Source organism: Actinomadura sp. NBRC 104425, from assembly GCF_030269545.1.
In the GTDB taxonomy this organism is placed as follows: domain Bacteria; phylum Actinomycetota; class Actinomycetes; order Streptosporangiales; family Streptosporangiaceae; genus Spirillospora; species Spirillospora keratinilytica.
Genome location: NZ_BSTN01000010.1, coordinates 57,672 through 112,866, shown reverse-complemented (window position 1 = coordinate 112,866; position 55,195 = coordinate 57,672). Strand labels below are relative to the sequence as shown.

At 73.1% G+C, this 55,195-nt stretch carries 59 protein-coding genes and 1 tRNA gene (1 of these 60 running past the window's edge); 35 read left to right on the top strand and 25 right to left on the bottom strand.

Annotation, left to right across the window (positions count from 1 at the left end):
* Positions 1-308 precede the first annotated feature (308 nt).
* Positions 309-1,445: an OmpA family protein gene (locus QSK22_RS17500; protein ID WP_285495369.1), complete on the bottom strand. Its 1,137-nt coding sequence runs from the start codon at positions 1,443-1,445 to the stop codon at positions 309-311.
* A gap of 240 nt (positions 1,446-1,685) precedes the next feature.
* Between QSK22_RS17500 and QSK22_RS17495 the strand changes: the two genes are divergently transcribed.
* The 3 genes from QSK22_RS17495 (at position 1,686) to QSK22_RS17485 (ending at position 5,176) form a co-directional block, all read left to right on the top strand.
* On the top strand, positions 1,686-3,029 hold the full coding sequence (locus QSK22_RS17495; RefSeq protein WP_285495262.1) for an MFS transporter: 1,344 nt from the start codon (positions 1,686-1,688) through the stop codon (positions 3,027-3,029).
* 81 nt (positions 3,030-3,110) lie between these two features.
* A complete protein-coding gene (locus QSK22_RS17490; RefSeq protein WP_285495261.1) occupies positions 3,111-3,800 on the top strand; it encodes a response regulator transcription factor in 690 nt (229 codons plus the stop codon).
* Positions 3,800-5,176 carry a sensor histidine kinase gene (locus QSK22_RS17485; protein ID WP_285495260.1) on the top strand — a complete coding sequence of 459 codons (1,377 nt, stop codon included), beginning with the start codon at positions 3,800-3,802 and terminating at the stop codon, positions 5,174-5,176. The genes QSK22_RS17490 and QSK22_RS17485 overlap by 1 nt, the downstream gene beginning before the upstream one ends.
* Here the strand turns inward: QSK22_RS17485 and QSK22_RS17480 are convergent.
* The 4 genes from QSK22_RS17480 to QSK22_RS17465 all read right to left on the bottom strand — a co-directional run bounded on the left by QSK22_RS17480 (position 5,167) and on the right by QSK22_RS17465 (position 8,826).
* Positions 5,167-6,141: a TAXI family TRAP transporter solute-binding subunit gene (locus tag QSK22_RS17480; protein ID WP_285495259.1), complete on the bottom strand. Its 975-nt coding sequence runs from the start codon at positions 6,139-6,141 to the stop codon at positions 5,167-5,169. The genes QSK22_RS17485 and QSK22_RS17480 overlap by 10 nt on opposite strands.
* Positions 6,142-6,150: 9 nt before the next feature.
* Positions 6,151-8,025 (bottom strand): glycoside hydrolase family 3 protein, encoded by a 1,875-nt coding sequence (locus tag QSK22_RS17475; protein WP_285495258.1) that lies wholly within the window; start codon positions 8,023-8,025, stop codon positions 6,151-6,153.
* Between the two features lie 161 nt (positions 8,026-8,186).
* Positions 8,187-8,271: transfer RNA gene (locus tag QSK22_RS17470), tRNA-Ser, on the bottom strand.
* 315 nt (positions 8,272-8,586) lie between these two features.
* Positions 8,587-8,826 carry a sigma factor-like helix-turn-helix DNA-binding protein gene (locus QSK22_RS17465; RefSeq protein ID WP_285495257.1) on the bottom strand — a complete coding sequence of 80 codons (240 nt, stop codon included), beginning with the start codon at positions 8,824-8,826 and terminating at the stop codon, positions 8,587-8,589.
* A gap of 255 nt (positions 8,827-9,081) precedes the next feature.
* Between QSK22_RS17465 and QSK22_RS17460 the strand changes: the two genes are divergently transcribed.
* A complete protein-coding gene (locus QSK22_RS17460; RefSeq protein ID WP_285495256.1) occupies positions 9,082-9,303 on the top strand; it encodes a hypothetical protein in 222 nt (73 codons plus the stop codon).
* A gap of 132 nt (positions 9,304-9,435) precedes the next feature.
* Here the strand turns inward: QSK22_RS17460 and QSK22_RS17455 are convergent, their stop codons facing one another.
* A complete protein-coding gene (locus QSK22_RS17455; protein WP_285495255.1) occupies positions 9,436-10,167 on the bottom strand; it encodes an XRE family transcriptional regulator in 732 nt (243 codons plus the stop codon).
* A 176-nt stretch (positions 10,168-10,343) separates the two neighbouring features.
* Between QSK22_RS17455 and QSK22_RS17450 the strand changes: the two genes are divergently transcribed.
* From QSK22_RS17450 to QSK22_RS17440, 3 genes are all read left to right on the top strand, one after another.
* On the top strand, positions 10,344-10,697 hold the full coding sequence (locus tag QSK22_RS17450) for a hypothetical protein (protein ID WP_285495254.1): 354 nt from the start codon (positions 10,344-10,346) through the stop codon (positions 10,695-10,697).
* 300 nt (positions 10,698-10,997) lie between these two features.
* On the top strand, positions 10,998-11,453 hold the full coding sequence (locus QSK22_RS17445; protein ID WP_285495253.1) for a GntR family transcriptional regulator: 456 nt from the start codon (positions 10,998-11,000) through the stop codon (positions 11,451-11,453).
* Between the two features lie 53 nt (positions 11,454-11,506).
* Positions 11,507-12,061 carry an HD domain-containing protein gene (locus QSK22_RS17440; protein ID WP_352231457.1) on the top strand — a complete coding sequence of 185 codons (555 nt, stop codon included), beginning with the start codon at positions 11,507-11,509 and terminating at the stop codon, positions 12,059-12,061.
* Between the two features lie 4 nt (positions 12,062-12,065).
* On the opposite strand, the gene QSK22_RS17435 is transcribed toward QSK22_RS17440, so the two are convergent.
* Both QSK22_RS17435 and QSK22_RS17430 read right to left on the bottom strand, forming a co-directional pair.
* Entirely contained in the window at positions 12,066-12,542 is a 477-nt protein-coding gene (locus tag QSK22_RS17435; RefSeq protein ID WP_285495252.1) for an NUDIX domain-containing protein, read from the bottom strand.
* A gap of 4 nt (positions 12,543-12,546) precedes the next feature.
* The gene (locus tag QSK22_RS17430; protein WP_285495251.1) at positions 12,547-13,293 is read right to left on the bottom strand and encodes an XRE family transcriptional regulator; all 747 of its coding nucleotides are present in this window, start codon (positions 13,291-13,293) and stop codon (positions 12,547-12,549) included.
* Between the two features lie 179 nt (positions 13,294-13,472).
* Here QSK22_RS17430 and QSK22_RS17425 point away from each other — a divergent pair, with 179 nt between their 5' ends.
* The 8 genes from QSK22_RS17425 to QSK22_RS17390 all read left to right on the top strand — a co-directional run bounded on the left by QSK22_RS17425 (position 13,473) and on the right by QSK22_RS17390 (position 19,733).
* Complete coding sequence (locus QSK22_RS17425) at positions 13,473-13,685, top strand: hypothetical protein (protein ID WP_285495250.1); 213 nt, start codon at positions 13,473-13,475, stop codon at positions 13,683-13,685.
* A 186-nt stretch (positions 13,686-13,871) separates the two neighbouring features.
* The gene (locus QSK22_RS17420) at positions 13,872-14,066 is read left to right on the top strand and encodes a hypothetical protein (protein ID WP_285495249.1); all 195 of its coding nucleotides are present in this window, start codon (positions 13,872-13,874) and stop codon (positions 14,064-14,066) included.
* Between the two features lie 27 nt (positions 14,067-14,093).
* Positions 14,094-14,417, top strand: a complete 324-nt coding sequence (locus QSK22_RS17415; protein WP_285495248.1) for a hypothetical protein — start codon at positions 14,094-14,096, stop codon at positions 14,415-14,417.
* Between the two features lie 35 nt (positions 14,418-14,452).
* Complete coding sequence (locus QSK22_RS17410) at positions 14,453-16,231, top strand: FtsK/SpoIIIE domain-containing protein (RefSeq protein WP_285495247.1); 1,779 nt, start codon at positions 14,453-14,455, stop codon at positions 16,229-16,231.
* A 101-nt stretch (positions 16,232-16,332) separates the two neighbouring features.
* A complete protein-coding gene (locus QSK22_RS17405) occupies positions 16,333-16,548 on the top strand; it encodes a helix-turn-helix domain-containing protein (protein ID WP_285495246.1) in 216 nt (71 codons plus the stop codon).
* Positions 16,549-16,681: 133 nt separating this feature from the next.
* Entirely contained in the window at positions 16,682-17,827 is a 1,146-nt protein-coding gene (locus QSK22_RS17400; protein ID WP_285495245.1) for a tyrosine-type recombinase/integrase, read from the top strand.
* A gap of 405 nt (positions 17,828-18,232) precedes the next feature.
* Positions 18,233-18,724: a hypothetical protein gene (locus QSK22_RS17395; RefSeq protein WP_285495244.1), complete on the top strand. Its 492-nt coding sequence runs from the start codon at positions 18,233-18,235 to the stop codon at positions 18,722-18,724.
* A gap of 94 nt (positions 18,725-18,818) precedes the next feature.
* Complete coding sequence (locus QSK22_RS17390; RefSeq protein WP_285495243.1) at positions 18,819-19,733, top strand: hypothetical protein; 915 nt, start codon at positions 18,819-18,821, stop codon at positions 19,731-19,733.
* Between the two features lie 231 nt (positions 19,734-19,964).
* Here the strand turns inward: QSK22_RS17390 and QSK22_RS17385 are convergent, their stop codons facing one another.
* Positions 19,965-20,519, bottom strand: coding sequence for an NUDIX domain-containing protein (locus QSK22_RS17385; RefSeq protein ID WP_285495242.1), 555 nt, complete (start codon positions 20,517-20,519; stop codon positions 19,965-19,967).
* Between the two features lie 198 nt (positions 20,520-20,717).
* Between QSK22_RS17385 and QSK22_RS17380 the strand changes: the two genes are divergently transcribed.
* From QSK22_RS17380 to QSK22_RS17370, 3 genes are read left to right on the top strand one after another with little or no spacing between them, the layout of a single operon-like run.
* Positions 20,718-22,364 carry an AMP-binding protein gene (locus QSK22_RS17380; RefSeq protein WP_285495241.1) on the top strand — a complete coding sequence of 549 codons (1,647 nt, stop codon included), beginning with the start codon at positions 20,718-20,720 and terminating at the stop codon, positions 22,362-22,364.
* Positions 22,365-22,414: 50 nt separating this feature from the next.
* A complete protein-coding gene (locus QSK22_RS17375) occupies positions 22,415-23,335 on the top strand; it encodes a phosphotransferase family protein (RefSeq protein WP_285495240.1) in 921 nt (306 codons plus the stop codon).
* Between the two features lie 59 nt (positions 23,336-23,394).
* Complete coding sequence (locus QSK22_RS17370) at positions 23,395-23,658, top strand: TFIIB-type zinc ribbon-containing protein (protein ID WP_285495239.1); 264 nt, start codon at positions 23,395-23,397, stop codon at positions 23,656-23,658.
* 97 nt (positions 23,659-23,755) lie between these two features.
* Here QSK22_RS17370 and QSK22_RS17365 read toward each other — a convergent pair whose 3' ends face one another.
* The 3 genes from QSK22_RS17365 to QSK22_RS17355 are packed head-to-tail and all read right to left on the bottom strand — an operon-like array spanning position 23,756 to position 28,786.
* A complete protein-coding gene (locus QSK22_RS17365) occupies positions 23,756-26,314 on the bottom strand; it encodes a polynucleotide kinase-phosphatase (protein ID WP_285495238.1) in 2,559 nt (852 codons plus the stop codon).
* Complete coding sequence (locus QSK22_RS17360) at positions 26,311-27,810, bottom strand: 3' terminal RNA ribose 2'-O-methyltransferase Hen1 (RefSeq protein ID WP_285495237.1); 1,500 nt, start codon at positions 27,808-27,810, stop codon at positions 26,311-26,313. Before QSK22_RS17360 ends, QSK22_RS17365 begins: the two co-directional genes overlap by 4 nt.
* A gap of 49 nt (positions 27,811-27,859) precedes the next feature.
* Positions 27,860-28,786 (bottom strand): DUF3152 domain-containing protein, encoded by a 927-nt coding sequence (locus QSK22_RS17355; RefSeq protein ID WP_285495236.1) that lies wholly within the window; start codon positions 28,784-28,786, stop codon positions 27,860-27,862.
* Between the two features lie 111 nt (positions 28,787-28,897).
* Between QSK22_RS17355 and QSK22_RS17350 the strand changes: the two genes are divergently transcribed.
* On the top strand, positions 28,898-29,737 hold the full coding sequence (locus tag QSK22_RS17350; RefSeq protein ID WP_285495235.1) for a TIGR02452 family protein: 840 nt from the start codon (positions 28,898-28,900) through the stop codon (positions 29,735-29,737).
* A 37-nt stretch (positions 29,738-29,774) separates the two neighbouring features.
* On the opposite strand, the gene QSK22_RS17345 is transcribed toward QSK22_RS17350, so the two are convergent.
* Positions 29,775-30,524 carry a TetR/AcrR family transcriptional regulator gene (locus QSK22_RS17345; protein ID WP_285495234.1) on the bottom strand — a complete coding sequence of 250 codons (750 nt, stop codon included), beginning with the start codon at positions 30,522-30,524 and terminating at the stop codon, positions 29,775-29,777.
* Positions 30,525-30,733: 209 nt separating this feature from the next.
* Between QSK22_RS17345 and QSK22_RS17340 the strand changes: the two genes are divergently transcribed.
* Positions 30,734-32,452 carry an MFS transporter gene (locus QSK22_RS17340; RefSeq protein ID WP_285495233.1) on the top strand — a complete coding sequence of 573 codons (1,719 nt, stop codon included), beginning with the start codon at positions 30,734-30,736 and terminating at the stop codon, positions 32,450-32,452.
* Between the two features lie 65 nt (positions 32,453-32,517).
* Here QSK22_RS17340 and QSK22_RS17335 read toward each other — a convergent pair whose 3' ends face one another.
* The gene (locus QSK22_RS17335) at positions 32,518-33,444 is read right to left on the bottom strand and encodes an LLM class F420-dependent oxidoreductase (RefSeq protein WP_285495232.1); all 927 of its coding nucleotides are present in this window, start codon (positions 33,442-33,444) and stop codon (positions 32,518-32,520) included.
* A 90-nt stretch (positions 33,445-33,534) separates the two neighbouring features.
* A complete protein-coding gene (locus QSK22_RS17330; protein ID WP_285495231.1) occupies positions 33,535-34,539 on the bottom strand; it encodes a COG1361 family protein in 1,005 nt (334 codons plus the stop codon).
* A gap of 235 nt (positions 34,540-34,774) precedes the next feature.
* On the opposite strand from QSK22_RS17330, the gene QSK22_RS17325 reads away from it, so the two are divergent.
* Positions 34,775-35,803, top strand: coding sequence for a glycoside hydrolase domain-containing protein (locus QSK22_RS17325; protein ID WP_285495230.1), 1,029 nt, complete (start codon positions 34,775-34,777; stop codon positions 35,801-35,803).
* A gap of 95 nt (positions 35,804-35,898) precedes the next feature.
* Here the strand turns inward: QSK22_RS17325 and QSK22_RS17320 are convergent, their stop codons facing one another.
* Positions 35,899-36,291: a helix-turn-helix domain-containing protein gene (locus QSK22_RS17320; protein ID WP_285495229.1), complete on the bottom strand. Its 393-nt coding sequence runs from the start codon at positions 36,289-36,291 to the stop codon at positions 35,899-35,901.
* 122 nt (positions 36,292-36,413) lie between these two features.
* Between QSK22_RS17320 and QSK22_RS17315 the strand changes: the two genes are divergently transcribed.
* Positions 36,414-37,175, top strand: a complete 762-nt coding sequence (locus QSK22_RS17315) for a class I SAM-dependent DNA methyltransferase (RefSeq protein ID WP_285495228.1) — start codon at positions 36,414-36,416, stop codon at positions 37,173-37,175.
* A 239-nt stretch (positions 37,176-37,414) separates the two neighbouring features.
* On the opposite strand, the gene QSK22_RS17310 is transcribed toward QSK22_RS17315, so the two are convergent.
* Entirely contained in the window at positions 37,415-38,755 is a 1,341-nt protein-coding gene (locus QSK22_RS17310; protein ID WP_285495227.1) for a class I SAM-dependent RNA methyltransferase, read from the bottom strand.
* Positions 38,748-40,796, bottom strand: a complete 2,049-nt coding sequence (locus QSK22_RS17305; RefSeq protein ID WP_285495226.1) for an APC family permease — start codon at positions 40,794-40,796, stop codon at positions 38,748-38,750. The genes QSK22_RS17310 and QSK22_RS17305 overlap by 8 nt, the downstream gene beginning before the upstream one ends.
* 176 nt (positions 40,797-40,972) lie before the next feature.
* Here QSK22_RS17305 and QSK22_RS17300 point away from each other — a divergent pair, with 176 nt between their 5' ends.
* Together QSK22_RS17300 and QSK22_RS17295 are read left to right on the top strand one after the other, a co-directional pair.
* Positions 40,973-41,638 carry a potassium channel family protein gene (locus tag QSK22_RS17300; RefSeq protein ID WP_285495225.1) on the top strand — a complete coding sequence of 222 codons (666 nt, stop codon included), beginning with the start codon at positions 40,973-40,975 and terminating at the stop codon, positions 41,636-41,638.
* Positions 41,638-42,297, top strand: a complete 660-nt coding sequence (locus QSK22_RS17295) for a potassium channel family protein (protein ID WP_285495224.1) — start codon at positions 41,638-41,640, stop codon at positions 42,295-42,297. Before QSK22_RS17300 ends, QSK22_RS17295 begins: the two co-directional genes overlap by 1 nt.
* A gap of 111 nt (positions 42,298-42,408) precedes the next feature.
* Here the strand turns inward: QSK22_RS17295 and QSK22_RS17290 are convergent, their stop codons facing one another.
* Positions 42,409-43,182, bottom strand: a complete 774-nt coding sequence (locus tag QSK22_RS17290) for a DUF3159 domain-containing protein (RefSeq protein ID WP_502872324.1) — start codon at positions 43,180-43,182, stop codon at positions 42,409-42,411.
* Between the two features lie 26 nt (positions 43,183-43,208).
* Entirely contained in the window at positions 43,209-43,634 is a 426-nt protein-coding gene (locus QSK22_RS17285) for an OB-fold nucleic acid binding domain-containing protein (protein ID WP_285495223.1), read from the bottom strand.
* Positions 43,635-43,902: 268 nt separating this feature from the next.
* Here QSK22_RS17285 and QSK22_RS17280 point away from each other — a divergent pair, with 268 nt between their 5' ends.
* A complete protein-coding gene (locus tag QSK22_RS17280; protein WP_285495222.1) occupies positions 43,903-45,153 on the top strand; it encodes a L,D-transpeptidase in 1,251 nt (416 codons plus the stop codon).
* 12 nt (positions 45,154-45,165) lie between these two features.
* Here QSK22_RS17280 and QSK22_RS17275 read toward each other — a convergent pair whose 3' ends face one another.
* The gene (locus QSK22_RS17275; RefSeq protein ID WP_285495221.1) at positions 45,166-45,993 is read right to left on the bottom strand and encodes a DsbA family protein; all 828 of its coding nucleotides are present in this window, start codon (positions 45,991-45,993) and stop codon (positions 45,166-45,168) included.
* Positions 45,994-46,090: 97 nt separating this feature from the next.
* On the opposite strand from QSK22_RS17275, the gene QSK22_RS17270 reads away from it, so the two are divergent.
* A complete protein-coding gene (locus QSK22_RS17270; RefSeq protein ID WP_285495220.1) occupies positions 46,091-46,573 on the top strand; it encodes a CBS domain-containing protein in 483 nt (160 codons plus the stop codon).
* 105 nt (positions 46,574-46,678) lie between these two features.
* Here QSK22_RS17270 and QSK22_RS17265 read toward each other — a convergent pair whose 3' ends face one another.
* The gene (locus QSK22_RS17265; RefSeq protein WP_285495219.1) at positions 46,679-47,521 is read right to left on the bottom strand and encodes a DUF3710 domain-containing protein; all 843 of its coding nucleotides are present in this window, start codon (positions 47,519-47,521) and stop codon (positions 46,679-46,681) included.
* A gap of 3 nt (positions 47,522-47,524) precedes the next feature.
* The gene (gene dut, locus QSK22_RS17260; RefSeq protein ID WP_502872323.1) at positions 47,525-47,998 is read right to left on the bottom strand and encodes a dUTP diphosphatase; all 474 of its coding nucleotides are present in this window, start codon (positions 47,996-47,998) and stop codon (positions 47,525-47,527) included.
* Between the two features lie 220 nt (positions 47,999-48,218).
* Here dut and QSK22_RS17255 point away from each other — a divergent pair, with 220 nt between their 5' ends.
* From QSK22_RS17255 to QSK22_RS17215, 9 genes are all read left to right on the top strand, one after another.
* Positions 48,219-48,950: a hypothetical protein gene (locus QSK22_RS17255; protein WP_285495218.1), complete on the top strand. Its 732-nt coding sequence runs from the start codon at positions 48,219-48,221 to the stop codon at positions 48,948-48,950.
* Positions 48,950-49,492: a MauE/DoxX family redox-associated membrane protein gene (locus QSK22_RS17250; RefSeq protein WP_285495217.1), complete on the top strand. Its 543-nt coding sequence runs from the start codon at positions 48,950-48,952 to the stop codon at positions 49,490-49,492. The genes QSK22_RS17255 and QSK22_RS17250 overlap by 1 nt, the downstream gene beginning before the upstream one ends.
* A complete protein-coding gene (locus tag QSK22_RS17245) occupies positions 49,489-49,956 on the top strand; it encodes a thioredoxin domain-containing protein (RefSeq protein WP_285495216.1) in 468 nt (155 codons plus the stop codon). The genes QSK22_RS17250 and QSK22_RS17245 overlap by 4 nt, the downstream gene beginning before the upstream one ends.
* Complete coding sequence (locus QSK22_RS17240; RefSeq protein WP_285495215.1) at positions 49,953-50,591, top strand: hypothetical protein; 639 nt, start codon at positions 49,953-49,955, stop codon at positions 50,589-50,591. The genes QSK22_RS17245 and QSK22_RS17240 overlap by 4 nt, the downstream gene beginning before the upstream one ends.
* Entirely contained in the window at positions 50,588-50,770 is a 183-nt protein-coding gene (locus QSK22_RS17235; protein WP_285495214.1) for a hypothetical protein, read from the top strand. Before QSK22_RS17240 ends, QSK22_RS17235 begins: the two co-directional genes overlap by 4 nt.
* Positions 50,771-50,788: 18 nt before the next feature.
* A complete protein-coding gene (locus tag QSK22_RS17230; RefSeq protein ID WP_285495213.1) occupies positions 50,789-51,346 on the top strand; it encodes a hypothetical protein in 558 nt (185 codons plus the stop codon).
* Positions 51,347-51,432: 86 nt separating this feature from the next.
* Positions 51,433-51,723: a DUF6412 domain-containing protein gene (locus QSK22_RS17225; protein ID WP_285495212.1), complete on the top strand. Its 291-nt coding sequence runs from the start codon at positions 51,433-51,435 to the stop codon at positions 51,721-51,723.
* Positions 51,724-51,750: 27 nt separating this feature from the next.
* Positions 51,751-52,428, top strand: coding sequence for a YidC/Oxa1 family membrane protein insertase (locus QSK22_RS17220; RefSeq protein ID WP_285495211.1), 678 nt, complete (start codon positions 51,751-51,753; stop codon positions 52,426-52,428).
* A 60-nt stretch (positions 52,429-52,488) separates the two neighbouring features.
* Positions 52,489-53,778, top strand: coding sequence for a cytochrome P450 (locus tag QSK22_RS17215; RefSeq protein ID WP_285495210.1), 1,290 nt, complete (start codon positions 52,489-52,491; stop codon positions 53,776-53,778).
* Between the two features lie 32 nt (positions 53,779-53,810).
* Here the strand turns inward: QSK22_RS17215 and QSK22_RS17210 are convergent, their stop codons facing one another.
* Positions 53,811-54,887, bottom strand: a complete 1,077-nt coding sequence (locus QSK22_RS17210; protein WP_285495209.1) for an acyl-CoA dehydrogenase family protein — start codon at positions 54,885-54,887, stop codon at positions 53,811-53,813.
* Positions 54,884-55,195, bottom strand: partial view of an acyl-CoA dehydrogenase family protein gene (locus tag QSK22_RS17205; protein ID WP_285495208.1) — the end only. It continues 882 nt past the right edge of the window; only the last 312 of its 1,194 coding nucleotides appear in the window; the start codon falls outside the window, past its right edge; the stop codon is at positions 54,884-54,886. The genes QSK22_RS17210 and QSK22_RS17205 overlap by 4 nt, the downstream gene beginning before the upstream one ends.

Here is a 55,195-nt window from a genome sequence, read left to right as displayed (position 1 = left end):
CCGGGCGGACCGCGCCGAAACCGATCCGCCCTGTCACCGAGTGCAGCCGCCCTCGCTGCGCGCCGCGGACCTCGGGCGTCGACGCCGTCCAAGGCACGGGCACCACCGCCACCGGCGAGAAGGCGGCCGCCGCCTGGCCGCCCTCGTACGCTGCGCCGCGCGCTCGCGGCGGCGGCCTGGCCGGACGGCGCCTTCCGGCCAGGGGCGGCGGGCCGGTGTCCGCCAGGGCGGCGCGGCTGAGCGGAAGGGCCGGTCGGGGCCGGGCGGCCCCGACCGGCGCGCTCCCTCCGGACCCGGTCGGCGCGGGCTCAGTCGCGGCCGACCGAGATGACGACGCGGCGGTTCTCGGCGCGGCCGCGCGGGTTGTCGGAGCCGTCGGCGTTGGTGTTGGGCGCGACGGGCTTGGTCTCCCCGTAACCGGTGATCTTCAGCCGGGAGCGGGCGATGCCGCCGCGGGTGGCCAGCCAGTCGGCGACGGCCTGGGCGCGGCGCCGCGACAGATCCAGGTTGGCGGCCTCGTCGCCCTTGGCGTCGGTGTGCCCGTCCACCCGGACCGCCGCGTCCGACGGCGCCTCCTTCTTGATCGAGGCGGCCACCTTGGCCAGTTCGGCCGCCGCCTGCGGCCTGATGTCGGCCTTGCCGAACTCGAACAGCACGTCGGCGTCCATGCGGTAGGCCACCTGGTTCTTGTCCTCGAGGACCTCGGTGCGTCCGACCATGCGGCCGCGCAGGCTCGCACCGGGGAACGAGACGCCCGGCACCGACACGCCGGGGACGCTGACGCTGGGCACCGTCACGCTGGGGATGCACTCGCCGTCGTCGTTGCAGGCCCGCGGCCGGTACAGGGAACCCCGGTAAAGAGAACCCCGGTACAGGGAGCCGCGGTAGAGGGAGCTGCGGTAGACGCCGGCGACGTATCCGCCTTCGGGCCCCGGCTTCTCCTGGCACACCTCGGGGACGGACACGCCGTTTTTGTAGACGGCCTCGTGCCGCACGGCCTCATGGCGCACGGGCTCCAGGTGGATGCCGCCCGCGTTGACGCCGGGGATCTCCACCGCCGGGATCTCCACGGCGGGGATCATGGTCGGCGGGATCGTCACGGCGCCCAGGCAGCCGCCCGGCGCCTCCTGCACGGTCACGCACTGCGCGGGGACGCGCTGCGCGGGGATGTTCACGCCCGGGATCGTCACCGCCGGGATCACCTGGCCGCCGACGCGGGCCTCGGGGATGTGCACCGGCTCGCTGCGCACGGCGGGGATCTCGACCGCCGGGATGAGCTTGCCGCCGCGCGGGCAGCTCTTCGGCTCGGGGGTCCCCGCCCCCGGCGCGGCCGCGGGCGCCGCGCTCGAGGAGGGTCGGGACGAGGCGGCGCCGCCCGCCTTCTTGTCGGAGTCCTCGCCCCCGCTGCCCCCGCATCCCGCGCCGACCAGAGACACCAACCCCATCATCGCCACAAGAGTCCGCTTCCTCACGAGGCGTGATGGTAGGCCCAAGACCCGACAGACGCGAACACATTAGACACCCCCGCCCGCCGACGGACATCGCCCCCAGATGTCCGCTCTGTTAAGGCGACGTTAGATCTGGGGCTTCGTTGTTGAACGCGGTTCGGCGGATCGGTGACGCTTCGGGGGCCTGCGGTGACGCAGGTCACCCCGTTCCCGTCCCGTGATGCGAGGAGGTGCCCGGTGACGACGACGTTGTCCGGCGGCACGCCGTCCCGGCCCGCCCGGCGCCCGTGGCAGGCGCTGGTCGGCGGTTCGATCGGCAACCTGATCGAATGGTACGACTGGTTCGTCTACTCCAGCTTCGCCGTCTACTTCGCGGCCTCGTTCTTCCCCAAGGGGAACCCGACCGCGCAGCTGCTGAACACGATGGGCATCTTCGCCGTCGGGTTCTTCATGCGCCCGGTGGGCGGCTGGCTGCTGGGGCGCCTCGGCGACCGGCGCGGCCGCAAGGCCGCGCTGACCGCCACGGTCACGCTGATGTCGGTCAGCGCGCTGCTGATCGCCATCGCGCCGACCTATGACGCCGTCGGCTACTTCGGCGCCGCGGTGCTGCTGGTGGCGCGGCTGCTGCAGGGCCTGTCGGTCGGCGGCGAGTACGCGGCCAGCGCCACGTACCTGACCGAGGCGTCGACGCCCGGGCGGCGCGGCTTGTTCTCCAGCTTCCAGTACGTGTCGATGACCGCGGGGCAGCTGTGCGGGCTCGGCCTGCAGATCCTGCTGCAGCGCACCATGTCGGACGACGCGCTGCACTCCTGGGGCTGGCGGATACCGTTCATCGTCGGCGCGGTGGGCGCGGCGGTGGTGTTCTACCTGCGCCGCAACCTGCTGGAGACCGAGGCCTACGAGGCCGAGGAGGAGGCCGCCGCGCCCGCCGAGCGCGGCACGCTGGCCGGCCTGTTCCGGCACCGCCGGGAGTTCGCGCTGGTCATCGCCCTGACCATGGGCGGCACGGTGGCGTACTACACCTACACCACCTACCTCACCAAGTACCTGTCCAACACCGCGGGCATGAGCAAGGACGACGCCACGCTGGTCAGCTTCTGCGCGCTGACGGTGTTCATGTTCCTGCAGCCCGCCGCCGGGGCGCTGTCGGACCGGATCGGCCGCCGGCCGCTGCTGATCACGTTCGGCGTGGGGTCCATGCTGGGCACCGTGCCGATCATGACGGCGCTGCGGAACGTCAGCGGGTTCTGGCCCGCGCTGGCGCTGATGCTGGGCGGCCTGGTGATCGTCACCGGCTACACCTCGATCAACGCGGTGGTCAAGGCCGAGCTGTTCCCCACCCACGTGCGGGCGCTGGGCGTGGCGCTGCCGTACGCGCTGGCCAACGCCATGTTCGGCGGGACCGCCGAGTACGTGGCGCTGTGGTTCAAGCAGGGCGGCATCGAGTCCGGGTTCTACTGGTACGTCTCGGGCTGCGCTGCGGTGTCGCTGGTGGTGTACGCGACGATGCGCGAGACGCGGCACGCCGTGCTGTCGCGCACCGAGCAGGCCCCCGCCGCCGAACTGGCGGGCCGCGGCTGACCTGGCGCGAAGCCGTACCGCGAGCGCCTACCCTTGCTCCGGATGGGGGCAAGGGTAGGTCCGTGCCGGGGTGAGGTGGGCATGCGGGTGCTGTTGGTCGAGGACGACGACCGGCTCGCCGACGCGCTCGGCACGGCGCTGATCGGGCGCGGCCACCGCGTCGAGCGGGTGGTGCGGGCCGACGACGGGTTGCGGCTGAAGGACCGCTGCGACTTCGTCCTGCTGGACCTCGGCCTGCCCGACATGGACGGCCTGGACATGCTGCGGCGGCTGCGCCGGGTGTCGGCCGTGCCGGTCATCGTGATCACCGCGCGCACCGAGGAGCGGGCCGTGCTGCGCGGCCTGCGCGCCGGGGCCGACGACTACCTGGTCAAACCGTTCCGGATCATGGAGCTGCTGGCGCGGATGGACGCGGTGGCACGCCGCTTGGTCCCGCCCGGCCGGTCCCCCGCGCCCGCCGACCCGGCCGCCGCGCCCGAGGTGGTCCAGGTCGGGGACGTGCGGATCGACCTGCGCGCCCGCGAGGTCACCGTGGCCGGCGCCCCGGTCGCCCTGACCCGCCGCGAGTTCGACGTGCTCGCGCTGCTGGCACGCGAGCCGGGCGTGGTGCGCAGCCGCGAGGAGATCCTGGACGCGGTGTGGGGCGACGCGTTCCTGGCCGCGTCCCGGTCGCTGGACGTGCACATCGCCGGGATCCGGTCCAAGACGGGCCGTCCGGGGCTGGTGCGCACGCTGCGCGGCACCGGCTACCGGCTGGGCTCCGGGGACTGATGCGCCGCCGTCTGCTGCTGACCTACCTGGCGCTGATCGGCGGGCTGGTGCTGGCGCTGGCGGTGCCGCTGGGCTGGGCGTACGCCCAGCAGCGCACGGGCGTGCTGCTGCTGGACCGGCGCGCCGACGCCACCCGCCTGGCCGAGCTGACCGACCAGGCCGTCCGCGAGGGCGACACCTCCGTGCTCGACAGCGAGGTGCGCCGGTACGCGACCCTGTACGGGGCGGGCGTGGAGATCCGCGACGCCTCGCGCACCGTGCTGATCCGCTCCGGCGCCGTGGACCCGCCCGACGCCGCGGCGGTGCGGCGCGCCCTGGCCGGGCGCACCACCGAGCGGCTGCCGCTGGTCACCCCGTTCGGCCCGGACCGGGTGGCGGTGGCCGAGCCCGCCGGGCGCGATGCGCAGGTCGTCGGCATGGTGCTGGTGGAGGCGCCGACGGGCGACGCCCGCCGCGACATCGCGATGGTGTGGCTGGCCCTGGCCGCCGCGGCCGCCGCCGCGTTCACCGTCGCCGTGGTGGCGGCGCGGCGGCTGACCCGCTGGACGCTGCGTCCGGTGGCCGAGCTGGACGCCGCCACCGAGGCGATCGCGGCGGGCCGCATGCACGCCCGCGCCGCGGTCGGCGGGCCGGGCCCGTCGGAGCTGCGCCGCCTGGAGGAGCGGTTCAACGCGATGGCCGACGCGGTGTCGGCGGCGCTGGAGCGCCAGCGCGCCTTCGTCGCCGACGCCTCCCACGAGCTGCGCACCCCGCTGGCGGTGCTGTCGCTGCGGCTGGAGAACCTGCAGCCGCACCTGCGCGACACCGGCGCCGACGAGCACCGGCGCGCCCTGGAGGAGGTCGACCGGCTGGGCGCGATGCTGGAGGACCTGCTCACCCTGGCCCGCCTGGAGTCGGGCACGGGCGCGGCGGCCGGGCCGGTGGACCTGGTCGCCGAGCTGGCACCCCGGCTGGACGCCTGGGGCGAGGTCGCCGCGGCCCGCGCCGTCGGCCTGCGCGCCGACCTGCCGGAGCGGCTCACCGCGCACTGCCCGCCCGACACCGCCGGACGCGTCGCCGACATCGCCATCGACAACGCGATCAAGTTCGTGCCGGAGGGCGGGCGGGTCACCGTGTCGCTGGCGGCGTGCGACGGCGCGGCCGTGCTGCGCGTCGCCGACGACGGCCCCGGCCTGGACCCGGGCGAGCTGGCGGCGGCGCGGCGCCGGTTCTGGCGGTCGCCGCGGCACGGCAACGTCGAGGGCAGCGGGCTCGGCCTGGCCATCGCCGACGAGCTGGCCCGCGCGGGCGGCGGCACCCTGGAGCTGCGGCCCGCCGACCCGCACGGCCTGGTCGTCGAGCTGCGGCTGCCGCTCGACGGGTACGGTCAGCCGTAGACGGAGCGGTAGTAGCGGACGGCGCCCGGGTGCAGCGGAACGGTGCCGGTGCCGATCGCGTACCGCTCGTCGAGGTAGCTGCCGGGCACCTCCGGGCCCGGAAGCCGGTCGCGGGCGCGGAACATCACGCGCGTGACCGTCTCGGCCAGGCCGGACGACAGGCCGCGGCGCGCCACCAGGTAGCTCGGCACCCCCACCGTGGGCACCTCCGCGGCCTGCCGGTACGTCCCCGCGGGCACCGACACGCCCACGTACGTGGGGCCGTGCGCGCGGCGCAGCGCCAGGACCAGCCCGTCCAGCGGCACCAGCCGCACCAGCGTGCGGGCGGCCAGGTCGGCGATCGCCTTGGTCGGCACGCCCCCGGACCAGAAGAACGCCTCCACCTCGCCGGCGGCCAGCGCCGCGCACGACTCGGCCAGGCCGAGCCGGACGGCCCGGACGGGGCGCGGCGGCCCGGCCGCGCGCAGCACCCGCTCCCCCAGCACGGCCGTGCCCGACCCCACGGCGCCCAGCGACACGCGGCGTCCCGCCAGGTCGGTGACGCGCCGCACCGGCGAGTCCTCGGCCACCACCAGGTGCGTGTAGTTGAGGTAGATGCGGGCCAGCGCGGTCACCGGCAGGGGCGTGCGGAACGCGCCGCGCCCCGCCACGGCGTCGGCGGCGCTGTCGCTCAGCGCGAGCGCCAGGTCGGCGCGGCCCGCGGCGAGCATCTCCAGGTTCTGCACGCTGGCCGAGGTGGTCAGCACGTGGACGGTCAGGCCGCCGACGCGGCGCCGCAGCTCCTGGGCCAGCCGCCGCGCGAACGGCTCGTACTGCCCGTCGGTGGGACCGCTCGCCAGTACCAGCCGCCGCCGGCCGGCCGAGCCGCCGGAGCGTTGCGAGCAGCCCGCCAGCGCGGCCGCGGCCGCCGCGGCGCCCGTGCGCAGGGCGCCGCGGCGGCTCAAGGCGAAGGCTGCGGGCGGCACCCGCCCACGTTACCGCCGGTAGGTGAGGCCGTAGCCGTACGGGAACAGCGGCTCCTGGCCGTCACCGCGGTTGATCGGCTGCTGGTCGAAGCTGCGCATCCACGTCATCGGCAGTCTGCCGGTGGGCTTGGCGACGCCGAACAGCACGTCGGCGACGCCGCGTCCCTCGGTGCCCGGCAGCCAGGACGCCACCAGCGCGTCCCAGTCCGGCAGGTGCGCGGCGATGTCCAGCGGCCGCCCGGACACCAGCACCACGATCACCGGGACGCCGGAGGCGCGCAGCCGTTCGATCGTCGCCAGGTCCTCGGGGTCCAGGCCCAGGCCGTCGGGCCGGTCGCCCTCGCCCTCGGCGTACGGCAGCTCGCCGACGACGGCGATCGCCGCCTTGTAGGAGCCGTCGATGCCCGTGCCGTCCCGGCTGTAGTCCACGGTGGTGGACCGCCCCACCGTCTGCCGGATGCCCTGCAGGATCGTGGTGCCGGGCGTGATGTTCCCCGGCGAGCCCTGCCAGGTGACCGTCCAGCCGCCGCTCTGGATGCCGATGTCATCGGCGGCCCGGCCCGCCACGAAGATCTTGTTGTGGTCGCGGGCGAGCGGCAGCACCCCGCCGTCGTTCTTCAGCAGCACCTGCGACTCGGCCACGGCGCGGCGGGCCAGCGCGCGGTGCCGTGCGCTGCCGACCGCGCCCAGCAGGCCGCGGTCGGCGTACGGCCGTTCGAACAGGCCCAGCTCGAACTTCTTGGTGAGGATGCGCCGGTTGGCGTCGTCGATGCGGGCCATGGGCACGTGCCCGGCCTGCACCTCGCCGCGCAGCGTGTCGATGAAGCGGCGCCACTCCTGCGGCACCATCACCATGTCGATCCCGGCGTTGATCGCGGTGGCGACCTCCTGCGCGGTGAACCCGGGCTGCCCGTCGATCTGGTCGATGCCGTTCCAGTCGGACACGACGAAGCCGGTGAAGCCGAGCTCCTTCTTCAGCACGTCGGTGATCAGGTAGCGGTGCCCGTGCACCTTCACCCCGTTCCACGAGCTGAAGGAGACCATCACCGAGCCGACGCCGCGCCGCACCGCGGCCCGGAACGGCGGCAGGTGGATCCGGCGCAGCTCGGCCTCGGAGATCTTCGTGTCGCCCTGGTCGTCGCCGCCTTCGGTGCCGCCGTCGCCGACGTAGTGCTTGGCCGTGGCCAGGATCGACGTGCGGCCGTCCAGCCGCCGGCCCTGGAACCCGTCCACGATCACCGACATGGCGGCGGGCAGCTCGGGCACCTCGCCGAACGATTCGTACGTGCGGCCCCAGCGGTCGTCGCGGGCGACGCACAGGCACGGCGCGAACGTCCAGTCGACGCCGGTGGCCGCGACCTCCTCGGCGGTGGCGCGGCCGATCTCGCGCACCAGGCCCGGGTCGCGGGTGGCGCCGAGTCCGATGTTGTGCGGGAAGACCGTCGCACCGACCACGTTGTTGTGGCCGTGCACGGCGTCCACACCGTAGATCATCGGGATGCGTTTGGGGGTGGCCAGCGCGGCGCGCTGGAACCCGTCGTACATGTCCGCCCACGCCTCGGCCGTGTTGGGGGTGGGCGTGGACCCGCCGCCCGACAGCACTGACCCGATGCGGTACCGGGTGATGTCGTCGGCGGTGACGCTGCCGCGTTCGGCCTGCGTCATCTGGCCGATCTTCTCGTCCAGCGTCATGCGGGACAGCAGGTCCTCGACGCGCTCGCGCACGGGCCGCCGCGCGTCGAGGTAGGCGGGGCCCGGTGCGTGCCGCGCGGTCTGCGCCGCGGCCGGGACGGCGGCGGCGCCGGTGAACGCCAGCAGCGCCGCCGCGAACACGGCGGTCTTCGCCCTGCGGCCGGGCAGGGAACGGGACGGGGAACGACTCATCTCGCCTCCGGGGTGGGCCAACAGCTCAGCGGACCGTGCGTACCCCTCTCCTCGCCAGCAACTTAAGCTCCGCCAGCCCCGGCGAACAGGCCCCGTCCACTACCGGCCGCCGTCCGAAACGCACGAGCGCGCCCCCCTGAACGGGGGCGCGCTCGTGTGAGCGGAGGGTGCGAGAATCGAACTCGCGCAGGGAGGACCCTGACGACGGCTTAGCAAGCCGCTGCCTTACCGCTCGGCCAACCCTCCGGGAAGTCAGAAACCGCCTGCGCGGGCTCCGGCCGCCAGGCGATGCGCAGATCGGGACGGTGCCGTCACGTCCCGCCGCGTCCGCTGCCAAGACCGGACAGGCCGCGCATCCGGCTACTGTGGCGCCGCATCGCCGTCTCCTTCCGTTCTCGGTCTCGCGTTACGGCATCAGGTTGCCGCAGGTACCGCCGAGCATGCAAGACGTTTTCCGGGCGGCGCGTCCCGGCGGCGCGTCCCGGCGGCGCGTCCCGGCGGCGCGTCCCGGCGGCGCGTCCCGGCGGCGCGGCCGGCCGCCCGCGCCGGTCCGCGATCGTCTCAGCCGGCGGCCTCGCAGGCGTCCCGCAGCGCTCTGAGGGCGTGATAGACGCGGGCCTTGACGACCTCCACGGGAAGCCCGAGCGACGCGGCCGCCTCGTTGACCGACCGCCTGCGGAAGTACGTCTCGGTCAGGATCTCTCGGTGCGCCCACGACAGCGACCGGAACGCCCGCGCCGCGGGCTCGTGCATGGGAGCGGGCGCCGCCTGGCCCGCGCTTTTGCCGGTTCGCAGTGCCACACCCAGAACCTCGCATCTCACACCACCCCCGGCGATCCCCTTATGCCGCACTTAAGGTCCTCTTGCGAATCGGTTCATTCGCCTCACGTCCGGCGGGGTCCGGTGGAGTCGCCCCAGGAGCCGCCCACCTGCACAAACCCGGGAGGGAGAGGCGGCGGACCGTCCGCATGAGTCGAGCCGCGTCGGCCAAGAACGACAAGCGGTGGCTCCCCGGATTGGCTCCCCGCCTCCCCTCCCGCAGGAGGGAGGCACACCATGGTCAAGATCACCGAGACCCGCATGACCGCTGAAATCAACGGATGCGTCATCGCCGAAGCCACCCGCACCGCCGGTGTCTGGCACGCCACCAGGTGGCCGACGCCGCTCACCTACAACCAAGCGATCACGGCCCTTACGATCGCCGAGCTCGTGGCGACGGGGGCCGACGAGGCGGACCCGTGCGTGATGTCGCTCCGAGAGGAGTTGACCGGTGGCTGACCGTCTCACCCGGATCACAACGGTGCTCGCCGTGGGCGCCGATGTGACGCACGGCTGAGCCGCGACGCGACGACGAGGCCCCCGCCCGGTCAAGGTGGACCGGGCGGGGGCCTCCGCATGATCAGGTGTCCTCTACGGGCTTGGTGTCGCGTCGGACCACACGCGTTCGAAGCTCCGAAGGTAGGTGGACGCCATGTCGCCGTCATCGACGTGGCGAACGTGGAGGACAGGAGCATGGGACGCAGGGATGCCGTAGGCGTGGGGGTTGATAAGTAGGTCGTCGTCGGCGCGGTAGATCGAGTTGTAGAGGGTGGTGTCGTGTAGGCGGATCTCGACGTTGTCGAGTTCGCGTAGGGGTTGGTAGAGGACGAGGGCGTTGCGGATCTTGGCGGCGAGCGAGTCGCCTACGCCTTCGTCGGTGCCGCGTTGGGAGATGCGGGGGCCGTCCGGGTTGCCGAGGAGGATGCGGACGGCGACGCCGTTGCGTGCCTTGTCGGCGAGGGTGCCGATGATGCCTTGGTCTTCGGCGAGGAAGAGTCCCGCGTAGGCGAGGATGCCGATTTCACGTCGGGCGCTGGCGAAGTGCTGGTGCCAGACGGCGCGGGGGACGGCCCAGCGGTGCGGGTAGGTGGCGAGGATCTGGGCGCCTGGTGGTTGGGGCAGTGGGCGGGGCGCGCGTACCTGGGGCCAGAGGTCTTCCTCGTCGTGGCCGAGAAGCTTGCACAGGTGTGCTCTGTGCCGGGGGTAGGGGACGCGGCCGGCGAGCCAGCGTCGGACGGTCTTGGGGTCGACGCCGAGTCGTGCGGCCACGTCGTCTTCGGTGAGTTGGGCGTCTTCGAGCGCGCGTCGCAACAGGTCGCTCATCCGTCCTCCCGGATGCACAAGGTAGGAGTGACGCTAACAGAAGACGTCCCTAGACGTCCCTAGGTGTCGGTGGAGAGGTCCCGCAGGTCGAACGAGGCTCTTGGACACGGCCGAGGTGCCGCGCACAGCGGTTCCGTCCCGTCAACGTCCCCCGTTCGTTCCTGATTGGAGGCGTCATGTCCTTCGACCGGCCTCGTGAGTCCGACGCCGTCCCCGACGCGCTGTCCCGCCTGAGCGCGTCAGAGTCGCGGTTGGTCGCCTTGACCGCTCACCTTCACGCGCAGGGCTTCGACGTCAAGCTGACCGACAAGGGGTTGCGCGTGCGCAACCCCAACGCGCCGGGGTGCTGCGACGACAACCCGGTGCTGTCCGACGTGATCAAGTGCCGTCGGCGTACGGAGGACGGCGGACGGCTGTGGTTCTTCAACTCGGCGCGCGAGCCGATCGCCGAAGCCGACCGCCTCGACGACGCGATCATGTGGGTCAAGGGCAGGCTCACGCCGCGCGACGCGGCGGAGGTGCGGGACTGATGGGCCGCCCGGCTGGTCGGCATCGGCGCGTGCGTCGACCGTCACACGCGCGGTCATCGGCCCCTCGCCGCAACACACAGACCGGCATGACGGAGTTGTGGGTTTACGCCTCTCCACCCGACGGCGACCTCGGCCGTCCCGGCACGCCCTGGTCCTCAGAGCCGCGGGGCGGTAAGCATCGGCGGCCGCTCGTGCGACGCATCCTCGGTGCGTTCGTGGACTTCGGGTGACGGGCAGCAGAGTTGACGTAGGGCTCAGAGCGGTTGCTCTGGGCCTTACGTGTGCGTGGCGGGGCATGCGATGACGCAACGGTCGACATGGGGCGCCTACCGCGGCATCGCGGATGTGCTGCGGAGGCGCGTGGAGGACGGCACATACCCGGCGGGGGCGCGATTGCCGGGGGAACACACGCTGAGCCGGGAGTTGGGCGCCACCCGAAACACGGTGCGGCGAGCGTTGGACGTCCTCGAAAGCGAGGGGTTGCTTGTAGCTGTGACTGGCGTCGGCCGGTTCGTACGGGGCGCGACGACCGAAGACACGCGCCCGAAGTACAGCCGTATCGCTGCCGAGTTGCGCGCTCAGATCGAGAGCGGCGCGCTTCCGCCGGGCGCGGTGATGCCGAGCGAGGCGCGGATCTGTGCTCGGTACGGGGTGTCTCGGTTCACCGCGCAGCAGGCGCTTCGGCGGTTGGAAGCCGATGGCCTGGTGAGGTGCGTTCGCGGCAGGGGACGCGTTGTGCTGCCAAGACGTCCCTAGATGATCCTCTGGTGCCCGTGGATGTCCGCGATCTTGCGCGTAGCGTCGGAGTCATGAGCAGCATGGCCACGTGGGCGCGAGAAGTCGCACGTCAGCACCTAGAGAGCGCGCTTCCGCGCCGATGGGCGCACACGCAAGGCGTCGCCCGGCAGGCACGCCGTCTCGCCCCGATCCTCGGCGACCGTGCCGACCTGTTGGAGGCCGCCGCGTGGCTGCACGACGTCGGATATGCGCCCGACCTGGCCGTGACAGGCTTCCACCCGCTGGACGGCGCCCGCTACCTCCGCGACGTCCACAAGGCCGACGACCACCTGTGCCGCCTGGTGGCTCACCACAGCTGCGCGCTGGTAGAGGCACGCGAACGAGGGCTCGCCGACGACCTGGTGGGCGAGTTCGGCGGCGAGCCTCCGGAGCTGACGGAAGCCCTGATCTACTGCGACATGACCACCAGCCCCGACGGCGTGGAGCTGCCGGTAGAGGAGAGGTTGTCGGAGATTCTTTCCCGGTACGGGGACGGGCATCTTGTCGCCCGATCGATCACGACATCGTCGCCGGTCCTGATCGGGGCTGTGCATCGCGTCCAAGAGGCGTTGATGAAACGCGGTTGACCCGTCAGATGATTACGGGCTGTTGGCGGTTCTCTAGGTAGTGGGTGATGCGGAGGCGCATCGAGTGGTCCATCCGGCGGGCGGTGGCTTGGTCGGCGGGGATCCAGAGGACTTCGCGGGATTCGTCGCTTGGGCGGGGCTCGCCGCCGGTGGGGCGGGCGGTGAGGACGATGGAGAACTCTTGGCGGACCTCGTCGTTGCTGGTGTAGTGGATCACGTGCTTGGGGTCTGAGTAGATGCCGACGAGGCCGGTGATCTCGCAGTCGATGCCGGTTTCTTCCTTGGTCTCCCGGACGGCGGCTTGGGCGACGGATTCACCGAGGTCGACGGCGCCGCCGGGGAGGGCCCAGTTGTCGTTGTCGGTGCGGCGGATCATGAGGATGTCGCCGTTGTCGTTGGTGACGACGACGTTGACGGAGGGGACGAGGCTGTTGGCCTTGGGGGCGTTGGGGTCGTCGTAGTAGTCGATCCTGCGGCCCATCGGTTCACTCCCCCGGTTGCAGCGGTCGAGCGCCTTCCCAGACGCGTTCGAAGCTCTCAAGATAGGTGTTGACGATCTCGCCGCCGGGGATTTTGCGCAGGTGCCAGCATGGCGCGTTGGACGCCGGCGCGCCGTAGACGTGCGTGTTGACGAGTATCTGATCGTCGGCGAAGTAGATCGAGTTGTAGAGCACCGTGCTGTGCAGTCGGATTTCGACGTTGTCGAGGCCGCGTAGCGGCTTGTAGAGGACGATGACGTTGCGGATCTTGCTCGCCATCGATTCGCCGATGCCCTCGTCGGCGCCGCGTTCGGCCACCTGGGGCGAGTCCGGGTCGCCCAGCAGGATGCGGACGCGCACGCCTGAGCGTGCCTTGTCGGCGAGGATGCGTTGGGCGCCCGTGTCCTCGGCCAGGAACAGGCCGCTGTAGACGAGGATGCCGATCTCGGACGTGGCGTCGGCGAAGAGTCGTCCCCATGCGTCCCGGGGGACGGCCCAGCGGTGCGGGTAGATGGTGACGATTTCGCTACCCGACGCCGAGGTGACCTGTTCCTTGGTCAGCGCATTCGGCCACAGGTACGTCTCGTCCACGCCGAGACGTGAAGCCACTGCGTAGCGGTGGCGCCGGTAGGGGACGCGGTCCTTGGTGATCCACCGCTCAACGGTCTTGGGGTCCACGCCGATGTGTTCGGCGAGCGCGGCCACGGTGAGACCTTGTTGGAGCAGAGCGGCACGTAGGCGTTCGTTCGGCATGCACCCGTCCGGATCCCGGGACGTCCTAGGACGCGGTCAACCCTACGAGGACGTCATGAACAGGTCCAGTCATGTGGTGAACCCGTCCCGCTGGTCAGGCGCACTCTCGGTCTCGTAAGCGTTCCACCGCCCGAGCCGCCCCCGCCGGACACGGGCCCCTTCGGGAAGGGGTGATCCGCATGATCCTCGTTCTGGCCTCGATCGCCGCCGTGTTCCTGGCCGGTGTCGTCTGCGGAGTCTTCGCCATGGTGGTTCTCGGCATCCACGCCGAGGAACGCCGCATCGGACGTCCCGGCAACGGCCCGAGCGTGACCGGTGCCGCATCCCGCCGACTGCTGTCCACGCAGACGTGCGACGACGTCCCGCACATCCGTGTCAAGGCGGGACGGTGACACCGGTGCGGATGCCGCGCATCATCACCGCGTTCACCTGCGCTTGCGGCGCGCGCATCGACCCCGGAAGCCGCGCGTGCCGCAAGTGCCGTGCCCGCGCCCGATGGAGGCGCCGTAAGCAGGGCTCCCGCGTTCCCGACCTGTGGCTGTGATCAGTTCCCACAACGGAGGGGAGGTGAAGCGTCCGTGACCGTGTCGGTTCCGCTGGTGGCGGTCCTCGGTGTGGCCGTGTGGCTGGCGTGGCGGTACATGGGGTTGCGCGTCTGGCACGCGGCCGTGTGCCTGCTGTGCGGGTTCTTCCTCGCCGCCACCAGCGCGGCCCCCGAGATCCGCCGCCTGGTGGCCGTCCTCGTCAACGCCCTGACCGGCTCCCAGCCGTAGCCGCTTGTGCGAAGGGAGGGATGTGTAGTGCCCAACACCCCCCAGCGTCCCGCCATCGATCTTCAGGAGGTCAGAACCCGCAACCTCGTGGCCCGCGAAATCGTTGCGGCCCTGTCGCAGGCCATGCCCAACCTCGGCAAGCTGTGGCTTCGCCTCAACGCCTCACTTGACGACACGCCCCGCCTCGTCGCCGAGTGGAGCACCGTGCGCCGCAGGCACGCCGACCTTCTCGCCGCTGCCCGCGCCACCCTCACCGCGGCCCGCGACGGCGAACGCGACCCGCTGTGCTACCTGCGCGACGAGCTGAGCGCGCAGGGGCACCTTCCGCCGGACTCGTGGGGGCGGCGATGAGTCAGGCGACCAAGATGCGGCGCCACGCTCACAAGATGCGCCGTCAGGGGATCCAACCGGTGGTCGTCATCGACAAGGACGACCGGTTTCCCGACATCGCCGCCGTGATCATCGGCCGGTTCCTGTGGCGGTACCGGTCCGAACTCGCTCCGGTCTACGTCGTTGTCGCGCTCGCCATCGCCGGGGCGGTTCTGCACGCGACGCACGCCCAGTGGTGGCCGTACATCCTCACCGGCGCCGCGCTCGCCGCGTGGACGCTGGCGATGTTCGGCGAACGGGTCGGCCTGTCCCTGCGCGCCGAACGGTTCTACGCCGCCGCTGTGGCCCTTGGGGGCGGTATGTGGCTCGCCGCCGCCACCGCTCTCGGACTCACCTACGCGCCCCTGCCTCAGCTTCTCCTCATCGGGGGCTTCGTGCTGGCCGTGCCCTGGTGGGCTCATCGGCGACGGCGCGCCAAAGTCCGCGTAGAGCGTCAACTCGCCGCATGGCCGGAGATCGCACACGCGGTCGGGCTCGCGGGTTCGCGTGTGCAGTCCGCCGTAGTGGACGTGTGGGGATGGCGCGCCCGCTTCGCACTCGCACGAGGCCAGACCATCCAAGACGTGATCGCAAGAGTGCCCGCCATCGAATCGGCTCTAGGGACGTTCCGCGGCGCGGTACGCGTGCAACCGACACGCGACGACAAGGCCAACCGCTTCGAGCTGCGCGTACTGGACACCGACCCGCACGCCGACGCCATCCCCTGGCCCGGACCGTCCGTCTCCTCCATCACCGAACCGATCGACCTCGGCCCGTTCGAAGACGCCACCAGCGCACGCGTCCTCTTCCTGCGTCGGCATGCCCTGTTCGGGGGTGTCGCCGGTTCGGGCAAGAGCGGCGGATTGAACGTCCTCATGGGCAACCTCACCGCGTGCCATGACGTCGTGATCTGGGCGGTGGACCTCAAACGCGGCATGGAGTTGCAGCCGTGGGCATCGTGCATCGATCGCCTCGCCACCACCCCCGAACAGGCGCGCGTTCTCCTGCGCAACGCCGTGGCCGTGTTGGAGGCACGCGCGGCATGGCTCGCCGCACGAGGCCGCCGCGTGTGGGAGCCGACGCCGGAACTGCCCGCACTGGTCATCGTCATCGACGAGTACGCCGAACTCGCCGACGAGGCGCCCGACACCACCACCGACACCGACTCGATCGCCCGACGCGGAAGGGCCGTCGCCGTCACGCTCATCGCCGCCACCCAACGCCCCACGCAGAAGGCCATGGGCAAGGGGGCCGTCCGCTCGCAGATGGACGTACGGGTGAGCTTCCGCGTACGCGAACGCAAGGACGTCGATCTCATCCTGGGACAGGGCATGCTCGCCGCCGGCTGGCACGCCCACACCCTCAACGCACCCGGCAAGTTCCTGCTCTCCGCACCCGAACACGACACGCCCCGCCGTGCGCGCGCCTACCTGCTCACCGACGAGGCCGTAGCGGACGCGGCCCACCAGCACGCCACCCGCCGCCCCGCTCTGGACGAGGTGTCCCGGACGGCGATCGAGGAAGCACACGCAGGCATTCACCTGCGCTCCCTCAACGGCCCGGAAGAGCCGCCCAGCGTCACGAACGTCGCCGAACCGGAGAACCGGCCTGAGACGGTTCTGTGGGAGATGCTGAGCCGCGCACCCGACGAGGGCATCCCCGTCTCCCACCTGATCAACGCGACCGGCATGAGCCGCCCGTGGATCTACCAACGGCTCCGCGAACTCGCCGACGACCACCGCGTCACCCAGGTCTCACGCGGCCGGTGGCGCGCCATCACCGAACACGCTCAGTGACTCGTCTACGTCTACGTCTACGTCTCCACGCGCCTGCACGTAAGGGACGGAGACGAGACATAGACGAAGGCGTAGACAATCACCCACCGTCACCAAAGGAGGTGATCTCCACGCCCGACACCACCCGGGACAAGCACACGATCATGCAGGCGTACACCGTCGAACAGGTCGCCGACATCCTCCAGATCGGACGGGACAAGGTCTACTCCCTGATCCGTACCGGCCGCCTCCGCAGCATCAAGATCGGCAAGCTTCGCCGCATCACCGACCGCCACCTCGCCGAGTTCATCGCCTCACTCGAAGACGCCACCCGCTGACGACACCGGGGCGGGTTCGTCTGGCAACAACCGGACGAACCCGCCCGACCCTAGGGACGTCTTGGGACGTCTTGAGCTACCGTCGCAGGTAGGTCGTCACTCGGACGGCGATCAGCCAACGAGGAGGTATCCCTTGGCAAAGATCATGATCGGCAGATACGAAGGGTCGATCTACCGGGAGGGCGACGGCTGGACCGGCGCCATCTCGCTCGGCTTCGGCCCGGACGGCAAGCGCAAGCGGCTCAAGCGGAAGGGGAAGACGAAGACCGAGGTCAAGGACAAGCTCCGGCAGGCCGTGGAAGACCTGGACAAGCGCGTGAAGCCCGATCACAGGTACTCCGTGGAGGACGCCGTCAACGACTTCCTGACGGCATTCGACAAGACCGGCAGCTCACCGGAGACGAAGAAGGCCTACCGGTCGCTCGCCGACCACCAGATCATCCCGTTTCTCGGCCGGATCCGTCTCAAAGACCTCACGGCAGACGACGTAGAGACGTGGCTCAAGGGCCGGACGGAGCACCTCACGTCCTCGTCTCTCGGCATCGTCCACGGCCTGCTCAAGCGATCCATTCGCAGGGCCGCACGTCACGACAAGGTCGCCCGGAACGTCGCCGAACTCGTCGACACACCGGAGGGCAAGTCCGCACGCAAGTCGCGTTCGCTCACCTTGGAGCAGGCCAACGCCGTCCTCGCCGAGGCGGCGAAGAGCGAGCATCGACTCGGCGCGTACGTGACCCTCGCCATCGTCACGGGCCTTCGCACCGAGGAACTCCGCAAGCTCACATGGAGCGCCGTCGACCTCGACTCGGCGACCCTCTACGTACTGCGAGCCGAGCGGCACAGGGGCGAGACCAAGACGCCGCTCAGCCGCAGGGGACTCGGCATCGCCCAACTCGGCGTAGAGGCCCTGCGCGCTCTCAAGAGGCGACAGGCCGCCGAAAAGCTCAAGGCGGGAGACGCCTACAAGGATCGCGATCTCGTCTTCTGCGACGAGTACGGTGCCCCGTACACCGCCCAACAGGTCCGCCGTCACTTCCGCAAGATCCTCGACGCGGCGGGGCTCAAAGGCGCCGATTGGGTGCCCCGTGAGCTGCGCCACACGTTCGTATCGCTCATGAGCGATCACGGTGTACCCGTCGAGAAGATCAGCGTCCTCGTCGGCCACAAGACCACAAGAGTCACAGAGACCGTCTACCGGCACCAGATCCGCCCGGAGATCCGCGACGGCGCCGAGCACATGAACGAGATCTTCCCGGGCAAGGCCGTCAAGTCCGCGTAGCACGCGGCTCCCGGGATGGCTCCCCCGGCCCTTCCGAACGTGAAGCGAACCGCTTAACCAGGAACTTTGAATTCCCGCTCATTGCGCCGCACTTAAGGAACGCCTGAGGCGCGCTTAGCCCGGGCCGACCGGCAGAGCGGCTCTCGGGGGCCTACCTGCCCGAACGTGGGGGGACGGCGCCGGGCCGTCCGGGGGCGTCGTCCGGATCAGTACCCGCTCGGCCGCTGACCTGGGCTTCGACCTTCCTTAAGGCCGTCCGGTGGCGTCCGGCTGCGGTGCCGCCACCTGCTTTGTCAGACCCGGGCTGCATCATCAGACCGCGTCGGCGGCCGATGCATGGGCGCCTCCAGGCGAAGCGGAGAGTCGGCGGTTCCTCGTGGCCTCGATGTCGAAAGGTGCAGAAGGGTGAAGAAGTCGAAGGTTCCCGAAGAAGACCAGTACAAGATTCTGGCTGCGTTTGAAAGGGAACGCGACAACATCATCAAGATGTTCAAGGAGATCTTCGCTTTCCCCTATGTGGAGGAGACCACTATGGTCATGCTGGAGGCGCTGACGGACACCGCCGGGATCGGCTTCGACGTCTATCCCAACTACGAGCCCATGGAGCGGGCACCGCTGACCGAGGCGCACCGGGGATCGAACGTCATCCGCCCGGGGGACATCGTGTCCGGAGGAAGTGTTCCCCTCGGCGAGGTCTTCGACGACGAAGAGCTGCTCTGGAGCGACCGGCTGGACAGCTATCTCTTCGTCGCGGAGAAGCTGCTGGTCAAATGGCTGGGCAAGCGGATGAAGGAGGTCGAGGGGTACGACACCTTTCCGTATCCCATCTGCATATGTTTTGAGGGGGACGAGCCGTACTACTGGGATCTGGCCACGGGCAAGAGACTGCGGGTCTGAGTCTCTCGGCCGCGGCCTGATTTGAACCAGGGCGGCGGTCTGGGAGTCGTAACCCGAGTCAGCCTTCATGCCCACATACCCCTACGGAGAGAACATGACCGAGCCCGATGTGCTGGGCCGCGCGCTGCTCAAGGCGCTCACCGACCGCGGCTACGAGGCGGTCCTCCCGGACGCCGACACCGTCGCCGTCACGCTGCCGGACGGCACGCAGGTCAAAGGCGACATCCGGGAGTGGCGCCGGCACGCCGGGCGCAACTCGATGGCGGCGCTGCCCGGCATCGCCGCCGAGTTCGTCGAGAAGATGGAGCAGGACCTGCGCCGGGCGGCGCAAGCGGACGCGGCGCCCGTCGGCGACCTGCGCGTGCGGATCTACACCGAGGACGCCCTGCCGCAGGAGGTCTGGGACACGCTGGTCGTCCGGCCGCTGGCGCCCGGCCTGCTGGAGTCCGTGGTCGTCGACCTTCCCGACGCCATCTCGCCGTTGCACAAGTCCGCACTGGGCGGCATGACCGCCGACGAGGCGTTCGCACGGGCGCTGGCGCAGTCGGTGGACGGGGAGCCGCACCACATCATGACGCGCGAGCTGTACGGGGTGCCGCTGACGCACATCAGCGGCGAGCACCGCTACGTCGGCGCGCACGTGCACGTGCTGAAGCGCTATGTCGATCCGGCCGCGTCCCCGCACGGGGCGCTGGTGGCCTTCCCGATCCCCGAGCTGCTGCTGGTCCACCCGATCGGGCGCACGCAGATCTTCTCCGCGCTGCATGCCATGCAGGCACTGGCCGCCCGGCACGTGGAGGTCGGCGAGAAGGCGCTCACCCCGCAGGTCTACTGGTGGCGTCCCGGCGCCTACGAGGCGCTGGACGAGGCGGCGGCGCCGGCGGGCGGCGGCGTGCCCGACCTGCGGCCGGTCCGCGCCGAGATCGACGAGGAGAACGCCAAGGTGAGCCTGTACAGCGACGAGGCGTTCGCGGAGCTGGTGCAGCGGCTCCTCGCCGAGCAGGACTAGGGCCTGTCTCGAAGTGTGATGAGTGGCGGCATGTCGCACGCCGGACGCAGTGAGGCATCGCGGCCGCGATCTGCGAACCGGCCGATCAGGCGGGCGGCCGGCGTCGGCGCGGCGTGCGCGGTGGCCGACCACCCGGCTACGGCAGGCTCGCCGTCCGCTACCAGGCCACCGTCCACATCGCCACCATCAACGAACGGCTCTGGCCAACTTTGAAACACGCCCTAGACGGGATCAGCCGAGCGCCTCCTCTTCGTGCAGCAGGAGCAGGGCGTAGGCGGCCACGGTGGCGTCGTCGGTGATCTCGCCCGCCCGGACCAGGCGCTTGAACTCGTCCCGGGTGACGAACCGCTGCCGCATGTCCTGCTCCTCCGGTTCGCGCGCGTGCTCGCCCGGCGTCAGCCCGGTCGCCAGGAACACGTGGACGCCCTGGCTGCTGGTGCCGTGCGAGCTGTGCAGTCGGCCCAGCGGCGTCAGCGTGCCGGCGCGCAGCCCGGTCTCCTCGGCCAGCTCCCGCCGGGCCAGCGCCTCGGGGTCGCCGCCGTGGTCCGGGTGGGAGCCCTGCGGGAAGTTCCACGTGCGCCGCCCGATCGGGTAGCGGTACTCCTCGACCATGTGGAAGCCGTCCCGCTCCGCCGGGATGACCAGGGCGTAGTCGTCCTTCTCGACGACCCCGTAGATGCCGCGCGACCCGTCGGGCCGCTGGACGAGGTCCTCGCGGACGGTCATCCACCGGTTCTCGTAGACCACGCGGGAGGACACCCGGCGCACCGCCGGTTCAGGCGTCATGGCCACCTCGCTGCTGTCGCCGTTTCCATCCCCCCATCATGGACCGGGACGCGCCGCACCGGCGGGCACCGGCATCGCGCGCAGTGCGGGATGATGTGCGTGTGGGCGGGCATACCGGGGCGGCAGGTGGTTGAATCCACGGATATGTGGCAGTCGTCACACCGAGAACGGCCGTGGTTGCGGTGGTACCAGCCCGGGGTGCCGGCCGAACCCGAGATCCCCGACGTCGCCGTGCCGCGCCTGCTGGACGATGCCGCCGCGCGGCATCCGCGGCGGCCCGCCCTGGTCTTCCACGGCGCCCGGATCCGCTACCGGGACCTGCACGAGGCCGTGGACCGGTTCGCCGCCGGGCTGCACCGGCTCGGCGTGCAGCCCGGCGACCGGGTCGCGCTGGTGCTGCCGAACTGCCCGCAGCTGGTCATCGCGTTCTTCGGGGTGCTGCGGCGCGGCGCGATCGCGGTGCCGTACAACCCGCTGTCCACCGCGGAGGAGCTGCGGCACGTGCTGGCCGACTGCGCGCCGCGCGCGGCGGTGGTGCTGGATCGTTCCCTGCCGGCGGTGCGGGCCGCGCGGGACGCCGCGCCGCTGGAGCACCTGATCGTCACCTCGCTCGGGGACGCGCTGCCCCCGGCGGCGCGGGCGGCGCTGCGGCTGCCGCTGCCGGAGGCCCGGCGGTACCGCGCGACCCTCGCGGCCGGGGTTCCCGCGGGGGCGGACGAGGTGCCGTTCGCCGAGCTGCAGCGGCCGGCGGACCGGCGCGTGCGGCAGTTCCGGCTCGACCCGTCGCGGCACCTTGCGGTCATCGCCTACACCGGCGGCGAGGCGCGTCCCATGGGCGCCATGCTCACCCACCGCAACCTGGTCGCCAACGCCTGCCAGCAGCACGCCTGGGACGTGGAGGTGAAAGACGGCGGCGAGGTGACGCTGGCCGTGCTGCCGCTGTTCCACACCTTCGGCATGATCACCTGCCTGGTGGCGCCGGTGCAGAAGGCGGGCTCGGTCGTGCTGCTGCCCCGGTTCGACGACGAGGGGGTGGTGCGGGCGCTGCGCCGGTACCGCCCCACCGTGTTCCCGGGCGTGCCGACGCTGTACGACCAGGTGCTCGACAGCCCCCGGTTCCGGCCGTCCGACCTGGACTCGGTGCGGTTCCTGCTGTCGGGCGGCAGCCCGCTGACCGCCGCGACGCGCCGGCGGCTGGCCGCGCTGGGCCACGCCGACGGGCTGATCCAGGCGTACGGGCAGACGGAGGCGTCGCCCGCGCTGACCGCCAACCCGCTCGGCGGCGGCGCCCGCAACGACACCGTGGGCCTGCCGCTGCCGGGCACCGACGCGGTGATCGTCGACCCCGGTGACCCGACCCGCCCGCTGCCGCCGGGCGAGCCGGGCGAGCTGGTGGCGCGCGGCCCCCAGGTGTTCGCCGGGTACTGGAACCAGCCGCTGGCCACCGCCCGCGTGCTGTCCAAGGGCTGGCTGCGCACCGGCGACACCGCGGTGATGAGCGCGGACGGCTGGATCACCCTGCTGGAGCGCCGCCGGGACACCATCAAGGTCAGCGGATTCAGCGTCTTCCCCGGCGAGGTGGAGCAGGTCCTGCGCCGCCATCCGGCGGTGTTCGACTGCGCGGTCGTCGGCCTGCCGGACGCGCGGCGCGGCGAACGCGTCGTCGCCTACGTCGTCGAGCACCCCGCCTACCCGTTCTCTGCGGAGGAGCTGCGCCGCCACTGCGCGAGGTACCTGTCGCACTACAAGGTGCCGGCCGAGTTCCGGCTCCGCCAGGACCTGCCCCGCAACATGCTGGGCAAGGTCGTCCGCCGCCGGCTGCGCGACGCCGCGGCCGCCGGATGACCCGGCGGTCCCCCGCGCGGGCCGCCCCGGGCGAGTGGTTGACTGGGCGGGTGCGTCCCCCCGTCGACCGTTCCCCCCGTGTCTCGCCCCCGGCGTTGTTCGAGCGGCTCGCCGAGATCGGCCGCGCCCGGTCCGCGGGCGGCGACGCGTCCGTGCTGTACGACCGGCACGGGGTGCTGGTGGTGCGGGTCGGCGACGTGGTCGTCAAGGCGCACCAGGCGGACCGCGACGGCGGGCCGCGGCTGGAGCGGCGGATGCGGGTGGCGGCGTCGCTGCCGGAGCTGCTGCTGCCTCCGCTGGACGGGCCGCTGCGGGTGGACGGCCGGGTGGTGACGGTGTGGCCGTACGGGGAGCCGGTCAGCCCGGACGCGGTGCCGTGGGAGGAGGCCGGCCGGCTGCTGGCCGCGCTGCACACGTGTCCGGTTCCGGCCGACGCGCCGCCGTGGGGGCGTCCCACCCGGGTGGGGCGGCTGGTGCGGCGCCTGCCGGACGGGCCGGAGGCCGCCCAGGTACGCCGGGCGTTCGCCACCCTGCCGTCGTGGATCCGCGCGGGGGAAGACGACGGCGGCGCGGACGGCGGCGCGCCGCAGCGGCTGATCCACGGGGACTGGCATCTGGGGCAGCTGGTGCGCGCCGGGGACGGCTGGCGGCTCATCGACGTGGAGGACCTGGGGCGCGGCGACCCGGTCTGGGACCTGGCGCGGCCCGCGGCGCTGTTCTCGGCGGGCGTGCTGCCGCCCGGCGACTGGGCCCGGTTCCTGCGCGCCTACCGGGAGGCCGGGGGCCCGGCGGTGCCCTCGGACGGCGACCTGTGGCGGGTCCTGGACCTGCCCGCGCGAACTCTGGCGATCCAGATCGCCGCCACATGCGTCATATCCGCGCGGGCGGACGGCCGCCCGCTCGACGGGCCCGAGCGCGCGCTCGTCGACACCTGCGGGCGCATCTGCGAGGCGGGACCAGGAATGACGTAGCGTTCGTGCTGCCCTAGATTTAGCCCACCTGGGGATTGTTACGGAAGGACGATGAGGCGATGCACTGCCCCAAGTGTCACGGCGTGATGCGCACCTACACCCGTAGCGGCGTCCACATCGAGCAATGCGACAACTGCCGTGGGATCTTCCTCGACTACGGGGAGCTGGAGGCGCTCACCCGCCTGGAGGGCCAGGCCCGTCCCGCGCCTCCCGCGGCGCCGGCCGCTCCGGCGTGGGGCGCGCCCGCCCAGGTGCACCATCACCACCACGGCGGCGGGCACTACCACCACGGCGGCCTGTTCCACATGCTGTTCTCGACCTGAGCGGACGTCCCCCGGCGGCGTGCCGACACCCGTGGCATCGGCGCGCCGCCCTGCCGCGCGGCCTGCGGGGACGCCCCGGCCTGCTGTCGGGCGGGGGTCACAGGCGGGGGTCGACGGGTTCGGACTCCAGGGCCAGGACGGCGAACACCGCCTGGTGGATCCGCCACATCGGCTCCCCCGCGGCGAGCCGGTCGAGGGCCTCCACGCCGAGGGCGTGCTCGCGCATCGCCAGCGAGCGCTTGCGGCCGAGCGACCGCCTGCGCAGCCGCTCCAGGGTGTCCGGCTCGGTGTAGTCCGGCCCGTAGATGATCCTCAGATACTCCCGGCCCCGGCACTTGATGCCGGGCTGGATCTTTTTGTCCTGCGGGAGCGGCCCCAGCGGCTTGACGACCATGCCCTCGCCGCCGCGCCCGGTGTACTCCTCCCACCAGGCGGTGACGTCCCGCTCCGACTCCGGCGAGGCCAGGTCGACGACGCGGAACTCGGTGGGCAGCAGCAGTCCGGACGGGTCGGCGTCGGCGAGCCGGGCCGCGACCCGCATGTGCCAGTCGTGCTCGCGGGCGGTGGCGAAGGCGCGACCCTCGCCCGCCAGGATCTGGAACGGCGCCAGCCGCACGCCGTCCAGGCCGTCCACCGTCCAGCAGTAGCGGGCGTAGGCGTCGCGGAACAGCCCGGCGTTGGCGAGCCGCCGGCCGACGCGGTCGCGCAGACCGGCGACGTCCAGGCCGCGCCCGGCCGCCCGGGCGAGCGCGTCGGCGGCGGCCGGCAGGGCGGCCCGGGCGGCCGCGCCGGTCGCCGCGTACTGCGTCCTGATCAGCTCCATGGCCTTTACCGACCAGGGAAGCAGCTCGCAGTCGAGCACCAGCCAGCCGGTCTCCAGCTCGTCCCACAGCCCGGCGGCGCCGATCGCGGTGCGCAGCCGGTCCAGCAGCGCGCCGGTCAGCGCGGGGTCGTTGAAGAACGCCCGTCCGGTGCGGGTGTAGACGGCGCCGGTCGTGCCGTCGTCCACGCCGAACCGGGCGGCGGCCGCCGACGCGTCCCGGCAGACGACCGCGACGGCCCGCGACCCCATGTGCTTCTCCTGGCAGATGACGCGGTCCAGGCCCGCGTCGCGGTAGGCGGCCAGCGCCTCGGCCGGGTGCTCCAGGTAGCCGGGCAGCGCCGAGGTGTCGGCCGGCGCCATCGTCGCAGGCAGGTAGACCAGCCAGCGCGGGTCGATCGCGAACCGGCTCATCACCTCCAGCGCGGTCAGCGCGTTCTCCTCGCGCACGGCGACCCGGCCCATGAGCCGCGTCTCCACGCCGCCCGCGCCGAGCACGTCCTCGATCTTCAGCACCGTGCTCTCGCGGTGCCCGCCCGCGGCGGTGGCGTCCGGGGCGGGCTCCAGCGGGCGCACCGGCTCGTACCAGACCTGCCGCGCCGGACGCGACACCAGCTCCCGTTCGGGGTAGCGCAGCGCGGTCAGCCGCCCGCCGAACACCACGCCGGTGTCCAGGCAGATCGTGTTGTTGACCCATTCGGGCTTCGGCACGGGCGTGTGCCCGTACACGACCATGGCCTTGCCGCGGTAGTCCCTGGCCCACGGGTAGCGCACGGGCAGGCCGTACTCGTCGGTCTCGCCGGTGGTCTCGCCGTACAGCGCGAACGACCGCACCCGCCCGGACGCGCGGCCGTGGTAGGCCTCCTTGAGCCCGGCGTGCGCCACCACGAGACGCCCCTCGTCGAGCACGTAGTGGCTGATCAGGCCGTCCATGAACGCCAGCGCGGCGGCGCGGAAGTCGTCGGGTTCGGCGGCCAGCTGCTCCAGCGACTCGGCGAGCCCGTGCGCGACCCGCACCTTGCGGCCGCGCAGCGCCCGCACCAGCTTGGCCTCGTGGTTGCCGGACACGCACAGGGCCGTGCCGGCCTCGACCATGCCCATGACCAGGCGCAGCACGCCGGGCGTGTCCGGGCCGCGGTCGACCAGGTCGCCGACGAACACGGCGGTGCGGCCGTCCGGGTGGCGGGCGCCGGCGGCCCGGCCGAGCGGGTCGCGCTCGATCTCGTAGCCGAGGTCGCCGAGCAGGTCTTCCAGTTCGGCGCGGCAGCCGTGCACGTCGCCGATGATGTCGAACGGGCCGGTCAGCTCGCGCCTGTCGGTCCAGCCCCGCTCGCGCACGACGGTCGCCGCGTCGATCTCGGCGACGTCGCGCAGCACGTACACGCGCTTGAACTCGCGGCCGATCGTGCGCAGGCCGCGCCGCAGCTCGCGGCGCTGCCGCGGGACGACGTGGTCGGGCAGCCGCCGGTCGGTGCGGGCGGCGTTGCGTTCGACCGCGACCCGCTCGGGCACGTCGAGCACGATCGCCACCGACAGCACGTCGTGCTCCTTGGCGATGCGGACGAGCTGCTCGCGCGCCTTCTGCTGCACGTTGGTGGCGTCCACGACGGTCAGCAGCCCGCGCCGCAGCCGCGTGCGGACGATGTGGTGCAGCAGCTCGAACGCGTCGCCGGTGGCGGACTGGTCGTTCTCGTCGTCGGCGACCACGGCCCGGCAGTAGTCCGACGACACCACCTGGGTGGGCTTGAAGTGCCGGGCCGCGAAGTGCGACTTGCCCGAGCCGGACACGCCGACCAGCACCACCAGCCCCATTTCGGGCACCCTGATCTCGGTCATGCCTGCCCCCCGTCCGTGCCGGGCGCCGCGGCGGGCGCGCCGAGCGTGAACACCGCCATCTGGGTGGGCGCGCCGACCTGCGGGTCGTCGTCGCCCACCGGGACGTACCGCACCCGGTAGCCGTAGGTCTCGGCGACCCGGTCGGCCCAGGAGGCGAATTCGGCGCGCGTCCACTCGAACCGGTGGTCGGGGTGGCGCGCGGCGCCCGGCGCCAGGCCCTCGTAGCGCACGTTGTACTCCACGTTCGGGGTGGTGACGATGACCAGCCGCGGCCGCGCCCCGCCGAACACGACCTGCTCGACGGCGGGCAGCCGGGGCGGGTCGACGTGTTCGATCACCTCCATGAGCACCGCCGCGTCGTAGCCGGCGAACCGCTCGTCGGCGTAGGTGAGCGCGCCCTGGAACACCTCGACGCGCGGTTCGCGGCCGGAGCCGGGCGCGTCGGGCAGGCCGCGGCGCCGCATGATCTGCACGGCGCGGTGCGAGACGTCCACTCCGGCGAGCTTCTCGAAGTGCCGGTCCTGCTTGAGCCGCGCCAGCAGGCGGCCGGTGCCGCAGCCCAGGTCGATGACGCGCCGGGCGCGTTCGGCGCGCAGGGTCTCCAGCACCGCCTGCATCCTGCGCTCGGCCAGCGGCACCGGCGGCGCGGCGACCCCGGCCGCGTCGTCCGGGTCGGGGGCGCCCGGCTCGGCGGCGGTGGGGTCGGCGGCGGGCGGCTCCTCCTCGATCGGGTCGCGGTCGAGGGCGTCCTCGGGGGCGTCGTCGGCGTCGGCGAGCCGGCCCAGCGCGGCCCGCACCAGGCCGCGCCGGCCGCCCAGGTAGCGGCGGGTGATCGCGGCCCGGTCGGGGTGGGCGGCCAGCCAGCCCTCGCCCGCGCGGACGAGCTTGTCGACCTCGTCGGGGGCGATCCAGTAGTGCTTGGCGTCGTCCAGCACGGGCAGCAGCACGTAGAGCTGGTTGAGGGCGTCGGCGAGCCGCATCTCGCCGGTCAGCGTGAGGGACACGTGGCGCGAGTCGCCCCACTCGGGGAAGTCCGGGTCCAGCGGCAGCGGGTCGGCCTCGACGTTCCAGCCGAGCGGCGCAAAGAACCTTTCGGCCCGCTGCGCGCCGCCCCGGCACGGCACGGCGGGCAGCCGGATCTCCAGCGGCAGCGGCCCGGCGGCCAGTTCCGGCCGGTCGTCGCAGCGGCCGCGCATCGCGGTGCGGAACACGTTGGCCATGGCGGACGCCAGCAGGGACGACGCCGCGTAGGGGCGGTCGTTGACGTACTGGCCGAGGGAGAAGTCCGGGGTGCCCTTGCCGCGCGTGCGCACCAGCTTCACCGGGTCGACGTCCAGCAGCAGCGCGGCGGTGCAGCGGTGCTCGCCTGCGTCCGGGTAGAAGACGTGCGCGGTGCCGAAGGACTGCTCGAACGCCTGCACGCGGTCGGGGTGCTTGTGCAGCAGGTAGCCGAGGTCCGTGGCGGGCGGAGCCGTCGTGGTGATGGTCAGAAGCACCGTGCCAGTGTGGCGGACCCGTACCGTGCGGCCCCACAGGTTTTCCGGGTCAGGGCACCGACGGGCCGGTGATGAAGCGGCCCTTGCGGTCGTAGGGCCAGGGGTTGGCGACGCAGCCTTTGAGCCCGAAGATCTGCTGCTGCATGACGGGGGCGGGGCGGCCCTTGCCGGGGCAGGTCGCGTGGCCGTACCCGAGCCGGTGGCCGACCTCATGGTTGATGGTCAGCGCGTGGTAGTCGCCCGGCTTGCCCTTGTAGTAGGGGGTGAGCAGCAGCCAGCGCCGCAGGTTGACCACGACTTCCTTGCCTCCGGCGCAGTTCACCTTGCCCTCGGTGTCCAGGCCGTAGGCGGCGCACAGCTTGTCGGTGGTGCCGGGCGAGGCCAGGCGCACCACGAAGTCGTAGGGGGCGGAGTCCACGCGGCGGAACGACACCCGTTTGGAGGCCGTCCAGCCGCGCGGGTGCGCCAGGATGCGGTCGACCTCGCGGGCGAAGTCGGCGGGGTCCTGCCGGAGGCCGCCCTCCACCTCGACCATGTAGCGCATGAGCCGTCCGCCGCTCCCGAACGTCTTGTTGGAGCCCTTGGGGCGGGTGAACTTGCCGGTGCCGCGTTTGGGGATGTACGTCTCGGTCGAGGGCGTGATGCTGGCCGGGGCCGACGGCTCGGCCTCGATGCGGGCCTTCGTCTCGTCGGCGGAGGGCGAGGCGGCCGTCTTGCGCACCTGGGCGCTGGAGGCGGCGCCGCCCATCGTCCCGCCCTGGAAGACGAACGCGCCGATGCCGGCGATGGCCGCCGCGACCAGCAGCGCGGCCAGGACGCCCAGGGCGATCGCCCCGGCGCGGCGTCGCCGTCCGGCTCCCAGCGACCGTTCGAGCTGTTCGTCGAAGACCGCGGGGACGTCGCGCGCGTCCGGGCCGGCGCCGGGGACGCGGACGTCCGGCGGGGGCGGCGCGCTTGGTGGTCTCGGTGGCTCCATGGCCCGCCCAGGATGCCAGAAAGCATCTGAAATGTTGCCAAATCACGACTTATTGCTGGGCGACAAAACCGGTTTGCGGCCTCCACCCCGGCCCGGCAGACTCGTGCCGCCATGAGCAGACACCCCCGGCGGCAGACCGCCCAGCAGACCGTGGCCATCATCGAGCGCGGCGGCTACACCGCGCCGTCCGGCCGCACCGTGGCCCTCGCCGACCGGATCGACGCCGCGGTGCGCGGCACGGTGCTGTACCGCCCCGCCGAGCTCGACGGGCTGCTCGCCCGGCTGCCGGACGCGGCCGGGGCGGGCGGCGGCACGCGCGTCGAGGTTACCGCGGAGACGACCCTGGCGGCCGCCCGCCGTCTGCACGACAGCGGTCGCACTCCGCTGGCGCTCAACTTCGCGTCCGCCAAGAACCCCGGCGGCGGCTTCCTCAACGGCGCGCACGCCCAGGAGGAGGGGCTGGCCCGCTCGTCGGCGCTGTACGCGTCGCTGACCTCCGCCCGCGAGTACTACGACTTCCACCGGGCCCAGTGCGACCTGCTCTACAGCGACCACATGATCTACTCGCCGGGTGTGCCGGTGTTCCGCGACGATGCCGGGCGGCTGCTGGAGGAGCCGTACGATGTGGCGTTCCTCACCTCGCCGGCGCCCAATCGCGGCGCGATCCGCGACGAGCGGGCGGTTGCGCGGATCCCCGAGGTGCTGCGGCTGCGCGCCCGCAAGATCCTCGCGGTGGCGGCGCACCGCGGCCACCAGCGGCTGGTGCTGGGCGCGTGGGGCTGCGGCGTGTTCCGCAACGACCCGGCCGAGGTCGCCCGGGCGTTCGCCGAGCCGCTGGCCGGCGAGTTCGCCGGCCGGTTCGACCACGTGGTGTTCGCCGTGTTCGACCCGGCCGACGGGGCGCCCCGCCGGGCCGCCTTCGAACGCGTCCTGGCGCCCTTGACCTCCTGACGCCCCCCTGCCTGACGCCCCCTGCCCGACGCCCGCGTCAGGCGCCGGCCGGGCGGGCGGCGACGTAGGACTCCAGGCCGCGGACCAGCAGGTCGAGGCCGAACTCGAAGCGCTCGTCGCCGCCGCCGCTCATCAGCTCCCCGACGTGCCGCACCACGTGGGGGAACCGGTCGGGCGGCAGGCTGGAGAAGTAGTCGCGGACCTGGCCGAGGAACTCCGCCATGTACTCTTCGGCGCTGCCGCCGTGGGCGCGCTGGCGGGCCATGTGCAGCGACGCCTCGTACACGTGGGCCGTGACGTACAGCGAGATCTGGTCGATCGTGAAGGCCGCGATCTGGGGCGGAACTCCCCCCGCCAGCATGATCGACAGCAGTCCCTCGGCGATGCGCATCGCGTTGGGCCCGGTGGGGATGGTGGCCATCGACACGCGGGCGATGTCGGCATGGGCGCTCAGCACCCGGTGCATCTCCCGGGCCGTCTCCCGGAGCTGCTCGCTCCAGCGCGCCGGGTCCGGCTCCGGGATGCGCACCTCCCCCGCGACCCGCTCCCGCATCAGCTCGAACAGCTCCTCCTTGCCCGAGACGTGCGCATAGAGCGAGGCCGGGCCGGTGCCCAGTTCCTGCGCGACGCGGCGCATGCTCACCGCGTCCAGCCCCTCGGCGTCCAGCAGGCGCAGCGCGACGTCGACGATGCGCTCCTGGCTGAGCGGCTGGCGCGGCGGCGCGGCCGGTCTGCGCCTGCTGCGCCACGGCGGCGCGGGCATCTCCGGGGCGCCGGTGTCCGACACGGAACCTCCCGTTTCACGATATGACTTGACTGGCCGCCAACGCGATATATCTTCTCCATCACAGAGAGATGGCGGCCGTCTCTCGTCTCGGTCGAGCACGAACAGCGTATTTGACACGAACACCGTTCCCGACATAGAACGATGTTCGTAAAACGAACAGTGTTCCATGTGCGGGTGGTCCCCCCGCCCCGAACCCCTCTGGAGAATCGATGTCCGACACGGACGCCGCCCCCGCCTACCGGTGGCGCTGGGCGGCCCTGATGGTGATCCTCGCCGGCGAGGTCATGGACATGCTGGACGCGCTGGTCACCGCGATCGCAGCGCCCACCATCCGCGCCGGCCTCGGCGGCTCGGCCGGCACCGTCCAGTGGCTGACCGCCGGCTACACCCTCGCCATGGCGATCGGCCTGATCATCGGCGGGCGGCTCGGCGACCTGTACGGGCGCCGCCGCATGTTCCTGACCGGCGCGGCCGGCTTCACCGCGGCCTCGCTGCTGTGCGGGCTCGCCCAGTCGCCCGGCATGCTGGTCGGCTCGCGCGTCGCCCAGGGCCTGTTCGGCGCGCTGATGCTGCCGCAGGGCCTCGGCATGATCAAGCAGATGTTCCCGCCGAAGGAGGTCGGCACGGCGTTCGCCGCCTTCGGCCCGGTCATGGGGGCGTCGTCGGTGGGCGGTCCGGTGCTGGCGGGCTGGCTGACCGGCGCCGACCTGTTCGGCACCGGCTGGCGGATGATCTTTTTGATCAACCTGCCGCTGGGCCTGGCGGCGGTGCTGGCGGGCCTGCGCTACCTGCCCCGGGACGGCGGCGGGGGCACCGCGCGACTGGACCTGCCCGGCGCGGCGCTGGCGGCGCTCGGCGCGGGCCTGCTGGTCTACCCGGTCGTCCAGGGCCGCGAACTGGACTGGCCCGCCTGGATCTTCGCGCTGCTCGCCCTGTCGGTCGCGGTGTTCGGCGTCTTCGCCTGGTACGAGGCGCGAATCCAGCGGGCCGGCCGCGACCCGCTGGTCATCCCCGGCCTGTTCCGCAAGCGGGGCTTCACCGCCGGGCTGCTGGTCGGCGTCGTGTTCTTCGCCGGCATGACCGGCTTCGGGCTGGTGTTCAGCCTCTACCTGCAGATGGGGCTCGGCTACTCGTCGCTGAAGGCGGGGCTGTCCCAGGTGCCGTGGTCGCTCGGCATCCTCGCCGGGTTCGGCGTCGCGCAGGCCGTGCAGCGGTTCGGACGCGCCGTCATCCACGCCGGCACCGCCGTCATGGCCGCCGGGATCGCCGGCATCGTGCTCACCCTGAACATCGCGGGCACCGGGGTCGGCCCGTGGCAGCTCACCCCCGCCCTGCTCGTCTGCGGTATCGGCATGGGCCTGCTGATGGCCCCGTTCTTCGACATCGTGGTGTCGGGCGTGGAGCCGCACGAGACCGGCTCCGCGGGCGGCACGCTCACCGCCGTGCAGCAGTTCGGCAGCGCGCTCGGCGCCGCCGTGCTGGGCACCGTCTTCTTCGGCCTGCTCGGCGGGCAGGTCGCCGAGCAGGCCGAGCATGCCGCGCCCGCCCTGCGCGACCGGCTGGCCGCCGCCTCCATCCCCGCTCCGCAGCGCGACCGCATCGCCGCCGACCTGCGCGCCTGCGGACGCGACCGCGCCTCGGCCAAGGACGGCGAACAGGTGCCCGCGTCCTGCATGCGGCTGGGACGGGAGTTGGCCGCCGCCGCGTCCGCCGACCCGGCCGCGGCCCCCGCGATCCGCCAGGCGGTCGGCACGGCCGCGGAACGCTCCGCCAAGGAGGGCTTCGGCGACGCGATGACCGCGACGCTGTGGGTCGTGATCGGGATGCTCGGGCTGACGTTCCTGTTGACCTTCCTGCTGCCCCGGCACGCCCGCCCGGACGAGGACGCCGCCGGCACCGCCGACCCCGCCGTCGCGGCGACCGCCTGACACGGGCCGGGCCGCCGTGCCGCCGCGAGGCGGTGCGGCACGGCGGCCCGGGCCGGTACGCGGCGTCAGACCTTGCCGAGGACCTCGGAGGCGATCAGCTCCAGGTGCTCCAGGTCGCTGAGGTCCAGGACCTGCAGATAGACGCACTCGGTGCCGATCTCGGCGAGCCTGCCCAGCTTGTCGACGACCTCGCCGGGCGTGCCGGCCAGGCCGTTCTCGCGCAGCTCCGGCACCTCGCGGCCGATCGCGTCAGCCCGCCGCTTGATCTCCGCCTCGTCGCGGCCGACGCACACCACCTGGGCGGCCGAGTACACCATCGGCTTGTCCCGTCCCGCCTCCCGGCAGGCCGCGCGGACCCGCTCGTAGGCGGCGCCGGTGGCGTCCACCTTGGCGAACGGCACGTTGAACTCGTCGGCGTACCGGGCCGCCAGCCGCGGGGTGCGCTTGGCGCCGAGCCCGCCGAGCAGGATCGGCGGGCCGCCCGCCTGGGCCGGCTTGGGCAGCGCCGGCGAGTCGGTCAGCGCGTAGTGGGCGCCCTCGAAGGAGAAGGTCTCGCCCACGGGCGTCCGCCACAGCCCGGTGATGATCTCCAGCTGCTCCTCCAGCCGGTCGAACCGCTCCTTCATGCTCGGGAACGGGATGCCGTAGGCGGTGTGCTCGGCGTCGAACCAGCCGGTGCCGATGCCGAAGTCCACCCGGCCGCCGCTCATCTGGTCCACCTGGGCCACCGCGATGGCCAGCGGCCCGGGAAGGCGGAAGGTGGCCGCGGTCATCAGCGTGCCCAGCCGGATCCGGGACGTCTCGCGGGCCAGCGCGGCCAGCGTGATCCAGGCGTCGGACGGGCCCGGCTCCCCGCTCACGTCGCCCATCTTCAGGTAGTGGTCCGAGCGGAAGAAGGCGTCGAATCCGAGTTCCTCGGTGGCCTTGGCGACCGACAGCAGTGTCTCGTGGCTCGCCCCCTGCTGGGGCTCGGTGAAGATTCGAAGACGCATGCTGCCATCCTGGTACGGAACTCACCCCGTCCGCGCCATCGGGCCCCGGAATCGTGCCGACACCCGGTCGGCGCGGGCGCGGCGCGGTGGTCACCACGGGGCGCGGCGCGCGGGCAGCACCCTGGTGGCGGCGCCGGCGGCGTTGTCGTGCAGGTCCAGGTCGGTGGTCGACGCGGTGACCTTGACGCTGGAGCGCACCACGGAGCCCGGCCGCGGCCCCCAGCCGGCGCGGCGCGGCATGAGCCTGTAGCGGAGCGTCCTGTTCCCGCCGGGCGCGATCGTCCCGAGGTGGCACATCAGGAAGTGGTCGTGGCGGCGGCAGCCTCCGCGCACCATCCGCACCACGTTCCTGCGGCCGCCCGGCACCCTGGCCGCGACGACGACGCCCCGGGCCGCGGACGGCCCCGCGTTGTGCACCCGCACCAGGTAGGTGATGGGCCGGCCGGAGCGGACCCGGGAAGACGCCCGGTGCAGCACCGACAGGTCGGCGGTCCGGGCGACCCTCACCAGCGGGAACGCGTGGCTGACCGTGGCCGGCCGCCCCCAGGTCACCGTGAGTCGGCCGCCGACCGCCTGGCCCGGCCGGGCCGTCCGGGCGACCCGGGCGGTCAGCACGCCCACGACCGTCTGCCCCGGCCGGAGCGTGCCGAGCCGGCAGGACGCCACGCCGCGGCCGAACGAGCAGTGGCGCTGCCCGGACACGTAGATCAGCGGCCTGGACATCCGCATCCGCAGCACCAGCGGCCCGACCCGCTGGCGGTTCTTGTTGGTCACGGCGAACGGCCAGCTGTAGGTGCGTCCCGGCAGCAGCGGACCCCGCGGCGCGGCCGTGGTGATGACGATCCCCCGGGCCGCCTTGGTCCTGCCGCTGCCGGCCCCCGCGAACGACGGCGCGCCGTACCCGCCGGACGGCCCGGCCGACGTGGCGGTGCCCGTGGGCGGCCAGGCCGACGTGGCGGTGCCCGTGGGCGGCCAGGGCCGCGTCTCGGCCGCGCCCGCGGGCCCGGCCGCCCCGGCGGCCGCCAGCAGCGGCAGCGCGGTGAGCGGTACGACGAGGCCGCGCGCGACGGCGCGCACCCCCACCTTCTCGATCATGATGGTCCCCCCGTGACCCGGCCGATCAGAGCAGGTCAGTTGTAGCGGGGGCCCGAACGCGTTACCAGCGCGGCCGCGGCGTGTCGCACCGGCCGCCGCGTCAACCTTTCGCCAAGTGGCGGCCTGCCCGTCGGACCGGCCGAAGCACCCTGAGATGTGGCTGATTCTCTGCGGACGTCCCATGTGACGAGTTGAATCGACTGCACAACGACTGCTACCGCCACGTGGAGTGAGCATGAGTGTGTTCGGCGTCGACTACGCCTGGGGACGCCCCGGCCCGGCCGCCCTGAAGAAGGCCGGCGCCACGTTCGTGTGCCGGTACCTGTCGCACGACACCTCGGGCAAGAACCTGACCCGGGCCGAGGCCGACCAGCTGTCGCGGGCCGGCCTGTGGCTGGTCGTGGTGTGGGAGACCACCGCGCAGCGGGCGCTGTCGGGCCGCGCGGGCGGCGCCGCCGACGCCCGGGACGCCGCCGAGCAGGCCGCGGACTGCGGCATGCCCGACGACCGGCCGATCTACTTCGCCGTGGACTTCGACGCGTCCGCGAGCCAGCAGGCCGCCATCAACGCCTACCTCGACGGGGCGGCGTCGGTGATCGGCCGCAACCGGGTCGGCCTGTACGGGGGCTACGGCCCCGTCAAGCGCGCGCTGGATGCGGGCAAGGCCCGCTGGGCGTGGCAGACCTACGCCTGGTCGGGCGGCAAGTGGGACGAGCGCGCCCAGATCCAGCAGTACTCCAACGACCACAAGATCAACGGTGTGAGCGTCGACTACGACCGCGCCATGGCGGACGACTACGGGCAGTGGCGCGTCGGCGTCTCACCCGGCGAGGACGACACCCCCGGATACGTGTCCGTCGGCCTCACCGCCGAGCAGGCGCTCGCCCCCGGCGCGTGGACGACGATCCGGTGGGACAAGGAGTACGCCGACAGCGGGCACCAGCACACAGACGCGGGCGGTCCGAGCCTGCTCAACGGCCCCGCCCGGTACGCCGTCACCGCGTCGGTGCGGCTGCGCGGCGTGCCGGCGGGCACGCGCGTGCAGGCGCGGCTGATCGAGGTGGACGCCGACGACACCGCGCAGTACGACATCGGGCCGGTGCAGGACTTCAGGGCGTCCGGCGGCGACACCTTCGTGCTGTACGGGGTTCCGGCCGACACCGTCAACGACGGCCACCGGGTGCGCTTCCAGGTCGTCCAGCACGGCGACGGCGAGGCCGCCGTGACCGCCGGAAGCGCGAAACTGCTCTACTGGCGCAGGTGAGCAGACGCGATCGTCTGCTCGCGCCGTCAGGGGCGCAACAACCGGTCAGTTCCGGAAAGCCACTGATCATGGAAGGCGCCGGGCGGGCCGGCCGGTCAGCGCCCCTCCGGCTCCCCGTACAGGGCGCGCAGGAAGGCCAGGGCCATCCGGCGCTTGTCCCCCGGATCGGCCCGCAGGGCGGCGAAGTAGGCGCCCAGCTCCTCCAGTTCGCGGAGCGTCACGGCCACCTCGTCCGGCTCGCCCTCCTCGTAGGGGGTCGGCTCGCCGCCCTCGGCGATGCGCACCAGGTCGCCCGGCCGCCACTCCAGCGCCTCCTCGATGGCGGCGCGGGTGCGCGCCTGCGGCCAGCGCTCGGCCGACTCCAGGTTGTAGACGGTCTTGACGGTGACCCCCGCGCGTTCGGCCAGGCGCTCCTGCGTCAGGCCGAGCGCTCCCCGGCGGGCCGCCACGTACTTGGCCACCCGCCCGCGGTCCGGCTCACCCCCCATGCGTCCCAGCATGGCGGAAACATCGGGAACATCCAGTAACAGGACGACGAAGGTTTCCTTGACCATCCTTTCCGCGGATTAACCGGGCGTTCCGGTCCGGTCTGGCCGGGCATGCTCCGCCCATGGAGGCCAAGAACCGTGCGCGCCTGTCGTACAAGGTGGGATACGCCGTCCGCAATCCGCGGCGCATCGTGCCGTACGCGCGCAGACTGGCCCGCGACGCCTGGCTGCGGGCGCGGGCCCGCGACCACGTGAGCTACTACCGGGCCGTGATGCGCTCGGACGCGGCGCGCAGCCCCAACGGCGCGGTCGGCACGCCGTCACCCGAGCACTGGGAGCGTCTCGGCAGGCTCCAGTTCGACTATCTGGCCCGGCACGGGCTGTCCCCCGGCGACCGGATGCTGGAGATCGGCTGCGGCAACCTGCGCGCGGGGCGGCTGTTCGTCCGGTACCTGGAGCCCGGCCACTACTACGGGGTGGACATCTCCCCCGACATACTGCTGGCCGCCCAGGACACCATCGTCCGCGACGGGCTGCAGGACCGCCTCCCGCACCTGACGCTGGTGGGCGACCTGCGCCTGGAGTTCCTGCCCGCGGCGCACTTCACCGTCGTGCACGCTCACAGCGTGTTCTCCCACTGCCCCGTCCAGGTGATCGACGAGTGCCTGGCGAACGTGGGGCGGGTGCTGGCCCCGGGCGGCTTCTTCGACTTCACCTACAACCGCACCGACGGCGAGGAGCACCACGTCCTGCACGAGGACTTCTACTACCGCACGGGCACGCTCGTCGCGCTGGCCGCCCGGCACGGCCTGTCCGCCCGGCCCATGGACGACTGGGCCCGGACCGGCCACCGCCAGTCCAGGCTCCGCCTCACCCACGCCTGACAGAGCCGATTGGATGGGCACCTCCCGGCGGGGTCCGGCCCAACGCCTGACCGACCTCGGGTCTTCAACGGGATGTGCCGGCCTTGGCCGGGAGGTGCTCATGTGTTGAGTTGTTCGATGACGAGGTCGGCGGTCAGGTCGTCGGGTCGCGTGACGACCAGCACTGGGCGGGCTCGCTCATCGGCCGTGTCAGCCGTGTTGTGCCGCCCGCATTGATCTCGCAGGAGATCGGAAGACGACTACCCCTTGTCCAGCACCGCCAGGACCTCCACGTGGCGGGTCATGGGGAAGGCGTCGAAGGCGCGCAGGTTCGCCAGCGTCCAGCCGCGGTCGGCGAAGTAGGCCAGGTCGCGGGCCAGGGTGGCCGGGTCGCACGACACGTAGGCGATCCGGCGGTCGGCCAGGCGGGCGACGTGCTCGACCACCTCGCGGCCCGCCCCGGCGCGGGGCGGGTCCAGTACGACCACGTCGGCGCCCCGCACCCGGGAGCCGCCCCGGTGGTCGCCGCGCTTGGGCTGGGCGCGGTCGGACCCGCCGTCGGCGCGGCCGAACTCCAGCTCGGCGATCACGTCGGCGACCGCGCCGCGCTCGACGGCCACCTGGGGCAGGTCGCGCAGGTTGAACTTGGCGTCGCGGACGGCCTGGGCGTCGGACTCGACGGCCACCACCAGCCCGTCCGGGCCGACGCGTTCGCCGAGAGCGGCGGCGAACAGGCCGGCGCCGCTGTACAGGTCGAGGGCGATCTCCCCGGGGCGGGGCCGCAAAGCGTCCAGCACCGCGTCGGTGAGCACCTGCGCGGCGCCCGGGTGCACCTGCCAGAAGCCGCCGCCGCTGACCTGGAACAGGCGCCCGGACACCTCCTCGCGCACGTACGGGACCGGTTTGCCGGGCTCGGGACGGCCGCGCAGCACCCGGACGGGCACGTCCAGGCGGGGCACGCGCGCCTTCGCGCCGCCGCGGACGACCACCACCCGGTCGCCGGTCGCGGCGGACACCACGCCCTCGACGGACGCGGCGCCGCGCCAGGGCTTGCGCTCGATGCCCATCGCCTCCACCCCGGGGTGGGCGATCAGGCACTCGTCGATCGGCTCGATGTCGTGGGAGCGGTGCCGGTGCAGGCCGACCGCGCCGTCGCGGCGGACGGCGAACTGCACCCGCGTGCGCCAGCCCAGGCCGTCCGGCGCGTGCGGCAGCTCCTCGACGACGACCGTGCGTTCGATGCCCGCCACCCGCCGCAGCTGCTCCGCCACGACGGCGGCCTTGAGGCGGCGCTGCGCGGGCAGCGACACGTGCTGCCAGTCGCAGCCGCCGCAGCGGCCCGGCCCGGCGAACGGGCACGGCGGCTGCACCCGGTCGGGGGACGCCTCCAGGACCTCCACGGCGTCGGCCCGCAGGAACCGCTTGGTGCGCTCGGTCACCCGCGCCCGCACGCGCTCACCGGGCAGGGCGTGCCGAACGAACACCACCCGCCCCTCGTGGCGGGCCACGCAGACGCCGCCGTTGCCGACGCCGCCCACTTCCAGTTCGAGAAGTTCGTCCGCTTCCGGGTCCGTGCCCGGGTCCGCCCCCAGATCAGTCACGCTTGGACACGATACCGCCGCCCGCGTGCATCCCGTCCCTGCGCGGTGCCTCGCGGGCCCGCCGCACCGCCCCCGGGCCGGGCGGCTCCGGACGCCCCTTGAGCCGGTCGGACGAAGCCAGCTGCCACGGCACGCTCGTCACCATCACGCCGGGCACGAACAGCAGCCGCCCCTTCAGCCGCAGCGCGCTCTGATTGTGCAGCAGATGCTCCCACCAGTGGCCCACCACGTACTCGGGCAGGAACACCGTCACCACGTCGCGGGGGCTCTTGCGGCGCACGCTCTTGACATACTCCAGCACCGGCCGGGTGACCTCCCGGTACGGCGAGTCCAGGATCTTCAGCGGGACGGGCAGGTCGAGGGCCTCCCATTCGCCCTGCAGCCGCCGCGCCTCGTCGTGGTCGACGGCCACGGTGACCGCCTCCAGGGTGGAGGGGCGGGTCGCCCGCGCGTACGCCAGCGCCCGCAGTGTCGGCTTGTGCAGCTTGGACACCAGGACGATCGCGTGGTTGCGGGCGGGCAGCGCCACGTCCTCGCCGGTGGGGGTCAGCTCCTCGCGGACCCGGTCGTAGTGCCCCCGGATGCCCTTCATGATCACGAACAGCACCGGCATGGCGATGCACACGATCCACGCGCCGTGCGTGAACTTGGTCAGCAGCACGATCACCAGCACCAGCCCGGTCGTGGAGCCGCCGACCGCGTTGATGATCCGCGAGCGCTTCATGTGCCGCCGCACGGCCGGGTCGGTCTCGGTGACCAGGTGCCGGTTCCAGTGCCGCACCATGCCGATCTGGCCGAGCGTGAACGACACGAACACGCCGACGATGTACAGCTGGATCAGCTTGGTGACCTCGGCGTGGAAGGCGTACACCAGCAGCCCGGCCATGGTCGCCAGGATGATGATGCCGTTGCTGAACGCCAGCCGGTCGCCGCGGGTGTGCAGCTGGCGCGGCAGGTAGCCGTCGCGCGCCAGGATCGAGCCGAGCACCGGGAAGCCGTTGTAGGCGGTGTTGGCGGCCAGGAACAGGATCAGCGCGGTGACCACGGCGATGTAGAAGAACGGCAGCGAGCCGTCGCCGAACACCGCCGAGGCGACCTGGGTGAGGATGGGCTCCTGGATGTAGCCGGGGCCGACCGGACGCCCGTCGCGCAGCAGGTCGGCGGCGGGGTTCTCGGCCACCCGCACGTGCGACTCCAGCGCCAGCACGATCACGCCGCAGAACATGGTGACCGCGATCGTGCCCATCATCAGCAGCGTGGTGGCGGCGTTGCGGCTCTTGGGCTTGCGGAACGCCGGCACCCCGTTGCTGATCGCCTCCACGCCGGTCAGCGCGGCGCAGCCGGACGAGAACGCCCGCAGCAGCAGGAACAGCACGGCGAACCCGGCCAGGTCGCTGTGCTCGGGGCGCACCTGCAGGTCGGCGGTGGGCGCGCGCAGGTGGTCGCCGAGCACGCCCAGCCGGAACAGCCCGTAGGCGACCATGCACAGCACGCCCGCGACGAACGCGTAGGTGGGGATGGCGAAGAACGTTCCAGACTCCCGGACGCCCCGCAGGTTCATCACGGTCAGCAGGGCGATGATGGCCAGCGCGGCGGCGACCGGGTTCTCCCCGATGACCGGGATCGCCGAGCCGATGTTGTCCACCCCCGACGACACCGACACCGCGACGGTCAGCACGTAGTCGACCAGCAGCGCACTGGCCACGGTGAGCCCGGCGTTGGGCCCCAGGTTGACGGTGGCGACCTCGTAGTCGCCGCCGCCGCTGGGGTAGGCGTGGACGTTCTGCCGGTACGAGGCGACGACGACCGCCATCAGCAGGACGATCGCCAGGGCGATCCACGGCCCGTAGGCGTAGAATGACACCCCTGCGACCGCCAGCATCATGAGCAGTTCCTGCGGCGCGTACGCGACCGAGGACAGCGGGTCGCTGGCGAAGATCGGCAATGCGATGCGCTTGGGGAGCAGCTGCTCGTGCAGCTGCGTGCTGCGCAGGGCCCGGCCGACGACCAGCCGCTTGACGAGGTCGGATGCCTTCGACACGGATGAGACTCTAGCCGCCGGTCCCGCACCGTTCGCACCGGCCCGTCCCGGGCGTACCGATGGCTGGAGTTCCGCCCGGTCGGGTAGTACTCGCCTGGGCGGATGTGTAGTTTTGCAGCCCGGCATGGATCGTCCGAGCAGGAGCGATCCTGGGGGTAACCGGAGAAGGAACGGCCGTGCATATCGTGATCATGGGCTGCGGGCGGGTGGGGTCGACGCTCGCCCACATCCTGGAGGACAAGGGCCACTCGGTGGCCATCATCGACCAGAATCCGGAGGCGTTCCGCCGGTTGCGCAGCGGCTTCAAGGGGCGGCGCATCACCGGGTTCGGGTTCGACCGCGACGTGATCGCCGAGGCGGGGATCGAGCAGGCGTCGGCGTTCGTGGCGGTCAGCAGCGGCGACAACTCCAACATCATCTCCGCCCGGGTGGCCAGGGAGACCTTCGGCGTCGACAACGTCGTCGCCCGGATCTACGACCCCCGCCGCGCCGAGGTGTACCAGCGGCTCGGCATCCCGACGGTCGCGACCGTGCGGTGGACGGCCGACCAGATCCTGCGCCGGCTGCTGCCCGAGGGCACCGAGCCGCTGTGGCGGGACCCGACCGGCGAGGTCGTGCTGGCCGAGCTGGACCTCGGCCCCGCCTGGGTCGGCGACAAGGTGGCCGCGCTGGAGGAGGCCGCCCGCACGCGGGTGGCGTTCCTGTCCCGGATGGGCGAGGCGCTGGTGCCCGAGGCCGACACCGTCATCCAGGACGGCGACATCGTGCACATCATGGCCCGCGCCGACGACCTGGAGCGGGTCAACGCGGCGGTGGCCGCGCGCGGTGAGGAGGAGGCCTGATGCGGGTTGCGATCGCCGGAGCCGGGGCGGTGGGCCGCTCCATCGCCCAGGAGCTGCTGGAGAACGGCCACGAGGTGCTGCTGATCGACAAGAGCCCGCGCGCCATCAAGGTGGAGACGGTGCCGCGGGCCGAGTGGCTGCTGGCCGACGCCTGCGAGATCTCCTCGCTGGACGACGCGGCGCTGGAGCGCTGCCAGGTGGTCGTCGCCGCGTCCGGGGACGACAAGGTCAACCTGGTGGTGTCGCTGCTGGCCAAGACCGAGTACGGGGTGCCGCGCGTGGTGGCCCGCATCAACCACCCCAAGAACGAGTGGCTGTTCAACGAGTCGTGGGGCGTGGACGTGGCGGTGTCGACGCCGCGGCTGCTGTCGGCCCTGGTCGAGGAGGCGGTCAGCGTCGGCGACCTGGTCCGGCTGATGACGTTCCGGCAGGGCGAGGCCAACCTGGTCGAGCTGACGCTGCCGGAGGACGCCCCGCTGGGCGGCGAGCGCGTCGGGTCGGTGTCCTGGCCGCGCGACACCGCGCTGGTGGCGATCCTGCGGGAGGGCCGCGTGCTGGTCCCCAGCAGCGACGACACCCTCGAACCGGGCGACGAGCTGATGTTCGTCGCCAGCCAGGACGTCGAGGAGGAGCTCGCCGAACTCCTCGGCGCCCGCTGACCCCGCGCCCTGCGGGCGCCGACCGCCCGCAGGGCGTCACGGGCGCCCCCTGGAAGACATGACGGGCGGTGTTCGGCCCGCGCTTTCCGCGGGCCCCCCTGCTGTCGGCGCCTACGCGGAGGGGCGGGGCGGGGTGAGGGGGGTGCGGCCGCGGGCGAGCACCCAGACCATGGCGGCCAGGGCGGCGACCTGCAGCGGCCAGCCCATCACGATCTTGACGGGGCCCAGCAGGGCGCTCTGGTCGCCGTCGGCCAGGTAGATCGGGTACTGCACGGCCACGCGCAGCACGTTGGGCACCGCCAGCAGCCAGGTCAGCCGGGTGCACAGGCGCACCACGCCCGGGTCGGAGCGCCACCCGGTGGGGTCGCCGGTGACCGAGCCGATGATGAAGCCCACAACCGGCCAGCGCACCGCGATCGAGAAGATCATGCCGACCGCGTAGGCGGCGTTGTACAGGATGCCGGGGACGAACGCGTCCTCGGCCCGGCCCGAGCGCAGCGCGAAGAACGCCGCGATCGCGATGCCCACCAGGCTGTTGAGCACGAACTGCGGGGTGGAGCGCTGCGCGATCCGCACGAGCAGCAGCAGCACCGCCGCACCGACCCCGATGCCCGCGGCCAGCTTGACGTCCTTGCTCGCGACGTAGGCGGTGGTGAAGGCGATGGTGGGCACGGCGGCCTCGATCATGCCGCGGACGCCGCCCAGCGCCTTGGCCAGCTGGGCCCGCACCGCGGCCTCGACCGTGTCGTGCGCGCTGCCCCCGGCGCGCTCGGCGTTCCCACCGCGCTCGGCGCGCTCGGCGTTCTCACCGCGCGCCGTGCCGTCGCCGGTCGCCACCTCGTCGTCCGCGGCCACGCCGCCCCCGTTCGCCTCGCGCTCGTCCACCGGGCCTCCCTCCGCCGCGCCGGCGGTCACGCTGACCCGCGCAGCTCGTAGCGGGGGTTGAACATGACCTTGCGTCCGTCCTGCACGCTCACCAGTCCCTCGGCGCGCAGCCGCCGCCCCGGGTCGATCCCGGCGATCTTGCGGCGGCCCAGCCAGACCAGGTTGATCACGTCGGTGCCGTCGTAGAGCTCGGCCTCCAGGGCCGGAGCCCCGCCACGGGGTCGCAGGGTCACCGTACGTAGCGTACCCGCCACGCAGGCGCGCTTGCGCGCCGCGCAGGCGGTGATGGGGGTGGCGCCCTCCGCTCCGCTGCTCTTCTGCAGCTCTTCGGCCTCCATTTCGGCCTTGCTCGACGTCATGCGGCGCAGGAAGCGTCGCAACCCGCCGCGTCCGCGATCGGACTCGGGGGTTTTGCGCGTCGCGGCCCGTGTATCGGCCGGCACCTCGTCCATGTTGGAAGCGTAAGGCATCCCGGCAAGGACTGCCCGGGACGGCGGAGCGAACGCCGGAAACCGGGGTGACCTGCGACGAGACGGGCGGGCGGGGCCGGTGCCGCGGCGGCGCGGCCCGGTTCCGTCACCCAATCGAGACGCGCGGCTTCGGCGGCCTCCCCCCGACCGGGCCGCGCGGCGTCTAGGTTTTGGTGGCGTCACCCTCCGTAGGACGACCGCTACAGAGGGATGTTCATCGGCAGGTCATGGCAGACGGTACGGGGACAGGATGCTGCGCAGGGGCAACGCACGGACTTGGCGGAACCGGACGGCCGGGGGCGCGGCCGCGACGCTCGCGGCCGCCCTCGCCGCCCTGGCCGCGTGCGGCGGAGGCGGACACGAGGCCGGCGGGGGCGGACGGGGCTCCCGCGCGTCCGGGGCGGCGGCCGCGCCGCCGCCCATCTGGATCACGCCCGGGCACGGGGCGCGCGGGGTGCGGCCCGACCGGCGGATCGTGGTGACCGCGCAGCGCGGCACGCTGCGCCGCGTCGTCGTGCGCGCCGCCGACGGCACCCGCGCGCCCGGCCGCATGTCGCGCGACCGCCGCACCTGGCGCACGCGCTGGACGCTGCGCCCCGGCACCGTCTACACCGTCGACTCCAGCGGCGTCGAAGGGGGCCGCCCCACGTCCGCCACCGCGCGGTTCAGCACACTGCGCCCGCAGGCCGCGTTCGGGATCGCCGACGTGACGCCCCGCGCGGGTGAGACGGTCGGGGTGGGCATGCCGGTCATCGTCGTGTTCGACCGGCCGGTGCTCGACCGCGCGGCGGTGGAACGGTCCCTGGAGCTGCGCATGAGCCGTCCGGTGCCGGGCGCGTGGCGGTGGCTGGACGGCCGCCGGGTGGTGTTCCGGCCGCGCCGGTTCTGGCCCGCCGGGCAGCGGGTGGCGCTGGTGGCGCACACCGCGGGGGTGCGGGCGGCGCCGGGCGTGTACGGCCGGTCCGACCACGCGACCGGGTTCCGCGTGGGCCCGGCCCGGATCAGCACCGTGGACGTGCCGCGGCACCGCATGACCGTGCGGGTGAACGGCCGCACCGTGCGGTCGGCGGGCATCAGCGCGGGCAAGGGCGGGGCGCGCAAGTACACCACCACCAGCGGCGTCCACCTGACCATGGGCAAGGCCGACCCGGTGGTGATGTCATCGGCGTGGATGGGCGTCACCGACCGCAGGGACCCCCGCTACTACCGCAAGACGGTCCGCCACGCGGTGCAGATCTCCTCCAGCGGGGAGTACGTCCACGCCGCGCCGTGGTCGGTGCGCGCCCAGGGGCGGGCGAACGTCAGCCACGGCTGCGTGAACGCGTCCCCGGAGTTCGCCCGCTGGTTCTACGCGCAGTCGCTGCGGGGCGACGTCGTCACCATCCTCGGCACCGACCGGCCGCTGGAGTGGCACAACGGATGGGGGTACTGGCAGCTGCCGTGGTCGGTGTGGCGGGCGGGCAGTGCGCTCAAGCGCCCCGTGCGGCCCTCGCGGCTGTGACGGCGGGGCGGGTCAGCGGGCGGCGCGGGCCTTCTCGATGGCCTGCTCGAACGCCGACAGCGGCTGCGCGCCGAAGAACGGCTCGCCGTTGATCAGGAACGCCGGAGTGCCGGGGACGCCGAGCCGCTGCCCGAAGGCGAAGTCGTCCTCGACGGCGCCGCGCACCTTGCGGTCGCGGCGGTCGGCGTCGAAGCGGGCCAGGTCCAGTCCGGCGCGGCGGGCCACGTCGCGCAGGAACTCGTCATCGATCCGCCCGCTGTTCATGCGGGGCTGCCGCGCGTACAGCGCGTCGTGGAACTGCCAGAACCGGCCCTGCCGGGCCGCCGCGCGGGACGCCACCGCCGCCCGCATGGACTCCTCGCCGAACGTGGGGAAGTCGCGCCAGACCAGCCGGACCACCCCGGTGTCGATGTAGCGGCGGATCAGCTCGGGCTGGGTCCGCCGGGCGAACGTGCCGCATTTGGGGCACTGGAAGTCGCCGAACTCCACGATCGTGACCGGCGCCTTGTCGCTGCCTTTGAACAGGGCGGGGTCGTCGGGCGGCGGGGTGGGCCCGGGCCACGTCACCGTGGGGGTGGGGTGGGGGGTCGGGGACGAGGGCGCCTCCACCTCGGGGATGCCGCCCTGCTCGTCGGCGCGGTCGCCGGACGTGCGGCCGCCGTCGCGGGTCAGCGCGGCGAACGCCATCACCCCCAGCACGACGACCGCGGCGGCGACCGCGGCGGCGGTGCGCGACCGCCCGCCGAACAGGCGGGCGAGCGGGCCGCCGCGCCCCGCGCCGGGCTCGTCGTCCCCACCCGCCTCGATCACGTCCGCGGGTTCGTCACCGCGCTGCGGCACCGCACGCCTCCCTCGCTCCGCACGACCGGTCCGGCCCCAGTCTGGATGATCGCGGCGCTCGGCGCCGTCTCCGCCACGGCGCAGTAGCGTTCGAGGTGTGCAGGCACATGAACTGGCCAGGCCCTTCCCGGTCACGCGGCCGGAGGCCGACGCGCTGGAGGCGGCCCGGATGCTGGCCGAGCGGCGGCTGCCCGGGCTGATCGTGGTGGACGACGACGGGTATCCGGTGGCGGTGCTGCCCGGGTCGCAGATCCTGCGGTTCGTCGTCCCGCACTATGTTCAGGCGGACCCGACGCTGGCCCACGTCTACGACGAGGGCCACGCCGACCGCATGTGCCGGCGACTCGTCGGCCGGAAGGTGCGGGACGTGCTGGTGCCGGAGCGGGCGCCGCGCCTGCCGGTGGTGCCCGGCGACGCGCAGGTGATGGAGATCGCCGCGCTGATGGCCGAGACGCACAGCCCGGTGGTGGCGGTCGTGGACGGCCGGGAGGGCCGGCGGGGCCGCCTGATCGGCGCGATCACCGTGTCCGACCTGCTGGAACGGCTGTTGCCCGCGTCCGCCGCCGCGCCGGACGACTAGCACAGGACGACCGGGCGCAGGACAACAGGGCGGGGACGGGCCCGTGCCCGATGGGCCCGTCCCGCCAGGTCGTGCTCGGCCTCGCCCGGCCCGCGGGCGGCGGGGTCAGCGGACCTCGGTGATCTCCGGGCCGCGTTCGAAGGGATCGAAGGTCTGCACCTTCTCCTCCTCCTGCTCCTGCTGCTCGTCGGCCTCGCTGAACTCCTTGGGGATGCGCAGCTCCAGCAGCTCCCGCGGTGGCATGGGGTGCTCGCCGCGGATCACCACCACGTTGCGCAGCACGTCCTCCAGGACCTGCCACTGCTCCTCGTCCTGCACCGCGGCGCCCTGCACCACGGCCTGCAGGAACCAGCGCGGCCCGTCGATGCCCAGGAAGCGGATCAGCTGCGGCGCCCAGCCCTGGTCGATGAACTCCTGGGGGATCTGCTCGCGCACCTCCTGCGGCATCTCCGCCAGGACCTCCTCGGTCAGCGCGGCGGGCACCATGGCCACCATCTCGGGGCCGAACGGGCCCTCGCCCTCCTGGACCTGGCCGTTGGCCTGCTCCTGGATGTCCTTGGCGGTCTCACGGCGCACGTCGTCCCAGATGCCGCTGCGCTTGGGCGCGGCGAAGGCCTGCAGCTGCATGGCGCTCTCGCCGTGCTGGACCAGCACCGCGACCGGGCGGGCGTCGATCGGGTTGCCCTCCTCGTCGACCTGGGTCGCCTCGAAATTCACCTGGAAGCCCAGCCCCTGCGCCACAGGGACCAGCAGGGACCCGAAGTCCAGCCGCTGCATCTCGGGATAGGAGTCCTGGAAGTCCCACGGTCCGCTGCGGGAGACGGCCTCCTTCTCGGGAGCCTCGGTCTCGGCCTCGGTCTCGGCGTCCGCCGCCTCCGCCCGCTCGTCGGCTGTCCGCTCGGGCTTCTCGGCGGGCTTGTCGTCCCGCCGGCGACGTCCAAAAGCCACGACTCACGCTCCTTCGTTACCGTACCGATTATCCGCGAACCCGCCCGTGGAGCCGAAACCGTCGTTCCCGCGGGCGGACCCGGGAAGCCGGGCGACCTCGTGGAAGACCGCGTGTTCGACCCGCTGCACGACCATCTGGGCGATGCGGTCGCCGCGCCGCAGCCGGACGGTGGCGCGTGGGTCGGTGTTCAGCAGGGTCACCTTGATCTCACCGCGATAGCCGGCATCGACCGTACCCGGTGCGTTCACAATGGTCACCCCCAACCTAGCGCCCAAACCGGAACGCGGGTGAACGAACGCGGCATAGCCGTCTGGCAGCGCGATCGCCATGCCGGTGGGCACCGTCGCGCGCTCGCCGGGGGCCAGTTCCACGTCGACCGCGGTGACCAGGTCGGCGCCGGCGTCTCCGGGATGGGCGTACGCGGGCAGCGGCAGGTCGGGGTCGAGCCGCCGGATGAGCACGTCCACCTTGCTCACGAAGTCTCCTCGCTGGTCGGTCGGGCGCCGCCGGGAACCGTCCGAGCCTATCCAGGGCGGGGCGGTGAACGGTGCCGAGCACGCCGCGCGGCGCCGCCGAAAGGACTTTACCCACAGCCTGTTGACCGCTTCCGGCGGCATTGCACCGTGTGACACTCCGATCGCGTAGTGTCACTTTCGTCGTCTTCCGTAGTCGTGGTCGCGGGAGAGGGGGGCCGCAGTGAGGCGCCAGGTCGCCGTTCACCGGTCGCTCGACGGCGTCCGGGTCCGGCTGTCGGGCCGGCACGACCTGGGCCGCCCGGTGACCTCGGTGGCGCGCATCGCCGTCGCCGACCGCCTGCACGAGTTCTCCGCCGGCACCCGCGCCGACGCGCTGGCCTGGGCCGCGGACATCGGCGTGCGGCGGCTCGACCAGGAGTTCCGCATCCACGGCGGGCGGCTGCGCACCGGCCGCACCGCGATCGGCGACCCGGCCACCGGCATGCGCGAGCCGGTGCTGGCCGCGATATGGGAGGGGCGGCGCCACGCGGTGTTCACGCACCTGTACCACGCGCGCCCGGCCGACGCGGTGGCGTTCTTCGACGCGCTGCGGCTCACCGAGCACGACGACGGGATCACCGCCGTGCCGCGCGGCCGCGCCCGCCGACCCGGGCTCGCGGCGCCGTCCGGTCCGGCGGCCGCCGCGGTCACCGACGCCGTGCTGGTGAAGGAGGTGCCGGGGCTGGGGCTGCTGGAGATCGCCGCGCTGGACGCGCGGACCCGGCGGCGACTGCCGCCGTGGCGGGGCGCGCCGGTCGCGGGCGGCGAGCTGTTCCGCGACACCCTGCCCGGGCAGGGCCCGTACTTCCTGCTGGCACTGCGGGAGCTGCTGGTCACGGTGCTGCCGGAGGAGCATCTGGCCGAGCGGATCCCCGGGCGGCTGGCCGGGCTGGCGGTCGAGGCGGTCCGGTGATGGCCGGGCTTGCGGTCGGGATCGCGGCGGTCGCGGTTCCGCTGGTGCTGGCCGTGTCGCTGTGGGGGCACGCGCGGCGACCCGGGGTGCTCGTCGCGGCGGTGCGGGCGCACGGGGCGGTGCCGGGTCCGCTGGTGCGGCCGGTGGCGGTGCTGGCGGTGGCGGCCGAGGCGGTCACCGGCGCGGGGGCGACGGCGGGGCTGCTTCTGGGCCTGGACGATCTGCTGCGCGCGTGCCTGGCCGTGGCCGCCGTCCTGCTGGGCGTCTACGCGCTGTATGCGGCGCATGTGGCGAGGACGAGCCCGCACCCGGTGCCGTGCGGCTGCGCGGGTGACGCCTCGACGCCGATGACCGGGTGGGTGGCCGTCCGTGCGGGCGTGCCGGCCGTCCTGGCGCTGGCGGGCGCCGTCTGGGGGCCGCCCGCGTCCCGTCCCGCCGCCGAGTCGTTGATCGTCGTCGCCATGGGGGTGGTGCTGGCGGTGCTGCTGTGGTCGCTGCCGTCCGCCCTGGCGCAGGAGCGGGAGAGGAGTTCGGCCGGATGAGTTTCGTAACCAGTGCGCTGCTGGTGACGTGGGCGGTGCTGCTCCTGCTGGCCCTGGTGGTGGCCGGGCTCGTCCGGCAGGTGCACGCCCTGGGCGGGGGCGCCCCGCGCACCGCCCCGCTCGGCCCGGCCCCGGGGTCGCCGGCGCCCGGGTTCGACCGGCTCGGCCCCGGCCTGCTGCTGTTCCTGGACCGCGACTGCGGCGTGTGCGAGGAGGTCCTGGCGGCCGCGGGGGCGCTCGGCCATCCGGTGCGGGCGGTCTTCTCCGGCCCGGCGCCGGACGACGAGGTGCCGGGCGCGGCGGCCGTCCTGTCCGACGAGCACGACGGCCTGTTCGCCGCGTACCGCATCCCCGCCACGCCGTTCGCGGTGCTCGTGGACGGCACCGGGCGCGTGCGGGCCGCCGAGCCCGTGGGCTCGCCAGAGGCCCTGCGCGAGCTGGCGGCGGCGGAGGCGGCGCGGTGATCGGCCCGGAGGACGTGCCGCCGCTGCGCGGGCCCCGCCCGCCCGGTGCCGCGCGCGTCCGCCGCCGCGCACCCGGCGGGCGTCCTCCGCTGCCGGGGCGGCGCGGGCTGCTCGCGGGGCTGGCCGCCGCCGGGGCGACCGCCGGGCTGCACGCGCTCGGCGTGTTCCCGCCCGCCCGGCAGGCGCTGGCCGCCGGTTTCCGCCTGGCCGGCAACTACGACATCTATCCGCGCTGCCCGTCCTACGCGCACGACCACAACTGCTCCCCCGGCTGCGGGCCGAGCCTGGTGTGCCCGTCCTGCTGCCGGACCAGCGGCAGGCACAAGGGCTTCCACAAGTCGGGCGCGTCCGACCCCGGCAGGTACAAACTGCGCCCCAACCAGTGCTACGGCGGCGGGTACGACGGCTGGCTGTGGGCGTACGCCGGCGAGTGCGGCGGCTGCAGCGGCGGCGTCACCTGGCGGTGCCACGACGGCTGGAAGAAGTCCAGGCACGGCAACTGGTACCGGACCATCTGCCGCAAGGCGGTGTCGTGCCGCACCGCGCCCGCCCCGAAGGAGCCGCCCGTCCCCGACGTCGAGTGGGACGACGACCTGGACGGGGTGAAGAAGGCGAAAAAGGTGAAGAAGAAGTGACGGCCGCCCCGGACGCGCCCGCCGCGGCCGGGCGGTTGCGCCGCGCCCTGACCGATCCGCTGCCGCCGGCCGCCGCGCTGGCGCTGCTCGCGGTGGCCGCGGCGGCCAGGGACGCGACCGTCCTGTGCTGGGCGTCGGTGGGTGCGCTGGCCGGATACGCGCTGTCGGGGTCGGTTTGAACGCGTAACAGCGAGTCGGTGCTGTTCTCGCCAGGTTGGCGGGCTCCGGTACGGCAGGGCTGGGTCCTGGCCGTCTTCACCCTCGGGCTCGTGCTCGGGGGCACGCTCAGCGCGGCGGTGCTGTGGCTGCTGTCCGGCCTGGCCGCGCCCGTCCCGCCGCCGGCGCGCACGGCCGCGATCGTGGCGGTCGCGGCCCTGGGCGCGGCCCGCGACCTCGGGCTGGTGCGGCTGCGGCTGCCGCAGAACGCCCGCCAGATCCCGCCGGAGGTGCTCGCCGACCGCCTTCGCGCGGGCGCGCTGCGGTTCGGCTTCGAACTCGGGACCGGCGTGCGCACCTACGTGTCGGCGACCACTCCGTACGTCCTGGCGCTCGGCCTGCTGCTCAGCCGCCCGGGGTCGGCGGCGACGCTGCTGGCCGGGGCCGCCTTCGGTGCGGGCCGCGCCCTCAGCGCCGTCCTGGCCTACCTGTCCCGCTCCCCCGACCGCGCCGCCCTCGTCGGCCGCCGCGTCCCGGTCGTGGTCAAGGGGGCCGCGCTCGCCGCCCTCACCGCCCTCGCGTGGCTGCATCTCGGCTAGGGCGCAGATGCCGGATGGCGGGGAGGGAACCGCCGGGCGGGGCGGGACGTCGGTATGAGCGGGTTTGTTCGCAGGAAGGGCCGGACGTGCACGACATCGCGCGGATCTGGGCGCCGGTCCTGACGCTGCTGTCCGCGCTGGCGACCGCCGACGGCGGGCAGGGCGCGGCGCTGGCGTTCGCGCTGGCCGGACTGCTGCTGGCCGCCGCGGCGACCGCCGCCGTCCGGGTGGAGCCCCGCGTGTCGGCCGCACGGGTCCGCACGGCGCTGCGGGACCGGACGCTGCGCACGGCGTTCCTGCCGCAGCGCGACCCGGACGCGGCGGGACGGCCCCGTCCCCGAGCCCCCGGGGCGGAGATCGCGACCTCGATCCGCTGATCTCCGACTCGTGAAGGGCTTTCACTCATGTTCGTTCTCGACACCGCGGTGGCGCTCGCCCATGACCTGGTGACCGCCATCGCGGACACGCTGGGCTTCCTGGGCGGCGGGCCGTCCGTGGCGGCGGCGATCGTCGTCGTCACCGTGCTCGTCCGGGGGCTGCTCGTGCCGCTGGCCGTCGCGCAGGCGCAAGGAGAGCGGGCCCGCGTCCGGCTGCTGCCCAAGGTCAGGGCGCTGCGGGACAGGCACGGCCGGGACCCGGTGCGGCTGCGCCGCGAACTGCAGGCGCTGTACGCCGCAGAGGGCGTGTCGCCGTTCGCCGGGATCGGGCCGGCGCTGGCGCAGCTGCCGGTGCTGGCCGTGATGTACCGGCTGTTCGTCTCGGCCACCGTCAACGGGCACCAGAACCTGCTTCTGGCGCACACCCTGCTGGGCACGCCGCTCGGCCAGAACTGGATCGGCGTCGTCGGGGGCGCCGGGATCTTCGCGCCGCAGTCGCTGCTGTTCCTCGGGCTGTTCGCGCTGCTGGCGGCGGTGGCGTGGTGGACGTCCCGGCACGCCGAGGGGCCGCTGCGGCTGCTGCCGTTCGGCACGGTCGCGACGGCGGCGTTCCTGCCGCTGGCCGCCGGGGTGTACCTGCTGGCGTCCACGGCCTGGACGGCGGCCGAGCGGGCCGTGCTGCGCCGCCGGATCGCCATGGCTTGACGTCCCCGCCGGGCGCGGCTTCCATGGAAACCGAACATCATTCTGTCAGGGGATGCGGTCATGGCGGCGACCACAGCGCGCACCGAACGCGACATCGACCTGTCGGACCTGGCCTTCTGGGCCCGCCCGCCGCACGAGCGGGAGGCCGCGTTCGCCGCGCTGCGCGCCCGCGAGCATCCGCAGTTCTTCCGCGAGCTGAAGCTGCCGTTCATCCGCAGCGGGCCCGGCTACTACGCGCTGGTGCGGCACGCCGACGTGGTGGCGGCCAGCCGCGCGCCGGAGGTCTTCAGCAGCGAACCCTGCTCCAACAGCATCGCCGACATGCCCGGCTACCTGGCCCGCTACTTCGGCTCGATGATCAACATGGACGACCCGCGGCACGCGCGGCTGCGCCGCATCGTGTCGCGGGCGTTCACCCCCCGCGTCCTGGCCAAGCTGGAAGAGGACCTGCGGGCCGAGGCCGTGCGCATCGTCGACGACGTGCTGGCGGGCGGCCCGGGGGACTTCGTCACCGACGTCGCCGCCCGGCTCCCGGTCCGGGTGATCTGCGACATGATGGGCATCCCCGAGCGGGACCGGCCCATGGTGTACGACCGGACGAACATCATCCTCGGCCTGGGCGATCCGGAGTACGCCGGCGGGATCCGGTTCGTCCGCGACGGCATCACCCGCACCGGCGTCCTGTACGGCCTGACCAAGGTCATGACCGCCGGGTACGAGCTGAACCACCTGGCCATGAAGCTGGCCCGGCGCCGCCGCCGCGACCCCGGTGACGACCTCGTCTCCGCGCTGGTGCAGGCGAACGTCGACGGGGAGGCGCTGACCGACCAGGAGATCGGCTCGTTCTTCATCCTGCTGGTGGTGGCGGGCAACGAGACGACCCGCAACGCCATGACGCACGGGCTCAAGCTGCTCACCGACAACCCCGAGCAGCGGGCCCTGCTGATGGAGGACTTCGAGGGCCGCATCGGCGGCGCGGTGGAGGAGATCGTGCGGATGGCCACCCCGGTCATCCAGTTCCGCCGCACGGTCACCCGCGACTACGAGCTGAACGGGCACCGGTTCCGGACGGGCGACAAGGTGCTGCTGTTCTACAACTCCGCCAACCGCGACGAGACGGTCTTCGAGGACCCGGACGTCTTCGACATCACCCGGTCCCCCAACCCGCACGTCGGCTTCGGCGGGCCGGGGCCGCACTTCTGCCTGGGCGCCAACCTGGCCCGCCGCGAGATGACCGTGATGTTCCGGGAGCTGTTCGGGCGGCTCCCCGGCATCCGCGCCGCCGGGGAGCCGGACCGCCTCTACTCCAACTTCATCAACGGGATCAAGCACCTGCCCTTCACGTACTGAGCACCCGTCGCGTATCCGGCGCCGGGCTCCGGTCAGGGCAGCAGCCCGAGGCGCTCGGCGAGCCGGGAGCGGTGCTCGCGGGGCGCGCCCAGCAGAAGCTCGTCGGTCTTGGCGCGCTTGTAGTACAGGTGCGCGTCGTGCTCCCAGGTGAAGCCGATGCCGCCGTGCAGCAGCAGATGGTCCTTGGCCACCCGGAAGTACGCCGGGCCGACGAAGGTCTGGGCCAGAGCCGCCGCCACGGGCAGCTCCTCGGGGGCGTCGTCGGCCGCCCACGCCGCGTACCGGACGATCGACTCGGCCTGCTCCAGCGTGCAGTGCATGTCGGCCAGCCGGTGCTTGACGCCTTGGAACGACCCGACGTACCGGCCGAACTGCACGCGCAGCTTGGCGTATTCGACGATCGTGTCCAGGCAGCGGCGCATGCCGCCGAGCTGCTCGGCGGCCAGCGCGACCGCGGCCAGGTCCAGCGCGCGCCCGATCGCGGCGTCGGCGTCGGCCGCGGCGATGCGGCGGCCGGGCGTGCCGTCGAGCTCGACGCGGGCCTGCGGGCGGGTGAGGTCCAGCGTGGTCAGCGGCGTCCGCTCCCCGCCCTCGACGGCGAACAGCGCGGTGGCCCCGTCGGCCCGGGCCGGGACGATGATCAGGTCGGCGGCGGCGCCGTCGAGCACGCGCGGCAGGGTGCCGGTCAGCCCCTTCCCGTCCCAGGTCGGCAGCGGCCCGCCGGGCTGCGGGACGGCGAACGCGGCGACCGTCCGGCCGCTTGCGATGTCCGGCAGCAGGTCCTTGGCGGCCTGCTCGTCCCCGGCCGCCAGCAGCACGTTCGCCGCCAGGACGGCCGAGGCGAGGTAGGGGGCGGGGGTGAGCGCCGCGCCCAGCTCCTCCATGACCACGGCGACCTCGGCGTGCCCCGCGCCCGCGCCGCCGTACGCCTCGGGAACGGCCAGCCCGGCCAGGCCGAGCTCGCCGGTCATCCGCCGCCACACGTCCCGGTCGTAGGGCTCGTCGGACTCGGCGACCTCGCGGACGCGCGCCATCGGCGCGGTGTCGGCCAAAAACGCCCGCACCGACGCCGCCAGTTCCCTCTGCTCCTCGGACGGGATCAGCCTCATCGGCCCGCCTCCTTCGCCTGCGTGCCGACCTTCAGCTCGCGGAACGGCACGTCCCGGTCCACCTGCGGCTCGCGCGGCAGCCCCAGCACCCGGTCACCGATGATGTTGCGCATGATCTCGTTGGTGCCACCGCCCAGCGCCATGCCGGGCGCCCACGACAGCGCCCGCGCGATCCTGCCCTCGTCGTGCCCGGCGTAGGCGACCGTCTCCGGGCCGAGGATCTCGCCGGCGCTGTCGGCGGACGACAGCGTCAGCTCGGCCAGCAGCAGCTTGGCGACCGACCCGCGCGCCCCCGGGTCGATGCCGGC

Excerpts from the sequence above, each read along its gene's own strand:
- QSK22_RS17490 (WP_285495261.1), top strand. The coding sequence starts at position 3,111 with ATGCGGGTGCTGTTGGTCGAGGACGACGACCGGCTCGCCGACGCGCTC.
- QSK22_RS17435 (WP_285495252.1), bottom strand. The coding sequence starts at position 12,542 with ATGGGCCGCAGGATCGACTACTACGACGACCCCAACGCCCCCAAGGCC.
- QSK22_RS17365 (WP_285495238.1), bottom strand. The coding sequence starts at position 26,314 with ATGACCGAGATCAGGGTGCCCGAAATGGGGCTGGTGGTGCTGGTCGGC.
- QSK22_RS17355 (WP_285495236.1), bottom strand. The coding sequence starts at position 28,786 with ATGGAGCCACCGAGACCACCAAGCGCGCCGCCCCCGCCGGACGTCCGC.
- QSK22_RS17450 (WP_285495254.1), top strand. The coding sequence starts at position 10,344 with ATGTCCTTCGACCGGCCTCGTGAGTCCGACGCCGTCCCCGACGCGCTG.
- QSK22_RS17295 (WP_285495224.1), top strand. The coding sequence starts at position 41,638 with ATGCGGGTTGCGATCGCCGGAGCCGGGGCGGTGGGCCGCTCCATCGCC.
- QSK22_RS17320 (WP_285495229.1), bottom strand. The coding sequence starts at position 36,291 with ATGGGGGGTGAGCCGGACCGCGGGCGGGTGGCCAAGTACGTGGCGGCC.
- QSK22_RS17425 (WP_285495250.1), top strand. The coding sequence starts at position 13,473 with ATGATCCTCGTTCTGGCCTCGATCGCCGCCGTGTTCCTGGCCGGTGTC.
- QSK22_RS17210 (WP_285495209.1), bottom strand. The coding sequence starts at position 54,887 with ATGAGGCTGATCCCGTCCGAGGAGCAGAGGGAACTGGCGGCGTCGGTG.
- QSK22_RS17335 (WP_285495232.1), bottom strand. The coding sequence starts at position 33,444 with ATGCGTCTTCGAATCTTCACCGAGCCCCAGCAGGGGGCGAGCCACGAG.
- QSK22_RS17385 (WP_285495242.1), bottom strand. The coding sequence starts at position 20,519 with ATGACGCCTGAACCGGCGGTGCGCCGGGTGTCCTCCCGCGTGGTCTAC.
- QSK22_RS17340 (WP_285495233.1), top strand. The coding sequence starts at position 30,734 with ATGTCCGACACGGACGCCGCCCCCGCCTACCGGTGGCGCTGGGCGGCC.
- QSK22_RS17500 (WP_285495369.1), bottom strand. The coding sequence starts at position 1,445 with ATGGGGTTGGTGTCTCTGGTCGGCGCGGGATGCGGGGGCAGCGGGGGC.
- QSK22_RS17325 (WP_285495230.1), top strand. The coding sequence starts at position 34,775 with ATGAGTGTGTTCGGCGTCGACTACGCCTGGGGACGCCCCGGCCCGGCC.
- QSK22_RS17455 (WP_285495255.1), bottom strand. The coding sequence starts at position 10,167 with ATGAGCGACCTGTTGCGACGCGCGCTCGAAGACGCCCAACTCACCGAA.
- QSK22_RS17350 (WP_285495235.1), top strand. The coding sequence starts at position 28,898 with ATGAGCAGACACCCCCGGCGGCAGACCGCCCAGCAGACCGTGGCCATC.
- QSK22_RS17475 (WP_285495258.1), bottom strand. The coding sequence starts at position 8,025 with ATGAGTCGTTCCCCGTCCCGTTCCCTGCCCGGCCGCAGGGCGAAGACC.
- QSK22_RS17280 (WP_285495222.1), top strand. The coding sequence starts at position 43,903 with ATGCTGCGCAGGGGCAACGCACGGACTTGGCGGAACCGGACGGCCGGG.
- QSK22_RS17485 (WP_285495260.1), top strand. The coding sequence starts at position 3,800 with ATGCGCCGCCGTCTGCTGCTGACCTACCTGGCGCTGATCGGCGGGCTG.
- QSK22_RS17330 (WP_285495231.1), bottom strand. The coding sequence starts at position 34,539 with ATGATCGAGAAGGTGGGGGTGCGCGCCGTCGCGCGCGGCCTCGTCGTA.
- QSK22_RS17440 (WP_352231457.1), top strand. The coding sequence starts at position 11,507 with ATGAGCAGCATGGCCACGTGGGCGCGAGAAGTCGCACGTCAGCACCTA.
- QSK22_RS17220 (WP_285495211.1), top strand. The coding sequence starts at position 51,751 with ATGTTCGTTCTCGACACCGCGGTGGCGCTCGCCCATGACCTGGTGACC.
- QSK22_RS17460 (WP_285495256.1), top strand. The coding sequence starts at position 9,082 with ATGGTCAAGATCACCGAGACCCGCATGACCGCTGAAATCAACGGATGC.
- QSK22_RS17315 (WP_285495228.1), top strand. The coding sequence starts at position 36,414 with ATGGAGGCCAAGAACCGTGCGCGCCTGTCGTACAAGGTGGGATACGCC.
- QSK22_RS17430 (WP_285495251.1), bottom strand. The coding sequence starts at position 13,293 with ATGCCGAACGAACGCCTACGTGCCGCTCTGCTCCAACAAGGTCTCACC.
- QSK22_RS17285 (WP_285495223.1), bottom strand. The coding sequence starts at position 43,634 with ATGGACGAGGTGCCGGCCGATACACGGGCCGCGACGCGCAAAACCCCC.
- QSK22_RS17215 (WP_285495210.1), top strand. The coding sequence starts at position 52,489 with ATGGCGGCGACCACAGCGCGCACCGAACGCGACATCGACCTGTCGGAC.
- QSK22_RS17410 (WP_285495247.1), top strand. The coding sequence starts at position 14,453 with ATGCGCCGTCAGGGGATCCAACCGGTGGTCGTCATCGACAAGGACGAC.
- QSK22_RS17250 (WP_285495217.1), top strand. The coding sequence starts at position 48,950 with ATGGCCGGGCTTGCGGTCGGGATCGCGGCGGTCGCGGTTCCGCTGGTG.
- QSK22_RS17370 (WP_285495239.1), top strand. The coding sequence starts at position 23,395 with ATGCACTGCCCCAAGTGTCACGGCGTGATGCGCACCTACACCCGTAGC.
- QSK22_RS17445 (WP_285495253.1), top strand. The coding sequence starts at position 10,998 with ATGACGCAACGGTCGACATGGGGCGCCTACCGCGGCATCGCGGATGTG.
- QSK22_RS17245 (WP_285495216.1), top strand. The coding sequence starts at position 49,489 with ATGAGTTTCGTAACCAGTGCGCTGCTGGTGACGTGGGCGGTGCTGCTC.
- QSK22_RS17390 (WP_285495243.1), top strand. The coding sequence starts at position 18,819 with ATGACCGAGCCCGATGTGCTGGGCCGCGCGCTGCTCAAGGCGCTCACC.